Source organism: Providencia sp. PROV197 (assembly GCF_028479625.1).
In the GTDB taxonomy this organism is placed as follows: Bacteria; Pseudomonadota; Gammaproteobacteria; order Enterobacterales; family Enterobacteriaceae; genus Providencia; species Providencia vermicola.
The window spans coordinates 1-57,671 of record NZ_JAMPNZ010000035.1; the positions used below are offsets into that span (position 1 = coordinate 1).

General features: G+C 40.4%; 49 protein-coding genes, 2 pseudogenes and 1 other annotated feature. Of the genes and pseudogenes, 28 read left to right on the top strand and 23 right to left on the bottom strand.

Annotated features, from left to right (window positions below):
• Positions 1–162 precede the first annotated feature (162 nt).
• The 7 genes and pseudogenes from rsxD to nadS form a co-directional block, all read left to right on the top strand.
• The gene (gene rsxD, locus PR808_RS18425; RefSeq protein WP_206086076.1) at positions 163–1,242 is read left to right on the top strand and encodes an electron transport complex subunit RsxD; all 1,080 of its coding nucleotides are present in this window, start codon (positions 163–165) and stop codon (positions 1,240–1,242) included.
• A gap of 9 nt (positions 1,243–1,251) precedes the next feature.
• Positions 1,252–1,881 carry an electron transport complex subunit RsxG gene (gene rsxG, locus PR808_RS18430; RefSeq protein ID WP_206086077.1) on the top strand — a complete coding sequence of 210 codons (630 nt, stop codon included), beginning with the start codon at positions 1,252–1,254 and terminating at the stop codon, positions 1,879–1,881.
• Positions 1,881–2,594 carry an electron transport complex subunit E gene (locus tag PR808_RS18435; protein ID WP_206086078.1) on the top strand — a complete coding sequence of 238 codons (714 nt, stop codon included), beginning with the start codon at positions 1,881–1,883 and terminating at the stop codon, positions 2,592–2,594. The genes rsxG and PR808_RS18435 overlap by 1 nt, the downstream gene beginning before the upstream one ends.
• A gap of 20 nt (positions 2,595–2,614) precedes the next feature.
• Positions 2,615–3,256: an endonuclease III gene (nth, locus tag PR808_RS18440; protein WP_206086079.1), complete on the top strand. Its 642-nt coding sequence runs from the start codon at positions 2,615–2,617 to the stop codon at positions 3,254–3,256.
• Between the two features lie 134 nt (positions 3,257–3,390).
• On the top strand, positions 3,391–5,334 hold the full coding sequence (locus PR808_RS18445; RefSeq protein ID WP_272539853.1) for an exoribonuclease II: 1,944 nt from the start codon (positions 3,391–3,393) through the stop codon (positions 5,332–5,334).
• Positions 5,335–5,534: 200 nt separating this feature from the next.
• The gene (gene osmB / locus PR808_RS18450; RefSeq protein WP_225819467.1) at positions 5,535–5,753 is read left to right on the top strand and encodes an osmotically-inducible lipoprotein OsmB; all 219 of its coding nucleotides are present in this window, start codon (positions 5,535–5,537) and stop codon (positions 5,751–5,753) included.
• A 79-nt stretch (positions 5,754–5,832) separates the two neighbouring features.
• Positions 5,833–5,994, top strand: a pseudogene (gene nadS / locus PR808_RS18455) (NadS family protein); the annotation flags it as partial.
• Positions 5,995–6,049: 55 nt separating this feature from the next.
• Here nadS and yciH read toward each other — a convergent pair.
• The 5 genes from yciH to PR808_RS18480 form a co-directional block, all read right to left on the bottom strand.
• A complete protein-coding gene (yciH, locus tag PR808_RS18460; RefSeq protein ID WP_272539854.1) occupies positions 6,050–6,376 on the bottom strand; it encodes a stress response translation initiation inhibitor YciH in 327 nt (108 codons plus the stop codon).
• The gene (gene pyrF, locus PR808_RS18465) at positions 6,373–7,098 is read right to left on the bottom strand and encodes an orotidine-5'-phosphate decarboxylase (protein ID WP_272539855.1); all 726 of its coding nucleotides are present in this window, start codon (positions 7,096–7,098) and stop codon (positions 6,373–6,375) included. Before pyrF ends, yciH begins: the two co-directional genes overlap by 4 nt.
• A gap of 45 nt (positions 7,099–7,143) precedes the next feature.
• Positions 7,144–8,316, bottom strand: coding sequence for a lipopolysaccharide assembly protein LapB (lapB, locus tag PR808_RS18470; RefSeq protein ID WP_206086084.1), 1,173 nt, complete (start codon positions 8,314–8,316; stop codon positions 7,144–7,146).
• Between the two features lie 6 nt (positions 8,317–8,322).
• Complete coding sequence (locus tag PR808_RS18475) at positions 8,323–8,640, bottom strand: LapA family protein (protein WP_206086085.1); 318 nt, start codon at positions 8,638–8,640, stop codon at positions 8,323–8,325.
• Between the two features lie 127 nt (positions 8,641–8,767).
• Positions 8,768–9,508, bottom strand: coding sequence for a phosphatase PAP2 family protein (locus PR808_RS18480; RefSeq protein ID WP_272539856.1), 741 nt, complete (start codon positions 9,506–9,508; stop codon positions 8,768–8,770).
• A 215-nt stretch (positions 9,509–9,723) separates the two neighbouring features.
• Here PR808_RS18480 and ribA point away from each other — a divergent pair, with 215 nt between their 5' ends.
• Both ribA and hemB read left to right on the top strand, forming a co-directional pair.
• The gene (gene ribA / locus PR808_RS18485) at positions 9,724–10,320 is read left to right on the top strand and encodes a GTP cyclohydrolase II (protein WP_206086203.1); all 597 of its coding nucleotides are present in this window, start codon (positions 9,724–9,726) and stop codon (positions 10,318–10,320) included.
• Positions 10,321–10,502: 182 nt separating this feature from the next.
• Complete coding sequence (gene hemB / locus PR808_RS18490; protein ID WP_206086087.1) at positions 10,503–11,480, top strand: porphobilinogen synthase; 978 nt, start codon at positions 10,503–10,505, stop codon at positions 11,478–11,480.
• 110 nt (positions 11,481–11,590) lie between these two features.
• On the opposite strand, the gene PR808_RS18495 is transcribed toward hemB, so the two are convergent.
• The 5 genes from PR808_RS18495 to cysB all read right to left on the bottom strand — a co-directional run bounded on the left by PR808_RS18495 (position 11,591) and on the right by cysB (position 17,104).
• The gene (locus tag PR808_RS18495) at positions 11,591–12,034 is read right to left on the bottom strand and encodes a hypothetical protein (protein WP_272539857.1); all 444 of its coding nucleotides are present in this window, start codon (positions 12,032–12,034) and stop codon (positions 11,591–11,593) included.
• 270 nt (positions 12,035–12,304) lie between these two features.
• On the bottom strand, positions 12,305–14,977 hold the full coding sequence (gene acnA, locus PR808_RS18500; RefSeq protein ID WP_206086089.1) for an aconitate hydratase AcnA: 2,673 nt from the start codon (positions 14,975–14,977) through the stop codon (positions 12,305–12,307).
• Positions 14,978–15,191: 214 nt separating this feature from the next.
• Positions 15,192–15,704 carry a GNAT family N-acetyltransferase gene (locus PR808_RS18505; RefSeq protein ID WP_272539858.1) on the bottom strand — a complete coding sequence of 171 codons (513 nt, stop codon included), beginning with the start codon at positions 15,702–15,704 and terminating at the stop codon, positions 15,192–15,194.
• Positions 15,701–15,994, bottom strand: coding sequence for a type II toxin-antitoxin system TacA family antitoxin (locus PR808_RS18510; RefSeq protein ID WP_272539859.1), 294 nt, complete (start codon positions 15,992–15,994; stop codon positions 15,701–15,703). Before PR808_RS18510 ends, PR808_RS18505 begins: the two co-directional genes overlap by 4 nt.
• A 135-nt stretch (positions 15,995–16,129) precedes the next feature.
• Positions 16,130–17,104: an HTH-type transcriptional regulator CysB gene (gene cysB, locus PR808_RS18515; protein WP_206086092.1), complete on the bottom strand. Its 975-nt coding sequence runs from the start codon at positions 17,102–17,104 to the stop codon at positions 16,130–16,132.
• A gap of 310 nt (positions 17,105–17,414) precedes the next feature.
• On the opposite strand from cysB, the gene PR808_RS18520 reads away from it, so the two are divergent.
• Entirely contained in the window at positions 17,415–19,448 is a 2,034-nt protein-coding gene (locus PR808_RS18520) for a M13 family metallopeptidase (RefSeq protein ID WP_272539860.1), read from the top strand.
• A gap of 219 nt (positions 19,449–19,667) precedes the next feature.
• On the opposite strand, the gene sodC is transcribed toward PR808_RS18520, so the two are convergent.
• Entirely contained in the window at positions 19,668–20,192 is a 525-nt protein-coding gene (gene sodC / locus PR808_RS18525) for a superoxide dismutase family protein (protein ID WP_206086094.1), read from the bottom strand.
• Positions 20,193–20,701: 509 nt separating this feature from the next.
• Here sodC and PR808_RS18530 point away from each other — a divergent pair.
• A complete protein-coding gene (locus PR808_RS18530; protein ID WP_206086095.1) occupies positions 20,702–22,054 on the top strand; it encodes an MFS transporter in 1,353 nt (450 codons plus the stop codon).
• A gap of 77 nt (positions 22,055–22,131) precedes the next feature.
• On the top strand, positions 22,132–22,977 hold the full coding sequence (locus tag PR808_RS18535) for a phosphatidylinositol-specific phospholipase C domain-containing protein (RefSeq protein ID WP_272539861.1): 846 nt from the start codon (positions 22,132–22,134) through the stop codon (positions 22,975–22,977).
• A 67-nt stretch (positions 22,978–23,044) separates the two neighbouring features.
• Here PR808_RS18535 and topA read toward each other — a convergent pair whose 3' ends face one another.
• Positions 23,045–25,651 (bottom strand): type I DNA topoisomerase, encoded by a 2,607-nt coding sequence (topA, locus tag PR808_RS18540; RefSeq protein WP_206086097.1) that lies wholly within the window; start codon positions 25,649–25,651, stop codon positions 23,045–23,047.
• 289 nt (positions 25,652–25,940) lie between these two features.
• On the opposite strand from topA, the gene PR808_RS18545 reads away from it, so the two are divergent.
• Positions 25,941–26,198, top strand: a complete 258-nt coding sequence (locus PR808_RS18545) for a DUF2498 family protein (RefSeq protein ID WP_206086098.1) — start codon at positions 25,941–25,943, stop codon at positions 26,196–26,198.
• A 92-nt stretch (positions 26,199–26,290) separates the two neighbouring features.
• Here the strand turns inward: PR808_RS18545 and sohB are convergent, their stop codons facing one another.
• The gene (gene sohB / locus PR808_RS18550) at positions 26,291–27,337 is read right to left on the bottom strand and encodes a protease SohB (RefSeq protein ID WP_206086099.1); all 1,047 of its coding nucleotides are present in this window, start codon (positions 27,335–27,337) and stop codon (positions 26,291–26,293) included.
• A 178-nt stretch (positions 27,338–27,515) separates the two neighbouring features.
• Between sohB and PR808_RS18555 the strand changes: the two genes are divergently transcribed.
• From PR808_RS18555 to PR808_RS18565, 3 genes are all read left to right on the top strand, one after another.
• A complete protein-coding gene (locus tag PR808_RS18555; RefSeq protein ID WP_272539862.1) occupies positions 27,516–28,280 on the top strand; it encodes a YciK family oxidoreductase in 765 nt (254 codons plus the stop codon).
• Positions 28,281–28,286: 6 nt separating this feature from the next.
• The gene (gene cobO / locus PR808_RS18560; protein WP_206086101.1) at positions 28,287–28,877 is read left to right on the top strand and encodes a cob(I)yrinic acid a,c-diamide adenosyltransferase; all 591 of its coding nucleotides are present in this window, start codon (positions 28,287–28,289) and stop codon (positions 28,875–28,877) included.
• Positions 28,878–29,359: 482 nt separating this feature from the next.
• Complete coding sequence (locus PR808_RS18565) at positions 29,360–31,507, top strand: two-partner secretion domain-containing protein (RefSeq protein WP_272539863.1); 2,148 nt, start codon at positions 29,360–29,362, stop codon at positions 31,505–31,507.
• A 61-nt stretch (positions 31,508–31,568) separates the two neighbouring features.
• Here PR808_RS18565 and aphA read toward each other — a convergent pair whose 3' ends face one another.
• The 4 genes from aphA to rnm all read right to left on the bottom strand — a co-directional run bounded on the left by aphA (position 31,569) and on the right by rnm (position 35,382).
• Positions 31,569–32,282, bottom strand: a complete 714-nt coding sequence (gene aphA / locus PR808_RS18570; RefSeq protein WP_225819487.1) for an acid phosphatase AphA — start codon at positions 32,280–32,282, stop codon at positions 31,569–31,571.
• A gap of 352 nt (positions 32,283–32,634) precedes the next feature.
• Positions 32,635–33,552, bottom strand: coding sequence for a 23S rRNA pseudouridine(2605) synthase RluB (rluB, locus tag PR808_RS18575; RefSeq protein WP_206086104.1), 918 nt, complete (start codon positions 33,550–33,552; stop codon positions 32,635–32,637).
• A gap of 164 nt (positions 33,553–33,716) precedes the next feature.
• Complete coding sequence (locus PR808_RS18580) at positions 33,717–34,337, bottom strand: L-threonylcarbamoyladenylate synthase (RefSeq protein ID WP_206086105.1); 621 nt, start codon at positions 34,335–34,337, stop codon at positions 33,717–33,719.
• Between the two features lie 148 nt (positions 34,338–34,485).
• The gene (gene rnm, locus PR808_RS18585) at positions 34,486–35,382 is read right to left on the bottom strand and encodes an RNase RNM (RefSeq protein WP_206086106.1); all 897 of its coding nucleotides are present in this window, start codon (positions 35,380–35,382) and stop codon (positions 34,486–34,488) included.
• A 141-nt stretch (positions 35,383–35,523) separates the two neighbouring features.
• Positions 35,524–35,626, top strand: a sequence feature (Trp leader region).
• 26 nt (positions 35,627–35,652) lie between these two features.
• Between rnm and PR808_RS18590 the strand changes: the two genes are divergently transcribed.
• The 7 genes and pseudogenes from PR808_RS18590 to PR808_RS18625 all read left to right on the top strand — a co-directional run bounded on the left by PR808_RS18590 (position 35,653) and on the right by PR808_RS18625 (position 47,169).
• Positions 35,653–37,227, top strand: coding sequence for an anthranilate synthase component 1 (locus PR808_RS18590; protein ID WP_272539864.1), 1,575 nt, complete (start codon positions 35,653–35,655; stop codon positions 37,225–37,227).
• Positions 37,227–38,860: pseudogene (gene trpD, locus PR808_RS20735) on the top strand (bifunctional anthranilate synthase glutamate amidotransferase component TrpG/anthranilate phosphoribosyltransferase TrpD). The gene PR808_RS18590 and the pseudogene trpD overlap by 1 nt, the downstream one beginning before the upstream one ends.
• A 1-nt stretch (position 38,861) precedes the next feature.
• Positions 38,862–40,238, top strand: coding sequence for a bifunctional indole-3-glycerol-phosphate synthase TrpC/phosphoribosylanthranilate isomerase TrpF (gene trpCF, locus PR808_RS18605; protein ID WP_206086110.1), 1,377 nt, complete (start codon positions 38,862–38,864; stop codon positions 40,236–40,238).
• A 59-nt stretch (positions 40,239–40,297) separates the two neighbouring features.
• On the top strand, positions 40,298–41,488 hold the full coding sequence (gene trpB, locus PR808_RS18610; RefSeq protein WP_272539865.1) for a tryptophan synthase subunit beta: 1,191 nt from the start codon (positions 40,298–40,300) through the stop codon (positions 41,486–41,488).
• A complete protein-coding gene (trpA, locus tag PR808_RS18615; protein WP_206086112.1) occupies positions 41,488–42,294 on the top strand; it encodes a tryptophan synthase subunit alpha in 807 nt (268 codons plus the stop codon). The genes trpB and trpA overlap by 1 nt, the downstream gene beginning before the upstream one ends.
• 508 nt (positions 42,295–42,802) lie before the next feature.
• Positions 42,803–44,959, top strand: coding sequence for a two-partner secretion domain-containing protein (locus PR808_RS18620; RefSeq protein WP_206086113.1), 2,157 nt, complete (start codon positions 42,803–42,805; stop codon positions 44,957–44,959).
• A 530-nt stretch (positions 44,960–45,489) separates the two neighbouring features.
• Entirely contained in the window at positions 45,490–47,169 is a 1,680-nt protein-coding gene (locus tag PR808_RS18625) for a ShlB/FhaC/HecB family hemolysin secretion/activation protein (protein ID WP_272539866.1), read from the top strand.
• A gap of 345 nt (positions 47,170–47,514) precedes the next feature.
• Here the strand turns inward: PR808_RS18625 and ompW are convergent, their stop codons facing one another.
• Positions 47,515–48,153 carry an outer membrane protein OmpW gene (ompW, locus tag PR808_RS18630; protein ID WP_272539867.1) on the bottom strand — a complete coding sequence of 213 codons (639 nt, stop codon included), beginning with the start codon at positions 48,151–48,153 and terminating at the stop codon, positions 47,515–47,517.
• Positions 48,154–48,570: 417 nt separating this feature from the next.
• Between ompW and PR808_RS18635 the strand changes: the two genes are divergently transcribed.
• The gene (locus PR808_RS18635; RefSeq protein ID WP_206086116.1) at positions 48,571–49,326 is read left to right on the top strand and encodes a YciC family protein; all 756 of its coding nucleotides are present in this window, start codon (positions 48,571–48,573) and stop codon (positions 49,324–49,326) included.
• Positions 49,327–49,389: 63 nt separating this feature from the next.
• Here PR808_RS18635 and PR808_RS18640 read toward each other — a convergent pair whose 3' ends face one another.
• Positions 49,390–51,189, bottom strand: a complete 1,800-nt coding sequence (locus PR808_RS18640) for a SulP family inorganic anion transporter (protein WP_272539868.1) — start codon at positions 51,187–51,189, stop codon at positions 49,390–49,392.
• A gap of 225 nt (positions 51,190–51,414) precedes the next feature.
• Here PR808_RS18640 and PR808_RS18645 point away from each other — a divergent pair, with 225 nt between their 5' ends.
• A complete protein-coding gene (locus PR808_RS18645) occupies positions 51,415–51,972 on the top strand; it encodes a septation protein A (RefSeq protein WP_206086118.1) in 558 nt (185 codons plus the stop codon).
• 68 nt (positions 51,973–52,040) lie between these two features.
• On the opposite strand, the gene PR808_RS18650 is transcribed toward PR808_RS18645, so the two are convergent.
• Positions 52,041–52,238, bottom strand: a complete 198-nt coding sequence (locus PR808_RS18650; RefSeq protein ID WP_206086119.1) for a YqaE/Pmp3 family membrane protein — start codon at positions 52,236–52,238, stop codon at positions 52,041–52,043.
• A 290-nt stretch (positions 52,239–52,528) separates the two neighbouring features.
• Here PR808_RS18650 and yciA point away from each other — a divergent pair, with 290 nt between their 5' ends.
• Positions 52,529–52,957 carry an acyl-CoA thioester hydrolase YciA gene (gene yciA / locus PR808_RS18655; RefSeq protein ID WP_206086120.1) on the top strand — a complete coding sequence of 143 codons (429 nt, stop codon included), beginning with the start codon at positions 52,529–52,531 and terminating at the stop codon, positions 52,955–52,957.
• 66 nt (positions 52,958–53,023) lie between these two features.
• Here yciA and PR808_RS18660 read toward each other — a convergent pair whose 3' ends face one another.
• Positions 53,024–53,743, bottom strand: coding sequence for a TonB family protein (locus PR808_RS18660; protein WP_206086121.1), 720 nt, complete (start codon positions 53,741–53,743; stop codon positions 53,024–53,026).
• A 126-nt stretch (positions 53,744–53,869) separates the two neighbouring features.
• Positions 53,870–54,043 (bottom strand): YciY family protein, encoded by a 174-nt coding sequence (locus PR808_RS18665; RefSeq protein WP_206086122.1) that lies wholly within the window; start codon positions 54,041–54,043, stop codon positions 53,870–53,872.
• A 285-nt stretch (positions 54,044–54,328) separates the two neighbouring features.
• Between PR808_RS18665 and cls the strand changes: the two genes are divergently transcribed.
• Together cls and PR808_RS18675 are read left to right on the top strand one after the other, a co-directional pair.
• On the top strand, positions 54,329–55,789 hold the full coding sequence (gene cls, locus PR808_RS18670; RefSeq protein WP_206086123.1) for a cardiolipin synthase: 1,461 nt from the start codon (positions 54,329–54,331) through the stop codon (positions 55,787–55,789).
• A 22-nt stretch (positions 55,790–55,811) separates the two neighbouring features.
• Positions 55,812–56,144 (top strand): HI1450 family dsDNA-mimic protein, encoded by a 333-nt coding sequence (locus PR808_RS18675; protein ID WP_206086124.1) that lies wholly within the window; start codon positions 55,812–55,814, stop codon positions 56,142–56,144.
• Positions 56,145–56,179: 35 nt separating this feature from the next.
• On the opposite strand, the gene PR808_RS18680 is transcribed toward PR808_RS18675, so the two are convergent.
• Complete coding sequence (locus tag PR808_RS18680; RefSeq protein ID WP_272539869.1) at positions 56,180–57,571, bottom strand: SMI1/KNR4 family protein; 1,392 nt, start codon at positions 57,569–57,571, stop codon at positions 56,180–56,182.
• Positions 57,572–57,671 lie beyond the last annotated feature (100 nt).

The following is a 57,671-nucleotide window of genomic DNA, read 5'->3' on the forward strand; positions in this document are numbered from 1 at the left end:
GAAACAAGCAACAATTGATGAGTTATCGCCTGCAGCTGAGCCACCCATAGATGAAGAGACCGACCCTAGGAAAATTGCGGTTGCTGCTGCGATTGCCCGCGTTAAAGCAAAACAAGCTGAAAAGCACAATGAACAAACGATAACAGAGTAAGTGATAACGAAATGAAATTTAGGCCAATTGATGCGAAAAATCGCCGACTAAAAATTGCAAGCGCACCATTTACTCATAATAACCAAAGCACCAGCTTAGTGATGTTTTGGGTGCTTCTCGCTGCCATTCCAGGAATAGCAGCACAAATTTACTTTTTTGGTATAGGTACGCTCTATCAAATTGTTTTAGCGATACTCACAGCGGTTGTAACTGAAGCTGTTTCCATACGCTTACGCAAGCAGCCTGTTGTTCCTGTGCTTAAAGATAATTCTGCCATTGTCACTGCCCTATTACTCGGGATCAGCTTACCCCCGTTATCACCTTGGTGGTTGATTGTATTAGGGACATTCTTTGCCATTACCATTGCCAAACAATGTTATGGTGGATTAGGGCAAAATCCATTCAACCCAGCAATGGTTGGTTATGTTGTATTATTAATATCCTTCCCTGTACATATGACCAACTGGCTGCCACCACAAGAATTGCAAAACATGCATATCTCTGCCATTGATAGCTTGTCAGTGATCTTCAGTGGGCAGACTTCTTCGGGAGTGACGCTTGATCAGTTACGAACGGGCATAGATGGTATGAGTCAAGCGACACCGCTGGATAGCTTTAAAACAGGCTTACTAACACACTCTATTTCTGACGTATTACAACAACCTATTTTACAAGGCTCATTAGCTGGGATTGGCTGGCAGTGGGTAAATATTGCTTATCTTATTGGTGGTTTAATTATGATTAACCGCCGTATTATTAGCTGGCATATTCCGTTGTCATTCTTAGGAACCTTAGCTGTTTTCTCCATAATCAGCTACCTGATTGATGATAGCCGTTATGCACCGCCATTGGTTCATTTACTGTCAGGTGCCACCATGTTGGGTGCGTTTTTTATCGCAACCGACCCTGTTACCGCTTCAACAACACCAAAAGGGCGAATTATTTTTGGAATGATTATTGGTTTCTTAGTGTGGGTGATCCGTGTTTATGGCGGATACCCTGATGCCGTTGCCTTCGCTGTATTATTGGCAAACATCACCGTGCCGTTAATTGATTATTACACTCAACCGCGTGCATATGGACATAAATAAGGAGCCAACATGTTAAATACAATGCGACGTCACGGAACTATCCTTGCCATATTTGCCGCAGGAACCACGGCATTGAGTGCAGCGGTCTATACTTTGACGAAAGACATTATTGCAGAGCAAGCCGCCATTGTGCAGAAAAAATTGCTCGACCAAGTCATCCCCAGTGACCTCTATAATAATGATTTAACTAAAGAATGTTATCTAGTCACCAATGAGGCTATATTAGGTAATAAACAGCCACGGCGTTTATATATAGCCCGTAAAAATGGTGAACCCGTTGCTGCGGCGTTAGAAACCACGGCATTAGATGGTTACTCAGGGGCTATCCACTTGTTGGTAGGCGCTGATTTTAACGGCACTGTTTTAGGTGTTCGTGTGACCGAACACCATGAAACACCTGGGCTTGGTGATAAAATTGAAACGCGTATTTCAGATTGGATCACCCATTTAAGCGGGAAGAAAATCGAATCGCCAAATGACCCCAAATGGGCTGTAAAAAAAGATGGTGGCGAGTTTGACCAATTCACTGGCGCCACCATCACACCAAGAGCGGTGGTCAATGCCACCAAACGAACTGCGGTCTTTATGCAAACTATTCCGCAAGAATTAGCAACTTACCCAAATTGTGGGGAAGAATAATGAGTGAATCTAAAGATTTATTAGTCCAAGGGTTATGGAAAAATAACTCTGCATTAGTCCAGCTTTTAGGGCTTTGCCCGCTATTGGCTGTTTCTTCTACAGCAACGAATGCTCTCGGGCTTGGCCTTGCAACAACACTTGTGCTGATATGCACTAACGTAGCTGTTTCTGCCCTGCGCCGTTGGGTGCCATCTGAAATTCGTATCCCAATTTATGTGATGATCATTGCATCGGTTGTGAGTGCGGTACAAATGCTAATCAACGCCTATGCTTTTGGTTTATATGAATCGCTCGGGATTTTTATTCCGTTGATTGTGACGAACTGTATCGTCATTGGCCGTGCAGAAGCCTACGCATCTCGCAACCCCGTTTCGTTATCAGCATTAGATGGCTTAGCGATGGGCTTAGGGGCAACGGCGACATTGTTTGTTTTGGGGTCAATTCGTGAAATTTTAGGTAACGGTACCTTATTTGATGGCGCTGATTTACTGTTAGGCTCATGGGCTACTTCATTACGCATTGAAGTTATTCACCTTGATTCTCCATTTTTACTCGCTATGCTACCACCAGGTGCCTTTATTGGCCTTGCCCTATTGTTAGCTGCAAAATATTTAATTGATGAAAAAATGAAAAAAAGAGCGGCTTTGCAAGCTGACCATCAGTCAGTACGCGAATATGAAAAACAACAAGGTTGCGGCGGTCATCTTTCTTAATAAACAAATTAATGTGAGCAATGAATAAATCAAAACGTATTGAAATTTTAACTCGCTTACGGGACAACAATCCCCACCCAACGACGGAGCTAGAGTTTAGCTCCCCGTTTGAGCTATTAATCTCTGTGTTACTCTCCGCTCAAGCGACTGATGTCAGCGTTAATAAAGCCACGGCAAAGCTTTATCCCGTAGCAAACACACCTGAAACAATTATGGCGCTGGGTGTTGATGGTATTAAAGAATATATCAAAACTATTGGCTTATTTAATACTAAAGCAGAAAGTGTTTATAAAACCTGCAAAATACTGATTGAAAAGCACAATAGCCAAGTTCCCGAAAACCGTGAGGCCCTTGAAGCGCTTCCAGGCGTTGGCCGTAAAACAGCCAATGTCGTTCTTAATACAGCCTTCGGTTGGCCAACCATTGCCGTCGATACTCATATATTTCGCGTATGTAATCGTACCAACTTTGCCCCAGGTAAAGACGTTGTCGCTGTTGAAGAAAAGTTACTGAAAGTCGTCCCAGCTGAATTTAAGGTCGATTGCCATCACTGGTTTATTCTACATGGGCGTTATACTTGTATTGCGCGCAAACCCCGTTGTGGTTCGTGCATCATCGAAGACCTCTGTGAATTTAAAGACAAAGTCTACCCAGAGGATTAACTATATATCGTGCTTTTGATGACGAAAAAGATAGGTCATCGTGCTAATCATAAGCACAACGCATTTTTTCCTTGCTCTAGGACTTTGTCTTACGTAACAATAGAGCCAAATTCAAACTTAATAAAACGGTAAGTATGTTTCAAGACAACCCACTGCTCGCACAACTTAAACAGACATTACATGCCCAAACACCTCGTGTTGAAGGGTTGGTAAAAAGCACTGAAAAAGGTTTTGGCTTTTTAGAAGTTGATGGCCAAAAAAGCTATTTCATTCCGCCTCCTCAGATGAAAAAAGTGATGCACGGTGACCGTGTCATCGCCGCAGTACATACGGATAAAGACCGTGAGTTTGCTGAGCCAGAAGAACTTGTCGAGCCTTTTTTAGAGAGATTTGTCGGTAAAATTCAGAAAAAAGAAAACGACAATCGCTTATTTGTTATCCCCGATCACCCGTTACTCAAAGACATGATTTTATGTCGTCCTGTGAATGGTATTACCCATGAATTTAAGCAAGATGATTGGGTCGTCGCTCAAATGCGCCGTCATCCCTTAAAAGGCGATAAAAACTTTTACGCAGATATTACAGAATACATCACTGAAGGCGATGACCACTTTGCACCATGGTGGGTAACGTTACGCCGTCACCAATTAGACCGTGATGAACCTCAAATGGTGGAAAGCGAGCGTGATGATCAAGGCATTGAACGCGTTGATTTAACTGACTTACATTTTGTGACCATCGATAGCGCTAGTACTGAAGATATGGATGATGCGCTGTATGTTGAGAAAACCGCTGAAGGCAATCTCAAATTATTCATCGCTATCGCTGACCCAACCAGCTATATCCGCGAAGGCAGTGAATTAGATAAACTGGCCCTTGCACGTTCTTATACTAACTATTTACCTGGTTTCAATATCCCAATGTTACCGCGTCAATTGTCAGATGATTTATGCTCCTTGCGCCCAAATGAACGTCGCCCTGCTTTAGTATGTGTGGCGCAAATTCTTGCAGATGGCAGCCTTGATAGTCACATTGAGTTTTTCAGTGCTTGGGTCGAATCAAAAACCAAATTAGTGTATGACGAAGTTTCTGATTGGCTTGAAGAAACTGGAAATTGGCAACCCGCCAATGACATAGACAAACAACAAATATTGCTGTTAAAAGAAATGGCTGATAAACGCTTACATTGGCGTGAAACTCATGCATTAGTCTTTAAAGACCGCCCTGATTACCGCTTTGTGCTTGATGATAAAGGTAATGTCGTTGATATTGTATCAGAAAGCCGCCGCAGTTCTAACCGCATTGTTGAAGAGGCAATGATCACCTCTAACCTTTGTGCAGCCAGCGTGTTAAAAGAAAAACTCGGCTTCGGCGTTTTCAATGTGCATATGGGCTTTGAGCCATTGCAAATTGACCAGGTTGTTCAAACCTTAAAAGACAATGGTATTGAAACCACCGCAGAATCATTATTGTCTCTGGAAGGTTTCCGTCAATTACGTCGTAAGCTTGATGCCGAACCTACCCAGTTCTTAGATAGCCGAATTCGTCGCTACCAAACTTTTGCCGAAGTTAAAGCTGATCCCGGCCCTCACTTCGGCCTTGGTTTTGACGCTTACGCAACATGGACATCCCCCATTCGTAAATACACCGATATCGTTAACCATCGGTTATTAAAGTCCATTATTGCGGGCAAGCCTTCAACGGATAAACCCACTGAAGAGCTTTCCATTAAATTGGCAGAACGTCGCCGTGCAAACCGTATGGCGGAACGCGATGTGGGTGATTGGCTCTATTCACGTTACTTAAAACCGTTTGAAGGCACTGACACTAAATTCCCCGCAGAAATTATTGATATTACCCGTGGTGGTGTACGTGTACGTCTCGTGGATAATGGCGCGGTGGCATTTGTTCCTGCACCATTTATTCACAGTGTTCGTGATGAAATTCAGTGTAGCCAAGAAACTGGCAGCGTTCTGGTTAAAGGCGAAAAAGCATATCAACTCAATGATATTATTAATGTCACCATTGCGGAAGTTCGTATGGAAACACGTAATATCGTTGCTCGCCCTGCAGAATAATACTTTCTGTGCTATCTTTAAAAGACCATAAGTTAATGCTTATGGTCTTTTATTCGTTCGCAACCTAATCAGTAGTGATTAATTCGCATTTTACGTTAAAATTTATATGCTATTCGCTATTTTTTCCTGATTATTCTTATTCGTAAATTTACCTATCATGCTAATTTATGATTTGTTTAATACGTGTTAAGGATTAAAAAATGAATACTGTCAGCAAACGCATTTTATCATTTATGGTTATCGCAACCGTCGCTATTAGCGTGAGTGCCTGTTCCAACATGTCTAAGCGCGATAAAAATACTGCCATTGGTGCTGGTGTCGGTGCCGTCGGTGGTGCAGTGCTTACTGGGGGTAGTTCACTTGGTACGGTAGGCGGTGCCGCCGTTGGCGGGATCATTGGCCACCAAATTGGCAAATAACCGACAATAAGCTATGCCCCTATTCTCTAAATAGCGCCATCCATTTGGCGCTATTTTATTTTCAGTGTTCTAACGCTAACTCAATGTTTCACAAAGCGAATTAGCTAATGCATTAGGAACTAGCGTTGATACCATTAAAAGCTGGGAACTCAAACGACCTAACCCAACAGGGTTAGCGGCTAAAGTATTAGTGGCAATAAAAAGAAACCCTGAATTATTCAAAGAACTCGCAGCAATTTAAACCATAAAAAACGGTGATTACACCTGCAACCACCGTTTTTCTTTAATCATTTTAATCAGCCACCAGCTAATTTTACCTGCATGCCTTTTGCTTCAAGGAGTTGCTTAATCACATCTCGCTTATCCCCTTGAATTTCAATATTTCCATCCTTTACTGCACCGCCGCAACCACATTTCTTTTTCAGTTCAGCGGCAAGTTTTATGAGCTCAACATCATCAAGATCAAGGCCCGTCACGACACAAACCCCTTTTCCTTTACGACCTGATGTTTCACGGCGAATTCTAACGATGCCATCACCTTTTGGCCTTTCTACCTTCGGTTTTTCTTCATCAATACGCCCAACGTCTGTGCTATATACTAGACGGCTGTTTGAATCACTCATGAGAGACCTTTAATAGATTGGTTAATTTGCTGTAATGTTAACGTTGGGTTTTCACTACGCGTGATCGGGCGTCCAATCACCATATAGTCAACCCCTGCTTTGACAGCATCTTGTGGTGTCATGATACGGCGTTGATCGCCAACATCACTACCTTCTGGGCGAATACCTGGTGTGACTAATTTAAAATCTTTGCCACATAAACTTTTTAAGCGTTTTGCTTCATGGGCAGAACAGACAACGCCATCAAGACCACACTGTTTGGTCAGCAATGCAAGACGTTCTGCATGAACCGCAGGAGAGTCTTGGATCCCCACGCCCACTAGATCTGTCTCATCCATACTGGTCAAAACAGTTACTGCCGTTAATAAAGGCGCATCTTTACCATAAACTTCGAGTGATTGACGAGCCGCTTCCATCATTCGAGCCCCACCGCCCGCATGCACATTGACCATCCAGACGCCCATTTCAGCAGAAGCGGCGACGGCACGAGCAACCGTATTTGGAATATCATGAAATTTTAAATCAAGGAAAACATCAAAGCCGCGATCATGGAGTGATTTGACAAATTGAGGACCATTGAACGTGAACATTTCTTTGCCTACTTTAAGACGGCAATCACGCGGGTCAATGCGGTCAACAAACGCCAGTGCAGCATTAGCATCTTCATAGTCAAGTGCCACAATGATTGGCGAGAGTGTCTGGTTCTCAGTTGAGGAAATCATTTCATAGCCTTTAATGAGTTGTTATGAGGTTAAAAAGTGACGTTGTCACTGGCCATCTAACCCACGAATGGGTTTAATCGTATCCCAAGAACGACAAGATGGGCAGTGCCAATATAATGAACGAGAAGTAAAGCCACATTTATGGCAACGGTAATCAGGCTTTGTTCGGATTTGTTCGCCCACCATTTTTCTTAGCAAAATCAAACTTTCTTTTGCACGGCCTTCTTCGGCTTCTTCAAGGTGGTAATCCATTAAACGATAAAACAGTCGCATGGTTGGGTGACGTTGAATTTGGTCATTAATATAATTTGCAGCAGCTTCATGATTTTGCTTTTCAACAATAATATCGGCGAGATACAGCTCTGCAATTGCACCTGAATTACCCGCTACACATTGACGCAAGTAATCTTCCCATTCATCCAATTGACCGGTGCGTTGATAGCAATCATGGAGCAGTGGCAGCGTTTCAGTAACCAACTCTCTATCTTGATCATATACTTGCTTTAAAACATGAATGGCCTTTTCATAAACGCCTTGCTCAATAAAAATACGCCCTTTCATAATCGAAACGCGCGCACAGTTTTTATCGGCTTGTTCTGCTTTATTTAATAAGGCTTGTGCATCATCAAGATCATCACTCGCCAATTGTTGTACCGCAAGCTCACAGTAAAAATGTGCAATTTGCTCGCGTAATTCGTTATGGCCTAATTTAACCAGTTTACCTGCAACATCGATAGCTTTCGACCATTCACTGGTTAACTGGTAAATATTTAATAAAGATTGTAAAGCACTTTGCTTGAAATCCACTTCATCAGTGAGTTGCTGGAACATATTTTCGGCGCGATCATACACCCCAGCGGTCATGTAATCACGGCCAAGTTGTTGGGTTGCAAGGAGGCGTTGTTCGAAGGATAACGAAGCACTTTCCACCAGCGATTGGTGAATGCGGATAGCACGTTCAACTTCACCTCGAGAACGAAATAAATTCCCTAAGGTTAAATGTGCTTCAAATGCAGAGCTATCATAATTCTTAAGCATATCTAGAAACAAATCAACCGCTTTATCTTGCTGATTTGACAAAAGAAAGTTCACGCCTGTCACATAATCACGGGACAAGCGGTTAGCATGTAGTTGTTTATCTTGTTGAGCACTTCTGCGCCCCATATACCAACCATAAGCGGCAGCCACAGGAAGCAACAGAAACAGCAACTCGAACATACAGGATTATTCCTTGTTCTGAGTCGTCACTAATGAGGTTGAGTCAGAAATATTACTTTCTCCAGCACCTAATTGTGATTCTAAACGTCTAATTTTACGACGTGCGTTTTTCAGGCTAACGATTGTACGTAAATAAAATGCCGCACACACCAGCCATCCCAGCACAAAACCGACACCAAAAAGTGATGCAAGAAGGGTTGATAAAGAAAAATCCCCTTTTGCAATCAGGTAGTTAAATGTAATAACCTGATCATTGCTTGAACCTAGCGTAATCGAGATAATAAAAAATGCGACCGCCAGTAATAAAATCAGAAAGTATTTCACATTTGTTCCCGTTATCAGTTCTTATCCATTCAATAATATCTACCTGATAAGGTAGCATTTCCCGCGCATCCAGACAAAGCAATTTATTTTATACAAATTCGAAAATTCACAGAGTTTGTCGCAACAATCACTCTCTTGACGAAAGATTAACCGACTTTTTTTTCCGCTTAAGAAACAGAAATACACCGTAAGCCAAAATGGCAAAAATGGCACTGATAAATACTGACGTAATGACATCAATTGGCCAATGCATACCTAATAACATGCGGCTAAATGCGATCCCCTCTGCCCAGAGTGCTAGGCCAATCGAAAAGCCATAGTAGCCTCTTTGCCAAAAAAAGGCGATAAACAAGAGTGCCCAGCCAGCAGCAAATAACATATGTCCTGATGGAAATGAGTACCCTGTTTCTGCTTGCCAATGCTTTCTTTGCCACTTAGCAATATCATCATGTTGTTTAACGACCGTTTTAATCAACTTGGCTCGAGCGGCTCGTGTTAATTCATAAAAATCCGAATGCGTCACATCATATTGCTCTTCGAGCCAAACCACATAAGGTCGAGGCTCTTGAAAATGGTTTTTAAGTAATGTTTTGGTACCTTGTTGCAGTAACAAAGCGCTAGCAACAATAATCACAATCTTCAAGACCATACTTTTTTCTGCACGTAGTCTGAATATGATTATCCCCATAAGTGCTAATGACGTAATAATACTGTATGGTGCACCTGCTGTATCGGTCAGCCATAACAGCCATTTCATTGATTTAAATTGATTTTCTGGCGTCCATTGCCACCCCGAAATTAGCATTATCATGGGTGGTAATGCTAATAAAATAGCAAACAGGCTAACGACGAAAATAGTTTTTCTCATTTAATGCATTCCATAAATATTAATCCACCTTATGAAGAAATATTCCATTCACTCTCGATTAACTCTGTTATAGTAATACAGTGTTGGTTGTGTGCAAAGATTACCAGCCTCTATATGCAAAACGTCATATAGCTTCGATATATTATACTCATGTACCTTATATCGATTTACGTTATTACATTAAGCAAGAGTTACTTTAACTAATGAATGAAAATATGCAGCTAAAACGTGTTGCTCAAGCAAAACTCCCAACACCGTTCGGTGAATTTCTGATGGTAGGTTTTGAAGAAATTGCAACGGGCCATGACCATGTCGCGTTAATCTTTGGCGACATCTCTGGGGATACCCCCGTTCTTAGCCGTATTCACTCTGAATGTTTAACGGGTGATGCGCTATTTAGCTTACGTTGCGATTGTGGTTTCCAATTAGAAGCCGCGCTTTCTCAGATTAGTAAAGAAGGCCGCGGGGTGTTACTTTACCATCGCCAAGAAGGCCGTAATATTGGCTTGCTCAATAAAATCCGTGCATATGCGCTACAAGACCAAGGTTTAGACACTGTCGAGGCAAATTTAAAACTGGGTTTTAAAGCCGATGAACGTGATTTTACCCTCTGCTCAGATATGTACAAATTACTGGGGATCAACGAAGTTCGTTTGCTAACGAATAACCCGAAAAAAATCGATATCATGCGTGAAGCGGGTATAAATGTGGTTGAACGTGTGCCTTTGATCGTTGGGCGTAATCCAAGTAATGAACATTATTTGGATGTTAAAGCACAAAAGATGGGTCATATGCTGTTTAAACACCAGTAAGCTACACAATAAGGGGAGAGTTTCTACGTTCTTCCCTTTTCTCTCAATTATCCTCTCAATGTGTGCCATTTCTTGATGGTTATATTCACTTTCTTTCTATAAGGTTTATACTGTTCTCAATATTATGACTTTGATGAATGACCTTTATCTTTTGCTTATTCATCAAACTACAAGGAGATATTGTGAACAACCTGCATTCTATTCAACGCATGAGAAGACTGCGTAAAACTGAAAAACTCCGCACTTTATTCCAAGAAACCCATCTATCGATTAATGACCTTTGTTTACCTATTTTCGTTGAAGAAGAACTCGACGATTATATGCCGATCAATAGCATGCCTGGTGTTATGCGTATTCCTGAAAAACGCTTAGCGTATGAAATTGAACGCATCGCAAATGCAGGCATTAAGTCAGTCATGACATTTGGCGTTTCCCACCACCTTGATGATAATGGTAGTGATGCATGGCAGGAAAATGGCTTAGTCGCTCGTATGTCCCGTATCTGTAAAGACACAGTTCCTGAAATGATTGTGATGTCAGATACTTGTTTTTGTGAATATACTTCCCATGGTCACTGCGGGGTGATGCATGACCATGTTGTTGATAATGATGCCACTATTCACAATTTAGGTCTGCAGGCAGTTGCTGCTGCCCGAGCAGGTGCAGACTTTATCGCCCCTTCCGCTGCAATGGATGGACAAGTTGCGGCGATCCGCCGTGCACTGGATGAAGCAGGTTTTACAGATACGGCCATTATGTCCTATTCCACAAAATTTGCATCCGCATTATATGGCCCATTCCGTGATGCAGCTGGCTCATGTTTAAAAGGTGATAGAAAAACCTACCAAATGAACCCAATGAACCGCCGCGAAGCGCTACATGAATCGCTGATTGATGAGCGCGAAGGTGCAGATGCGCTGATGATCAAACCCGCTGGGGCTTATCTTGATATCATTCGTGATTTACGTGAACACACACAATTACCGATTGGTGCGTATCAAGTTAGTGGCGAATATGCGCAAATCAAATTTGCAGCACAAGCGGGTGCGATTGATGAAACACGTGTGGCACTGGAAACATTAGGTTCAATTAAACGCGCAGGTGCTGACCTTATCTTCACTTACTTTGCCCTACAACTGGCTGAAAGTAAGGCTTTATAATTTTTAGCTTATAAAAAAAACCGCAATACTGGATATAAACACAGTACTGCGGTTTTTTGGCATTTTAGATTAAAAAGCAAGCCAAAACAGATTAAAAATAAATCAATCGGTTATTTGCCACGCTGAATTTCAAGCTGATGCGTTAATGTTTTTGCATAATGCTGAGCAACTTCTACCGAAGGTAAGCCCGCTATCAATAAATCGTCTTTACCTGCAGTTGTCTTGGCAACAACGCCCCAAAATTCCACCTCAAAAGTAATACTCTCCGGGTTTTGATCCGGCATAGGCACAATATCAAAATACTCTTTTAATGGTGCGATAGTAATTGCAGTGTAATCTGCATTTAAGCCAAGTGGGAATTCTTTGTCCGCATAGAGACGTAAGTCGTGAACTTCCGTTTCAGGTGTTCTCATCACAATAGAATACAAATTAGGAATATGTTCTAAAATATCGCGAACCTCTTCATTCGACCCATCAAAATGAGAAGTTGTTAATAAGATATCTGCTGCCCACAATGCCCCTTTATAGAAATCGGTTTCATTGATATCTGCCATATATATTTCCTTTACGTTGTTTTCGATAAATTTAGCGAGCCCGAATCCATTACATGGATACTAATTCAAACAAAGAAACTGATTTATGGCGAACTTAATTCAGTACTCACTGAATTAAGAATGGTTTTCTCCCCTATATTTAACCATCTACCTAACACCATAACGTAGATCCACATCGAAAATATTGAGAAAAAACAAGATTAAGAAATAAGATAGGAATAAAAAAACGTCTGCTGGATTAACCAAACAGACGTTTTTAGTTAACCTGTGTTAATGAAGCATTTGTCGAATGACATAATGCAAGATACCGCCATGGCGGTAATACTCCATTTCAGTACCCGTATCAATACGACAACGGGTAGTGATCTCCTTGACCTCACCATTACCCAGAGTAATATTCACCTTCAGGTCTTGCCCTGGTGTCAGGGATTGCAGACCAACAACGTCAATGCGTTCGTCTCCTTTTAGTCCAAGGGTTTTGCGGGACATACCATCTTTAAACTCCAGAGGTACAACCCCCATACCGATTAAATTTGAACGATGAATACGCTCATAAGACTCTGCAATCACCACGCGAACGCCTAACAAATTAGTTCCTTTTGCAGCCCAGTCACGACTCGAACCTGAACCATATTCCTTACCTGCAATAATCGCCAATGGGCGTTTTTCTTGCTGATACAACATTGCTGCATCATAGATAGCCATTTGCTGCCCCGTTGGAATATGTAAGGTATAACCACCTTCAACACCTGGTACCATTTCATTACGAATACGAATATTCGCAAAGGTGCCGCGCATCATCACTTCATGGTTACCTCGTCGTGAGCCATAAGAGTTAAAGTCTGCAACAGCAACACCATGCTCTTGAAGGTAGCGCCCTGCTGGACTGTCTTTCTTAATATTCCCTGCAGGAGAAATATGGTCAGTAGTGACTGAATCGCCAAGGATAGCCAAAATATTGGCGCCGTGAATATCTTTAACTGGCGCAGGCTGGGCTTGCATGCCTTCAAAGAATGGTGGATGGCGAATGTACGTTGAGTCCGCCTGCCAATGATAAGTTGATGAGCTTTCAACTTCGAGAGCACGCCACGCATCGTCACCTTCAAATACGGCATTATATTCTTTGCGGAACATCTCTGTTTTAACTTGTTGCACAGCTTGGGCTATTTCAGCACTGCTTGGCCAAATATCTTTTAGATAAACGTCATTACCGTGTTTATCTACACCAAGCGGTTCATTTTTCAAGTTAATATTCATATTTCCTGCAAGGGCATAGGCCACAACTAACGGCGGAGATGCCAACCAGTTAGTTTTCACCAGAGGATGGATCCGCCCTTCAAAATTTCGGTTCCCCGAAAGCACTGCACCAACGGTTAAATCGGTTTGTTTAATCGCCGCTTCAATTGGTTCCGGTAATGGACCTGAGTTACCGATACAGGTGGTACATCCATACCCAACAAGATTGAATCCCAATTTATCTAAATAAGGTGTTAAGCCCGCTACCGCAAGGTAGTCCGTGACCACTTTGGAACCTGGTGCAAGGGATGATTTAACCCAAGGTTGACGAGACAGCCCTTTTTCAACCGCTTTTTTCGCTAACAGCCCCGCCGCCATCAAAACACTCGGATTTGAAGTATTGGTACAAGATGTAATCGCCGCAATCACGACTGCGCCATCAGTGAGTTCAAAGGTTTGATTTTGATATTTCACTTCTGGGTGTGCATTTTTATCTTGTTTATTCACTTCGAGTTCAACTGCACCTCGGAACGCTTTTGGTACTTGACTCAGCTCCACTCTATCCTGTGGACGTTTTGGCCCAGCTAAGCTAGATTCAACCGTCGACATATCTAATTCAAGGGTACTGGTAAAGATAGGTTCATCACCTGCGTGACGCCATAAGCCCTGCTCTTTACTATACGCTTCCACCAGCGCCACTTCATCGTCGCTACGTCCTGTTAGTCGCATATAGGACAACGTAATATCATCGATGGGGAAGAACCCACATGTTGCACCATATTCAGGTGACATATTGGCGATGGTGGCACGGTCAGCTAAGGGTAAATCCGCCAAACCATCACCGTAGAATTCCACAAACTTACCGACCACGCCGTGTTTACGCAGCATTTGTGTGACGGTTAATACAAGGTCAGTTGCCGTAATACCTTCCGATAATTTGCCTGTTAACTTAAACCCAACCACATCGGGGATAAGCATCGAAACAGGCTGACCTAACATCGCTGCTTCAGCCTCTATACCACCCACTCCCCAACCCAGCACACCAAGCCCATTGATCATGGTTGTGTGAGAATCGGTACCCACTAGCGTATCTGGATAAGCGTATAGCTTCCCATCGATTTCCTCATGCCAAACCGCTTTTCCAAGGTACTCTAAGTTAACCTGGTGGCAAATCCCAGTGCCCGGTGGCACAACTTGGAAACGGTTAAACGCTTTTTGCCCCCAACGCAGGAATAAATAGCGTTCGTGGTTACGTTCCATTTCAATTTCTACGTTTTCACCAAACGCAGATTGTGTGGCAAATTCATCCACCATCACCGAGTGGTCAATCACCAGATCAACAGGTGATAATGGGTTGACCTGATTGACATTTCCCCCTAACGATTTCACCGCTTCACGCATTGCTGCAAGGTCAACAACCGCAGGGACGCCAGTAAAATCTTGCATCAGTACACGAGCGGGACGATAGGCAATTTCCCTATCTGCATGAGCGTTTTTTTGCCAATCAATAATGGCTTGTAAGTCTTGTTCAACAACAGAAGTGCCATCGATATGGCGTAATAGGTTTTCGAGTAACACTTTGAGGGATTTGGGCAGCTTTGAACCATCGCCGATTTTTTTCTCGGCAAGCGCCAAACTGAAGTAATTATACTGCTTGTTTCCGACAGCGAGTGTTGAGGCACTCGTTGTTTTTAGACTCAACGACATAACTCCTCCTTGGTTTTTATGGCTATGGCAATAATGTTTATTTACCACCATTATTTTTTGTTAACCAATTGTAATCATAGTTGCTTTATAAATTTGATTTATAGATTTTGTGCCAAATTTGCAGTTTAGACCTATTTATCATAGGAAATTTGAGATAAGAATGGAAAGTATAAGCGTAAATGACGGTAAAAAGTTTGGGGGATGACGGTTATTTTCAGTTTGGATAGGCGCCGATTGCGAGCTGAAGATCAGCTAAAGTGACCATTAGCATCATTGAGTCTAGAGGTGAAGATACAAACCCAACGTGTTCATAAAACCGTTTAGCATCAACTGAAAGCGCATGAACAACCATTCTCCGAATACCGACAAGCCCTGATGCTTGGATAACTCTCAGCGCCGCATCCTTTACAAGCGCCCTGCCAACACCGAATCCTTTCACGTTTGCATCCACTGCTAGGCGGCTAAGTAAAACAACAGGAATATCTGTTGGCATATTTTGCCGAAATTTACCCACCGCTTGGTTGGTAGTTATAATGCCTGTAGAAAGTGCATAATCCCCCATCACCGTATTATCAGATGCAGTGACAAAAGTGCGGGATGCACTCGTTTTCTGATTTCCCATCGCGCGGTTTTTTAACCAATGATCCAACGTTTCTTCACCCGAAGAGAATACATCCAGACGGTGGTTTAAATTGAGGGGCTCAGGAGCTGTCAGGTTCAATGTCATTTCTCCCACGGAGATTTGGACATCATGGTTTTTCTGAGCGCCTCATTATTGCTCGGCGGGGCATCTAATTGAGCAACAAACTCCTGATAAACCTCAGGGCTCACATTAATCACACGGAGATCGGCTAATGTTTCTTCCGCAGCACGACGAGCCGCTTCGAGTACAAACTCAGTACGATTTTTCCCAGCAGCGTTAGCAGCTCGGTCAATCAGAATTTTATCTTCTAATTTAATTCGTAAATTCAATGATGAACGTGTAAGCACCGTATCATTATCACATGTATTTTGCATCGCAATGGTTAACGCCTAACTGATGACTTATTTTTTAAGCACACAGTTTTATCCGCATTGCGGTTAATAGATGATTAATGGTAGCCACTGTTCATCATGTGGCTACCATTAGATGGGCAGGCAATAATACAAAAATCAAATAATCGGTAACTGAATATCTTTAAAGAAAGCTTCAATTTCATCATTGTTGCGAATGGCAATCGCCTTATCCACCACATCACGCGTTAAATGTGGGGCAAAACGCCATAAGAAATCATACATATAGCTACGCAAGAAACTGGTGCGTTTAAAGCCAATTTTCGTGGTGCTATAGCTGAACTTATCACGCATATCAATGACAACAAGGTCAGAATCATTTACCGCATCAACCGCCATACTGGCGATAATACCAATACCCAATCCCAGCCTGACGTAAGTTTTAATCACATCTGCATCTGTTGCTGTAAAAATGATCTTCGGCTCTAGGCCTATTTTTTGAAAAGCGACATCCAGTTCTGAACGCCCAGTAAAGCCATGGGTGTATGTCACAATTTGGTATTCCGCAATATCTTCAATGGTCACATTCTTTTTCGTCGCCAACGGATGGTCTTTTTGCACCACCACACAACGGTTCCAATGGTAGCAAGGCAGCATAATTAAGTCGCTATACAGATGGAGTGCCTCCGTGGCGATTGCAAAATCACTGTTCCCCTTGCATACCTCTTCCGCTATTTGGGTTGGTGTGCCTTGCTGCATATGCAAAGACACATGTGGGTAGCGTTCAATAAAGCCTTTAATAACCGGCGGTAATGCATAACGCGCTTGCGTGTGGGTCGTTGCTATATTTAACGTACCGCGATCTGGGTAGGTATGCTCCCCCGCAACTGAACGTATTGCTTCAATCTTCGACAACACTTCCCTTGAAATACGAACGACCTCTTCTCCCGCAGGGGTGACATGCGTTAAGTGTTTACCGCTGCGAGCAAAAATCTGAATGCCTAGCTCATCTTCTAGCATCCGCACTTGCTTACTAATACCTGGTTGCGAAGTAAAAAGCCCCTCCGCCGTAGAGGAGACATTTAAGTCATGATTAACAACTTCAACAATATAACGTAATTGCTGCAATTTCATATTTCTGCCTACCCCTTACTGGATCACGATAGAGTCGCTATAGCTAAAAAACATTAGTTATAACTAAAAATTATATACAATTGAATCGATATAACCAATATAACATTATTCTAACGAGAATAAACAGTATGATGACAAAATTTCATCTAAGGTGAATTTTTCCTGCCTCAACGTCGTAATGTATTGCAAAGACGGGTTATCTTTAATTCGTGATATGTTTCAATGAATAAAACGTAATTTGAAGGATTTCCACTTCAGTATAAGCTTGAAAAAGTGGAGTTATAGATTCTCAACGAAGAGAGGTTTTTACATGCGTATAAATATTTTGGCACTGCTTATTGGTATGTCAACGGTTTCCTTTGCACCTCAACTACTTGCAAAGGAAGTGACTTACGGACAACAGAAAATTGTTTTATCCGACACAATTAACCCTGGTAATGATTTCTACCGCTACGTGAATGAGGATTGGATAAGCAAGGCAAAAATCCCAACGGGTATGCCCCGCATTAACTCTTTTGTTGATTTGTATTTAAATACCGAAAAACAGACCCAAGCTATCATTGATGAACTACAGAAAAAACCAGAAAGCGAACTAAACCATAATCAACGCAATATTCGTCATTTGTACCAAAGTTTTCTCAATGAAGACGCCATCGAAAAGGCTGGACTTTCACCTATCAAACAGGATTTAGCCGAGATTGCAAAAGCAAAAAACCATCAGGATATCAGTCAGCTAATGACTAACCCAGATTTCAATTCATTGATTTCTTATTGGGTAGATTTAGATGCAAAATCCCCTGAAACGTATGTGTTGTATATTGGCCAAGGGGGTTTAGGATTACCTAATCGGACTTATTACCTCGATGACACCCCACAAATGCAAGATATACGAAAAAGTTATATCGCTTATATCGCAACGATGCTGAAACTGGCGGGTGAAAAAGACGTTGAACAAAAAGCGCAAAAAATATTCGATTTAGAAAAAGCCATTGCAACCGTACATTGGAGTCCTGAAGCGCGCCGTGACACCATCAAAAACTACCATGCTATGTCATTAGCTGAAATGAAAAATCATACCAAAGGCTTTGATTGGAGCAGTTTTATCAGCCGCTACAAACTCACCGATAAGCAGCTTGAAAAAGTGGTAGTAGAAACAGACAGCGCCGTTGAACAAACCGCAAAAATTTTCGCGCAAACACCTGTTTCAACCTTAAAAGATTATTTAACGTTCCAATATATTAGCGATCATGCACGCTATTTAAATAAAGCTATTTCTGATGCCAACTTTGATTTTTATTCGAAAAAACTCAACGGTGTCGAGAAACAACGTACCCGCCAAGAACGTGCGTTACAAACAGTAAACTCCCTTCAGGGCGAAGCATTAGGGCAAATCTATGTTGAAAAATATTTCGACCCGCAATCCAAAGAAAAAATTCAAGATTTAGTGAGCTATGTCAGAGGCACATTTAATTCACGTTTAAAAGACAACGATTGGATGGATGATAGCACACGCCAAGAAGCCCTGAAAAAACTGGAACAGTTCACCGTAAAAGTGGGCTACCCTGACAAATGGAATGATTTCAGTGACATTAATTTAAAACCAGATTCACTGTTTGATAACTACAAACAAGTTGTTGCATGGTCCTACAACGACATGATTAGCAAAATGGGCCAGCCTGTTCGTAAATGGGAATGGGGAATGACACCACAAACGGTGAATGCCTATTTCAACCCTGTACAAAATGAAATCGTGTTCCCTGCTGCTATTTTACAAGCCCCATTCTTTGACCCTAACGTTGACCCCGCTTATAACTACGGGGCAATTGGTGCAGTGATAGGCCATGAAATGGGTCATGGTTTTGATGACCAAGGCAGTTTATATGATGGTACAGGGCAACTACGTAATTGGTGGAGTGAAAGTGCCAAAACGCACTTCAAAGAAAAAACTGAGAAGTTGGTCGAACAATACAACGCGTTTGATGTCGATGGTTTGAAAGTTAATGGGCAATTAACTCTAGGCGAAAATATTGGGGACTTAGGCGGGCTAAATATCGCGTTGAGTGCCTATAAACAATTCGCCAAAGAAAATTACCCAAATGGTGAACCGCCGATTATTGACGGCATAACCGGCTTACAGCGTTTTTTCATCGCATGGGCACGCACATGGCAAGAGCTGTCGAATAAAGAGTCTGAGCGTAATAAAATTATGACTGACCCGCACAGTCCAAACCAATTCCGTGCCAATGGCGTTGTGCGTAATATTGATGATTGGTACCAAACCTTTGGTGTCGATAAAGACAATGCTCTCTATTTGGAACCTGAAAAGCGTATTCGTATTTGGTAGTCGATTGATAAATAGATAAAAAGAAAGCTCGGCATATTTCCGAGCTTTCAAACCACATCATCAGTTAAGTATTGCTTTGGACAATTAAGACCTTGCTCTAAATAGTTTACGTTGTGGCTAGGCGGCAAATGAGGTTATCGTGGGGAGCATACTCCAGTATGTGACCCACATAACAGAATGAAGCCAACAACGCCACACCGTAAAATATGACGAGCAAAGTTATTTGATGACGCCACAGGCCATCCTAGCCCCCCCACCACCTAACGCTTCTGGATTATCGGAATAGTTATCGCCCCCCACATGCACCATTAACGCACGGTTTTGCACATCTTTCAGTGTTTTTAAACGTGGCGCTAAAACCGCATAATCGGCATTACCTTGGCTATCTGCAACGAGACCGGGTAAATCCCCTAAGTGCCCAGTATTATCATATGGCCCTTTGTGAACAGCCGTTTTTGCTGGATCTAAATGCCCACCCGCTTTTAGTGCAGGAACAGATTTGCCGTCTTTTTCCCCTGGCTCGCAGCTTGGGTTTTCGTGGACATGGAAACCATGAATACCAGATTGTAAACCTGAAAGTTTTGGTGTGAACAATAACCCATACTCAGTTTCAGAGATAACAACTTCACCAATCGTTTTACCCTCACCCGTTGGCGTTGCTTCCTTTAATACCACAGTGGATTGTGCTGCATAGGCAGTGCCCGCAGTCAGTAATGCAGCAAATAAGCACATCTTTAACTTCATATTGCCTCCAGTGGATAACATTTATCAATCATTCCATCCAATTACCTTATGATAAACAAGGTAAGAACGATTACTGTTGTTTCATTAGTACCAATGACTGTACTTAAGTTAACACAAATTTGTTATCACTTTGGTGCTGCATTTAGCTTTAGTTAATAAATGATAGTTATATCACAATCAATATTGTTAACTTAATCTTCAAAAATCACTCAATTAAGAATATTTATGCCGTTATAGACTTATTATAAAAACTTCATTTTAGTACATTTACGTAAAATAACTCTTTGATAAAAATGTTAACATGCTGTGAAAATGATCACAGTATATTATTTTCATTTCGCCTACATTTCAGACTATTCATTTCACATGAAATAAATAGGAAATAAAAATTTCATAAAATCCCACCCAGCAAAATAACGTTAAAGAGATTGGCTGTACCTTACAAAAACAAGTTAACAAAATATAACACTATGTTTTCTTTAATTTTTATAATAAGTGGAAAATAGATTATGAATACTCTTGCCAAAAAGTTTGGTTTTTCAGCACACACCATTATTCAACTGATATTTATTACTGCAAACGCCCAGCTATTGTATGCCTTTTGGGACTTGCGGAACTCCCTACCCCTTGGCTTTCCTGTCGCTATGGGGATCACTGATGCGCAAGCAGGCCAGCTCTATTCCATGCAAGGATTAGTTATCTTATTAGGCACTCTCGCTCTGGGTTGGGTCGGTGATAGATTTAAAGTCCGTGTGATTATGTTAATCACCACACTCGGAGTTGGCTTTATTTCTCTCTTTATCGCCTTAAACTCACCAGGGTTAAGCATGCCAACTTTATTGCTGTGTTTTTTCTCCATGTTATTACTCAGTGAAGTGTTATTTAAACCCGCCAACTTTAAGGCGGTGAGTTTATCTACCACCAAAGAGCATCAAGGTGTTGCTTTTGGTATGTTTGAATTTGGACGAGGTTTATTAGCATTTTTGATGAGTCTATTATGGGCTGCAATGGTTTATTACGAAGCAAGTAGCCGCACCATGATGATCACATCATCCATTATTGTGCTCGCTACTGCGATATTCATTTTCTTGGCTGTACCGAAGGACGCGCGAGTCAGTGAGGACGCTGATACCGTAAACTCAGTGAAAGAAGCGCTGCTTGGTGTATTAAAAGTTATCAAATTACCGATTGTTTGGGTAACAGGCCTCAACGTTTTCTGTATTTACGGTACTTTTGTTGCAGCGGGTACCTACTTTGCCCGTTTCTTACAAGCAGGTTATGGTACATCTGCAACCGTCGCTGCAGTATTTGTTTCTGTTGTTATTGCATTGCGAATGTTGCCATTATTATCCACATTGCTGGTCACATTAGCGTTTAAATCCACCGCCCACTTTATGCGTTTTATGTCATTCGTTTTAGTGTTCCTACTCGCCGCTATTGGTATTTTGTTCTATATGAACCCAGCTTCTATCACGGAATTTATGGCTGGCCAAGCTCCTGACAATATCATTAGCCCTGCAGTTCGTAACACTATAATGATCCTGATGTTATGTGCCTCCGCATGCTGCTTTATGATCCGAGGCGTCTACTATGCCCCGATCGGTGAGTTTGGGATTGATAAAAAGCATGCTTCCGCTGCAATGTCTTTGGCTATCACGATTGGATACCTTCCTGCACTGCTAGCGCCATTAATTTTAGGTAAGATCATTTTTAGTCCACAATTAGGTGAACAAGGGCAAGTCGTCAAAGAAATTCTGACTCCAACGAATATTATTGGTAATGTTTTTATTGGGTTATCTGTCTTAACATTAATCGCCGCCTTACTGTCTTGGACCGTTATTAAAATGAAAAAAGCGCAATAACACATTGATATTATGACGACATAAGCCGTTGTAATAACGGCTTATTGTCTATTTAGAAAATGGATTAGGTAAGCACTATGCGAAATAATAATTATATTGATTGGCTCAAATACATTGCAGATGAATTATCCGTAACTGATTTATTGATCCCAGGAACTCATGATGCCATTACATCAACCTGTGATCTGCCTTATTACCAAACCCAGACATTATCGCTAGTGGAGCAGCTTAACTGCGGCGTGCGTTTTTTTGATTTAAGGCTAACTCGCAATCTAAATATTGCACACCGTGAATGGCATAGCGACATCATGGCAGAAGACCTTCTTCACTGCTTTATTTCTTTCCTTGATACACACCCTACTGAATTTGTCATTTTACGCATTCAAAATGCCAATGAGAAAAAAAATGACTTTGAGGCCTATAAACAGGCTCTTATCCCATTTATTGAGCCTTACCTAAAACACCTTTTACTGCCTGAGCGAGTTGATGAAAACACATTCAAGTGGCCCAGTGTAAAACAGTTAAGAGGAAAAATCTTGGTGATTGAATGTGCACCACCAGAATTGCATGTTTCAACGTTAAAGGATGGCACTCGTTGGGCGCATAATTGGCATCAAAACCCCTTAATTTCATTACAAGATAACTGGAATGGCCCTGAGATCCAGGAAAAAATCAATGACATAATGGCGTTAATTCATGGCGATGATAATACCAAAGAGCATCAACTCGTTCTCAATCATATTAGTGCAACGAATGGTCAGCTGGGCAGTCCAATCGCGTATGCAAACATCATTAACCCTATTATTCGCGATGAATTAGCTACGTTAGATCAGGCTACGCCAAAAGGCATATTAATCTTTGATTTTATTGATGAAGATTTAGCAAAGAAAACGATTAAAGTGAATCAATTACAATCTGCTTAACGCAAAAAAATGCCAATCAATAACAGATTGGCATTTCTATTTTTATCTGAAAAATAACCTTAACGAATTATTTCTCTTTGACTTCCCATTTACCATCAACATAAAAAGCACTCCAACCTGTTGCTTTACCGTCTTTTTCCGAAGAAACATATTGTTGCTTGGTTTTACGGCTAAAACGAACAACTGTTGGGTTACCTTCAGCATCTTCAGCAGGTGCTTCTGCCAAGTAGGCAAGCTTTTCAGGTAATCTGTCCTTAAAGCGTTGTAACTCAGCCACTAATGGCGCACGTGTTTCTCTGGATTTCGGGAAAGTGTTGGCAGCAAGGAACACCCCAGCGGCACCATCACGCAATACAAAGTAAGCGTCAGACTTTTCACACGGTAATTCAGGCAACGGAACAGGATCTTCTTTCGGTGGCGCAACTTCACCACTTCTTAGGATTTTACGTGTGTTTTTACATTCTTCATTGGTGCAACCCATGTATTTACCAAAACGCCCCATTTTCAGGTGCATTTCAGAGCCACATTTATCACATTCAATGACAGGGCCATCATAGCCTTTAATACGGAATTCGCCTTCTTCAATTTCATAACCTTCACATGCAGGGTTATTACCACAAACATGTAATTTACGTTGGTTATCAATCAAGTAGCTATCCATCGCCGTACCACATTTAGGGCAACGACGTTTTGCTCTTAACGCGTTAGTTTCTGCATCATCCCCTTCAAGAATATTAAGTACTTCATCTTCAGGGATCAGATTGATGGTTTTTTTACAGCGTTCTTTTGGTGGCAATGCATAGCCACTACACCCCAGGAATACCCCTGTAGATGCAGTGCGAATACCCATATGGCGTTCACAATCAGGACAGGTTATTGATGTTATAACCATCGGATTGGTACGCATTCCCCCTTCTTCTGGATCTTTTTCCGCAACATCAAGCTGGGTACTAAAATCAGAGAAGAATTCATCAAGAACAGCTTTCCACTCAGCATCATGATTTGCAACATGGTCGAGCTGGTTTTCCATGCGTGCGGTAAAATCGTAGTTCATCAAATCGTTGAAGTTTTCTTCTAAACGATCAGTAACGATTTCCCCCATTTTTTCCGCATAGAAGCGACGGTTTTCAACTTTGACATATCCTCTATCTTGGATAGTCGAAATAATTGCCGCATAAGTTGAAGGACGACCAATTCCACGTTTTTCGAGTTCTTTAACCAGTGAAGCTTCACTAAAACGTGCAGGCGGTTTAGTGAAGTGCTGACTTGGCAATAATTCAATTAATGATAGTTCCGTACCCACTTGAATTGGCGGTAAGGTTTTATCTTCATCGTTTTTGCGCAGTGCAGGCATTACTTTCGTCCAACCATCAAAACGTAACGTACGCCCTTTGGCTTTCAGTTCAAAGTCTCCCGCTTTCACTGTTAAGGTCGTAGAGTCATATTTCGCTGGCGTCATTTGACACGCAACAAATTGGTTCCAAATTAATTGGTACAACCGTTTTGCGTCATTTTCCATATCTTTTAGCGAATCAGGTAATACATCAACACTAGAAGGACGGATGGCTTCATGCGCCTCTTGGGAATTATCTTTGCTGCTATATACATTGGCATCTTTCGGCAGATATTTCGCCCCAAAGTTGTCATTGATATAACCACGAACCATATCCAACGCATCTTGACTCAAGTTAGTTGAGTCAGTACGCATATAAGTAATGTAACCCGCTTCATACAGACGCTGGGCCATCATCATGGTTTTCTTCACCCCAAAGCCTAAACGCGTACTTGCCGCTTGTTGCAATGTTGAAGTGATATAAGGTGCACTTGGTTTACTTGATGTAGGGCGGTCTTCACGGTCAATAACCTCAAAGCGCGCCTTTTCAAGTAATTTTACCGCAGCGGTAGTTTGCGCTTTATTAACAGGTTTGAACGATTTACCTGCTTGCGACGTCACTTCCATGCGTAAATTTGCAATATCTTTATCTGCTAAGTCCGCGTGTAATTCCCAATACTCTTCAGGAACAAACGCTTTAATTTCTCGTTCGCGTTCAACAATCAGTTTCACTGCAACAGACTGAACACGCCCCGCAGACAAACCTCTAGCCACTTTTTTCCACAATAATGGAGATACCATGTACCCCACAACGCGATCCATAAAGCGACGTGCTTGCTGCGCGTTAACCCGATCAATATTTAGCTCACCTGGGCTATCAAATGCTTGGGTGATGGCGTTTTTCGTGATTTCGTTAAATACAACACGACTAAAACGCGAATCATCACCGCCAATCACTTCACGTAAATGCCATGCGATCGCTTCCCCCTCGCGGTCCAAGTCCGTTGCGAGGTAGATGTGATCGGCATCCGCAGCCAGAGATTTCAGCTCAGAAACCACCTTTTCCTTACCTGGTAGAATTTGGTAATTCGCCTTCCAACCATGATAAGGGTCGATACCCATGCGATTCACTAATGCATCGCGTGGATCTTTTTTAACTTTCTTTGTTTTCTCGGTAGATGAGCCTGTACTCTTTTGTGAGCCGGTTTGTGAACCAGAGCCGCTTTTCGGCAGATCACGAATATGGCCGACGCTGCTTTTCACAACGTAGCCACTGCCAAGGTATTTATTAATTGTCTTGGCTTTTGCCGGGGACTCCACGATAACAAGAGCTTTACCCATATTTACCTTTACCTAAATATCAACTATGACGCACTTTTACATTAAAATGCGTAAAATGAGAATCTGTTTTTTATATTGCGACACAATCACAATATATCAATATATTTTCAATCAATTATTTGTGTTGAAACAAAACTTATAATCTCAATCACGTTATTCTACAAGTCATGAAAGTCTTCTAGCTGACTGATTTTAACCATATAAAGGCATTAAGCCATAATTGAAAACCACACACTCTACCTGATAAAATGCGAGAAGCAACCAATTATTTTTTCAAGGGAGCCCTATTATGCAAGACGATCTACCGTACATTACAAAAACAGAGTTACTTGAAAAAGCTAACGATATCATACAGAAACATGACGAATATATTCACGGTATGTTTGTAGACACCGTGGAGCAGCATCGTGGTACGCTGGTTTTTAAAGGGGAATTCTTTCTCGATGAAAATGGTATCCCAACATTAAAAAGTACCGCTGCTTTTAATATGTACAAACATCTTGCCCATGTTCTTTCAGAACAATACCAATTACGTGAAAATGATTAATTAACATTCAATAATTGATAAAAAATTACCGGCTTCAGTGCCGGTAATTAATAGTAGAATTAAAACAGAATATTTGCGAGGCGACTATTCATTTATAACATTGGTTTTTGGCCACGCTGCCACCAACGCAATAAAAGGTTATCAACACTATTTGCTGCGCTTCCCATGACTTTATCCACCATTTTTTTACTTAGAACATAACGGACACCAACAATCTCTTTAGCATCAACTGCATCAATAATAATGTCATCACTGACGCCAATGCTATCCACAAGCCCTTTTTCTAACGCCTGTGACCCGTACCAGTATTCACCCGTTGCAACCTTATCAATATCTAATGACGGACGATTTTGATGAACAAATTGCTTGAAAAGATCATGCGTTGAATTTAAATCTTCCACAAACTTTTTACGGCCTTGCTCGGTATTTTCCCCGAGTAATGTCAGCGTTCTTTTATATTCACCTGCCGTATGAAGTTCAACATCAACATCATGTTTTTTCAATAAGCGATGAATATTAGGAATTTGTGCCACAACACCAATTGAGCCAATAATAGCAAATGGTGCAGCAACAATTTTATCTGCAATACAGGCCATCATATAGCCACCACTTGCTGCCACTTTATCAACAGCAACCGTCAACGGAATATTCTTTTCTTTTAAACGACGTAATTGTGATGCTGCAAGCCCATAACCATGGACCATACCGCCAGGGCTCTCCAAACGCAGCAAAACTTCATCTTGTGTATCAGCAACAGCCAGAACTGCACTGATTTCCTCCCTCAAAGATGCCACTTCGCGTGCATCCATGCTGCCTTTAAAGTCTAAGACATATAAACAGGGCTTTTTAATGGATGTTTGCCCAAGTTTAGCCCCTGATTTCTCACTTTTTGATTTTGCTTTTTGCTGTTTTTTGAATGCCTTGAGCCATGCTTTATGCTCAGATTCATTCATTTTCACTTGCTGCATCTGACGCTGGCGTTCGCGATAATTCTCACCCAAATCAGTGAGTTTTAACGAACCTTTAGCACTTTGGCGACGCATACCTACACCAAAGACAAAAACAGCCAGCAAAACGATAGCCACCACGATAGTGACAACTTTTGCTAAAAATAATCCATACAAAGAGAAATACTCCACAACATGATCCTTCTGATATTTATCTTCAACACAAAAATAATCTCACGATTATGGGTAAACAACCAGAAAAAATCGTATTTCACACCATAAACTACGTAGATATCTATGTTAGATTAGCCAAAAAACCAAATCAGTGCGATGATACCGTTACATTTAATTCACAATCATAGGAAAGAATATGCTTCAATATCAGCCTAGACAAGACCTATTGAAAGGCAAAACGATACTCATAACTGGCGCAGGCGATGGCATTGGTCGTGAAGCCGCCCTGACCTATGCCCGATTCGGTGCATCATTGGTTCTTGTCGGAAGAACGCAACATAAATTAGACGCTGTTAGCCAAGAAATCACTGCAATTTCTGGCAAGAAATCGCCATGTTATGTTTTAGATTTATTGACAGCAACCAATGAAAACTGCCAATCATTAGCCACGAAAATATCTAACACTGTTCCTTATCTAGATGGCGTCTTGCATAATGCGGGTATTCTTGGTGTTGTCGCCCCCATTTCAGAACAACCGCCTCAACTATGGCATGATGTCATGCAGATCAACGTCAATGCGACCTTTATGCTTACGCAATCCCTACTCCCCTTACTCTTGAAAGCGCCAAATCCATCATTAGTTTTCACAAGTTCGAGTGTTGGGAAACAAGGCCGCGCTGGTTGGGGAGCTTACGCTGTTTCTAAATTTGCAACAGAAGGTCTAATGCAAGTGCTTGCTGAGGAATATAAAAATAGTCATTTACGCGTTAACTGCATTAATCCTGGAGGAACCAGAACCAGTATGCGTGCCAGCGCATTCCCCGAAGAAGACCCCGAAAAACTCAAAACCCCAGCAGATATTATGCCTATTTACATTTATTTAATGGGTGATGATAGCATCCGTAAAACAGGCAGCAGTTATGATGCACAACCAGGCCGTAAACCAGGTGCAGCGGAGTAATTTATTATGTCACAAAGCCGACATGAAGAACGTCAACAACGCTTAAAAGAAAAAGTCGATGCGCGTATTGAAGCCGCTCAAATTGAGCGTGGGATTATCATCATCTTCACTGGCAACGGCAAAGGTAAAACGACCGCCGCATTTGGTACGGTTTGTCGTGCCATCGGCCATGGTAAAAAAGCGGCTGTTGTGCAATTTATTAAAGGAAGTTGGGATAATGGTGAACGTGAACTCTTAGAGCCGCTTGGAGCGCCTTTTTTTGTAATGTCCACTGGCTTTACGTGGGAAACACAAAATAAAGAGACGGACACACTAGCCTGCCTTGAAACCTGGCATCATGCAAAACGACTTTTAAGTGATCCTCAATATGATTTGGTTGTCTTAGATGAGCTAACCTATATGGTCAGCTATCATTACCTTGGGTTAGACGACGTTATACAAGCCTTGCTAGATCGTCCTGCCAACCAATCCGTCATCATTACAGGTAGAGGATGCCACCGTGATTTAATTAATTTAGCGGATACAGTTACTGAAATGCGCCCTGTTAAACATGCGTTTGATGTTGGTATTAAAGCGCAAAAAGGCATTGACTGGTAAACGATAAAAGTTAACTTAGCAATTATAAGCTAAAATAAGACTATTGCTAAGTTCTCTTTTTATGCATGATAAGTTTAATCAAACCATCTTGCGTGTTAATTTAATCATTCGCATATATTCCCAATTCGGCTTTAATTATATCGACCATTTTTACAATATAAATTCAGGCCATAAGTTATTCTAATGATTAAACTCGCCTTTTCCCTATTTAATATAAACTAGTACGTGTTACCCCTTGAGTAAACATACCGAAAATCACAATACAGAAAGAAATTTAACCAACTGATAAAAAACAAGTTAAATACAAAATAACGCATTTATTCTAGCTTTATTCATACTAAGTTATTATTCAATACCGAATAAAAACTTAACTCATGTTAACATTATTAATTTTATTTAATTTTATATTTCCGCATAATTAAATTGCAATAATGGATTGTTAGTTATTTTAGATATTGTCTATTTTAATTTAAGGGATATATATGCAAAACGTTTCAATGAATACTTTCAATGCACCTAAATTGAAATTCAAACCTTTATTTCTGTGTGTTTCAATGATTGTCGGTTCAACAACGGTTGCTCAAGCCGCTATTACGCCAACAAATGGCGCTGGAGTAATGGTTCAAGGTAATGGTCCAACCATTGTTTATATTAATAAACCGTCTGAAAGCGGTGTTTCTCACAATATTTATAGCCAATTTGATGTTGACCAAAAAGGCGTTATTTTAAACAATAGTGCAGGCCTTTCTAATACCACAATAGGGGGTAAAATTGGCGGTAATGGCAATGTCGCAGGTAAACGGGCAAAAGTGATCCTAAATGAGGTCAACTCAAATACGGCAACAACATTAAACGGCATGATTGAAGTCGCTGGCGGTAAAGCGCAAGTGATTGTCGCAAATGCATCAGGTATCACCTGTAATAACTGCGGATTTATTAATACCAACCGCACCACATTAACTACGGGTAAAGTTTCCTTAGATGGCAATAACTTAGTCAATGACTACAATGTGCAGCAAGGAAAAATTGCCATCAATGGTAGTTTCAATGCAAACTCACCTACTGATATAATTGCACGCTCTGTCGCGATTAACGGTGCTGTCACAGCTCAACGTCTAAACGTTATTGCAGGGAATAACCGTGTGAATTCCGCTGGTGATGTTATTGGTACGACAACAGCCATTGGTGCAAAACCAAGTATTGGTATTGACGTTTCCGCCTTAGGCGGCATGTATGCGAATAAAATTTCGTTAATGGCGACCGAAACAGGTGTTGGCGTATCTAACGCAGGTGATATCGCTTCACATAATGGTGCAATTACCATTGATAGCGCAGGCACCGTCAATAATATTAATGGCAACATTCACTCAGCAAATACCCTCTCGATTAATGCGACTGGGCTGACAAATAGCGGCACTATTTCCGCAGCAAAAAGTGTCAACATTCAGGCTGCAGGCACAGGTGCAATTAATAACGATCGTGGGCACATTACGTCCCTGAACAACGATGTAAATTTAACGACGTTAGGTACTTTGTCAAATAACAACGGAACCATTGAAGCCCAACAAAATGTGACCACGTTATCTGATACTATCGTCAATGATAATGGGTCATTTAAAGCCACTCGAGGTGACCTCAACGTCCATTCTACCAATGTAATCTATAACCGCGATAATATGGGGAATCCAAATGATCCAGCGAAGGGTTTTATTGCTGGTCAAGATATCACTATTGATGCCGTTCGTATTGTGAATGAGAACTCCAACATCACTGCGGGTCGTGATATCACCTTAAACGCACAAAACTCTATCGAAAACATGGCTAACAGTAAGATTGTGGCACAGCGACGTGCTGAGGTGAATACCATGTATTTAACACAGTCTAATTCAGAGTTAAATGCTGTTAAAGGCCGTATGGATCTTGATGCTTCTGTCGCATTGACTAATGACCCTCGTTCAAAAATTCATAGTGGTAAACTACTGAATATCAATGCAAACCAATTAACAAACTCAGGTTCAATTATTTCTGATAATGGCAAAACAGAAATAAAGTCCAATATACTCAGTAATCGTTCTGGTTATATTAAAGGTAAAAACTTAACAATAACTGCGCATAATATTGATAACCAATCTGGTTTAATTAACGCTGAAAGCAACTTAGATATTGAAACTAGCCATTTAAACAATAACTATAGTGCTGATTTTAAAAACGTAAACGCACAATTTGGTTTAACAGACCAAAATGGTGGTTTGCAAACCAATGATGGTACTATCAAAGTTAAAAGTGATAACCTTTATAACGTATATGGTTCAATCGCAGCCAATGCGAATAATAACGTTGCCTCACGCAGCGATATTGATATTAAAACAAAAGCAACCCTGAACAATAATTATGGCCAAATTACGGGGATTAATAACCATAATGTGGGTGCTGGTACACTCGATAATTATGCAGGAAAAATGGTATCTGGCAAAAACATGACCATTGAAGCTAAAAATCGCGTGAATAACCAATATGGAACTATTAGCTCTAACAATACGACGAAGGTCACTAGTCCAATTGTAACAAGTGGAACAACAGGTTCTATCACGGGTAACCGTGTTGTTATTGACGCAATTGTGAATAACTAACTGTCATTCAAGTATTAAAAAAGGCGACCTCCAAGTCGCCTTTTTCATATTCAAAATTCAATTAGAATTCAGAATTAATCACCACTTCTTCACCAAAACGCCCTGCTTTTGGCAGCGGTTGATAAGATGAGTTGGCTGCACGTAAAATACGAACGCCACGAATACCTAGTTCATGAGCCGCTGCAATATCCGCATCTGCATCTCCATAATAAATAGTTAATTTATGGTCACGCATCCAACTTACTTTATTATTTTGGCCAGGCTCATCACCCGCAAAAATAACAGGTTGCATTTTATCGGCTGGGATCGCCAAGCCTTCTTGAACGTACTTAGTCACAGTTTCAGTTTTCGTTTTAGTACGGCCAGTAATAAAATAAACGGTATCTCCTCGGTCTAAGTGCATTTTGACTAAATCAATACCCACTTGTTTTGGCATACTGAATTTGTCCCACTCATTATTCATTTTCTCCCAAAACTGCTGATTTTTCAAATAACTAAAATCATTTGGGGAAAACTCGAGTTTACCACGGTAAAAACCTGGGCTAGAAAATAACACTGTATCATCGATATCAAAGCCAACTGCCATTGGCGCTTTACCTTCTAGGCTTTGTTTAATTTGTTCAATAGAAACCCAATGAATAGGTTGCTGCTGCGCTAATTCAACAACGGTAACGCCTGGGCTGACAGTTTCTGGCATTGGTATTTTGGCTTGAGACGTTGCCGTAAACGTTAAAGCTAATGCAACCGCGCTCAGCGTCAGTGTTATTTTTTTCATCTTTTATCCTTATCGAGTTTACCCACTTAGAAACCATTCTTTATTCACTTGGATAAACCACATTTTTATATGTAAGTAATAGACATTGCTGCTTATCGTGTTCAGGTGTTTATAAGTACATTTTGCAGCAATTATGTGAGTTAAATCTCACATAGAGCTTGATGTTAAGTTTTTTTGTTACATTAAAATGAGACTTAAATCTCATTTTAATTATCTATTACAGACAAGTGTTGTGATTCTGTGACCTAAACCCGCAATTTACAGACACATACAGACAGTAAGCTGTAATTTTTAGGCAATAAAAAAGCGATGGTGTTATGCCATCGCTTCTTAAATAATGATAACGCAGTAATTAGATGCGTGTACGACGCTTCGCTGTCGGGCCTGAAGATTGACGCTTAGATGCAGGGCGTGATGCCACTTGAGTATGACGTTTCACAGCACGACGAATTTGATTCGCTTTGATTCTACGTTGATCACGTTCAACCGCCACTTTACTTTCTGTTTCAGCTGGCAGCTCAACTAATTCACGCAAATAGTTAGTTTGCTCTAAACCCAGCTCCGTCCAACCACCACGCGGTAGCCCTTTTGGCAAATCGATATCACCATAACGCACTCGGATCAAACGGCTAACTTGTACACCAACCGATTCCCACAAACGACGGACTTCACGATTACGCCCTTCTGTTAACGTAACATTGAACCATTGGTTCATCCCTTCACCACCACGATAAGAGACAGTTTTAAAGGACGCAGGACCATCTTCAAGTTGAACACCTTGGGTCAACTGGCGAATTTTTGCATCGTTAACTTCACCAAAAACCCGCACTGCGTATTCACGCTCAACTTCACGGCTTGGGTGCATTAAACGGTTCGCTAACTCACCATCGGTTGTGAATAACAGTAACCCACTAGTATTCACATCAAGACGACCTACCGCAATCCACCTTGCCCCTGTCAGTTTTGGCAAACGCGTAAAAACGGTTGGACGCCCTTCAGGATCGTGGCGAGTACACAATTCACCTTCAGGTTTGTAATAGGCCATCACACGGCAAATTTCTTTTTCCGCTTCTTTAATCGCTAATAAACGACCATCTAAACGAATTTTGGTTGATGCTTTGACTTCGACACGGTCACCCAAAGTGGCGATTTTACCGTCTACGCTGATCCGACCTGCTTGCAGGAAGGTTTCGATTTCACGACGTGAACCATGCCCTGAACGAGCAAGGATTTTTTGTAATTTCTCTGTATTTTGCGGTTTAGCGCTCATGTAACCCTCTACTGTCGCCTTCACAGGCGTCAAATAACTTTTCATCGAGTAAAAAAACGAGTGCAAAAAGTCATAAATTTGAAAACCCGCGCATTATACACAGGTTTCCCCTGAACCCCTATCTTTTATCACCTTATCGCACATTCGCTACCTAAATAGCTTATTTATTCAAAGGGTGATGGATCCCCTGTGCCAACACGGGCTACAACAGGTGTATCATCAGTAAAATCAATGACTGTGGTAGGTTTCTGTCCGATATAACCACCGTGGATCACTAAATCCACTTGTTTATCTAATAAATCACGAATTTCTTCTGGATCAGATTGGGTAAAATCATCACCAGGCATAATTAAACTCGTTGACATCAGTGGTTCGCCAACCGCTTCAAGTAAATCTCGTGCAATCGGATTTGATGGTACGCGCAGGCCGATTGTCTTACGCTTTTCATTCATTAAACGACGAGGGACTTCTTTGGTGGCTTTTAAGATAAATGTATAATTACCTGGGGTATTATTCTTAATTAAACGAAAAACTGTATTATCTACGTGTGCATAATTAGAAAGCTCAGAAAGATCACGGCACATTAATGTAAAATTGTGGTTAGTATCTAACTGACGGATACGACAAATTCGCTGCAATGCATCTTTTTCTTCTAAACGACATCCAATGGCATACCCCGAATCAGTAGGATAAACAACCACACCGCCTTTATTTAGAATTTCAACACTTTGACTGATTAACCGAGCTTGCGGGTTATCCGGATGGACATAAAAAAACTGGCTCATATATACCTCAACAATTTGGTATCGACAGCATCACCCGGCAAAATACCTAAAAATGGCACTATCTCTTTGCTCAATCGAATGATTGATTTTAATCTAATCACTCTATGTATAGTATTATTTTACACCGACCGACCAATACATCAATGAATTAGCGATTTTTTACGTCCTGCCACAATGTCCAAACTGCTTGCTCATCATTTGGTAACCATAGGTTTCGCCCTAATTCAATCCAAGAACAAGGACGGTGAAAATCAGACCCCACAGATGTTCGTAAATCCGCCATTTTAGCCAATTCAGCTAAATATTGTTTTTCATTAGGGGGTTGCTGGCAATGGGAAATTTCCATCGCATCGCCCCCATGCTCTTTAAAATAAGCAATCACACGTTTTAACCATTTATTTGAAAGCTGATATTTAGATGGATGCGCTAAAACAGCCACGCCGCCAGCGGCATGAATCGCCGCAATGGACGCTTCAATACTACACCATGTTGCAGGCACATAACCTGTTTTGCCTTTAGACAAATAGCGTTTAAATACATTGTTGATGGTTTTTTCTTTGCCTATTTTCATAATATATTGCGCAAAATGAGCTCGGGTAACTTGCCCGCCACCCGATATACTTTGGGCGTTCTCCCACGCATCTTCAATGCCCGCTTTTTGTAAACGGCGCCCTATCTCAATACCCCGAGCTTCACGACGAGCCGATTGCTCCGTAAGTAACGCAACCATTGCTGGGTGTTCAGAGGTGAAATTTAAACCGACGATATGGATTTCAATATTTTCCCAAAGTGTTGAGATCTCAACACCATTCACTAACTCAATCGGCTTTTCGTTATCGCGTATATACTGTCTTGCCTGTATTAAGCCATCACACGTATCGTGGTCAGTGATCGCTAGAACATTGACGCCTTTTTCAATGGCTCGCTCGATTAATTCCTCTGGCGTTAAATCCCCATCAGAGGCTGTCGTATGGCTGTGTAAGTCGTAGCGAGTCAGTAGCGGTGTAGATACAGGTTGCAAGGTGATATCGTCTCCAATTTCCATAAATAGCTATTTTTTCCTAATAAATTAACAAAATACTTGACACTTCAAGTGCGATCCAGTTTACTAGTACGCAAGATGGCTTACAGCCAATAACATTCAGTTTATCCAGTGAGGCACATTATGGCTTTAATTAACTTAACAAATCGTTGGTGGCGTGACTTCCCAAATTGGGCGGAAGCCGCACGCGCATAGTTAAACCATGCCTCAGTGCCAAACCCGCCCTTCATACGGCGGGTTTTTTAATGTCAAAAATTAGCGTAAGGCAACAAAATGAACAAACAAAACACCACATTAGCACATTTTACGTATCTGGATAGCCCAATTAACTATCAGCCAGACCCAACGTTGTTATTCAATCACTTATGCCATGCAATTCCATCAACCATGTTGCTGGAGTCAGCTGAAATCAATAATAAAGCTAACTTACAAAGCTTATTGATTGTTAACAGCGCATTGCGTATTCGCGCTTTTGGCCAACGCGTTGAAGTTGAAGCGTTAACATTAAACGGCCAAGCCTTGCTGCCATTATTGTTAACGCAACTTTCTGGGGTAATTTCCACCCATACCATTGAAACGGCATTATTAGTTGTCACCTTCGAGCAACCTAACCCTGCTTTAGATGAAGACAGTCGTTTAAAAGCAGCATCATGCTTAGACGTGTTACGTGCATTACCTGCCTTAGCTCAAACTTATTCGACTAAGCCAGAAACGGTATTTGTAGGAGGCTTATTTGCCTATGACCTTGTGGCAAACTTTGAGTCCATCCCTGACGTTAAAACTGTCAATCAGTGCCCTGATTATTGTTTCTTCGTCGCGGAACACTATTTAGTGATCGACCATCAAAACCAAGCGGCTCGCATTAAAAGCTGTGTTTTCAATCAAGATGAACAAACGCTGGCGTCAGTTAAACAACGCCACAATGAAATTATTGCATCTTGCCGTCCATTTTTGCCCGCACTCCCTTTGCAAAGCGAGCCTAACTTTCAAGTTACACTGAGCAAAAACGACCAAGAATATGGCGCTATTGTCATATCATTAAAAGAGGCAATTTATCGTGGAGATATCTTCCAAGTAGTGCCCTCACGAAAATTCACCATGCCTTGTTCACATCCACTGATTGCCTACCAAAAATTAAAAGCGCAAAACCCAAGTCCTTATATGTTTTATATGCAAGATCAGGATTTTACGCTATTTGGCGCATCACCAGAAAGTGCATTGAAATATGCCACCAGCGACCGGAAGGTCGAAATTTACCCTATCGCAGGCACTCGCCCACGCGGTCGTGATGCTCAAGGAGATATCGACCTCGATTTAGACAGCCGCATTGAACTATCAATGCGTACAGATGAAAAAGAGCTAGCAGAGCACATCATGCTTGTTGATCTTGCACGTAATGATCTTGCCCGTATCTGTGAAGCAGGCACCCGCTATGTGGCTAACTTAACCAAAGTTGATCGTTATTCCTTTGTGATGCATCTCGTTTCCCATGTTGTGGGAACATTACGTCACGATTTAGACATTTTTCATGCTTATCAAGCCTGTATGAATATGGGCACATTAACGGGAGCCCCCAAAGTGAAAGCCATGCAATTAATTGCGCAGTATGAACAACAGCGTCGTGGCTCCTATGGCGGTGCGGTGGGTTATTTCAACGGCAGAGGTGATTTCGATACTTGTATCGTGATCCGCTCAGCCTATGTAGAAGATGGCATTGCGACTGTGCAAGCTGGTGGTGGCGTCGTATTGGATTCGTTCCCTCAAGCTGAAGCAGATGAAACGCGCAATAAAGCACGCGCCGTGATCCGTGCGATTGCCCAAGCCCACCAAGTGAAGGAGTTATTCTAATGGCGAATATTTTACTGCTCGATAATGTGGATTCTTTCACTTACAACTTGGTCGATCAACTGCGTGCGAATGGCCACCAAGTCGTTATTTACCGTAATACCGTGAGCTCAGAACATATTTTATCTGTATTAAACCAAATGAACTCACCAATTTTAGTGTTATCACCAGGGCCAGGAAAACCGAGTGAAGCAGGCTCTATGCCTGAAGTCTTAAAACAGGTTATCGGCAAAATTCCTGTGATTGGTATTTGTTTAGGCCATCAGGCTATTGTTGAGGCTTACGGTGGTGTTGTCTCTTCCGCGGGGGAAATACTACATGGTAAGGCTTCACTTGCTACCCACGATGGGCAAGCGATGTTTGCTAATCTCGAAAATCCTGTTTCAGTCGCGCGCTACCACTCTTTAGTGGGTAGCCAAATTCCTGAAACACTGACTATTAATGCGCAATCCAACGGAATGGTCATGGCCGTGCGAAATGAGCAAGACAAAGTGTGTGGATTCCAATTTCACCCTGAATCTATTTTAACCACTCAGGGTAAACAGTTGTTAGAAAATACTGTGGCATGGGCTCTTTCTACACCCAATGCAAGCACCACGACTCATTCGCACTAACGGGATATAGAGAGCCAATTATGCAAAATATTTATGATAAATTATTCAACGCGCAGCCACTGACACAACAAGAAAGTCAGTATTTATTTAATGCCATTATTCAAGGTGAATTAACCGAACCACAACTGGCAGCCGTACTTATCAGTATGAAAATGCGTGGTGAACAACCTCAAGAAATTGCAGGTGCCGCCCTTGCCTGCTTAGAAAATGCCCAACCATTCCCTCGACCTGATTATCAATTCAGTGACATTGTGGGTACGGGGGGAGATGGCGCAAACAGTATTAACATTTCAACGGCTAGCGCATTTGTAGCCGCTGAAGCTGGAATTAAAGTCGCTAAACATGGCAATCGCAGCGTATCTAGTCGTTCTGGATCATCAGATTTATTAGCGGCCTTTGGTATTGCACTTGATTTAAGCGCTCAAAGTGCTCGGGACATTTTGGATGATTTAGGCGTGTGTTTCTTATTTGCCCCTCAGTACCATAGTGGTTTTCGCCATGCAGCACCTGTTCGTTCACAACTGAAAACACGAACATTATTTAACGTCCTTGGGCCATTAATCAACCCAGCTCGCCCACCCATCGCGTTAATCGGCGTTTATCAAGAAGCGCTGGTAAAACCCGTCGCTGAAACCTTAGATATGCTTGGTTTTACCCGTGCAGCTGTGGTACACAGTGGAGGGATGGATGAAGTTTCACTTCATGCCACAACCCAAGTTGCTGAATTAAAAGACGGTGTGTTACATCATTACCAATTAACCGCCGACGATTTTGGCTTAACACCGTATCAATTACGTGATTTGGAAGGCGGCACTCCTGATGAAAACCGTATTCTACTGACCCAGTTATTACAAGGCCATGGTAAAGCCGCTCACGAGGCTGCAGTCGCGGCTAATGTGGCAATGTTAATGCGGATTAATGGCCATGAAGATTTAAAACAAAATAGCGAACATGCTCTCTCAATTATTCGCAGCGGCAAATCATTCGACCGAGTCACTGCGCTCGCGGCAAGGAACCAGTAAAATGAAAGCGACTGTATTACAAAAGATTGTTGATGACAAAGCCGTTTACCTTGTTGAACGTAAGGCTAAACAGCCCTTAGACAGTTTCATTGACACATTACAGCCAAGTCAACGCAGCTTCTATGATGCATTAAGCGCTAAGCGCCCAGTGTTTATTTTAGAATGTAAAAAGGCGTCTCCTTCAAAAGGGTTAATTCGAGAAAATTTCGATCCCGAAGTGATTGCGAAGACCTATGCCCCCTACGCATCTGCGATTTCCGTCCTCACTGACGAAAAATATTTCCAAGGCAATATGGATTATCTGACGATTGTCAGTAACACAGTTAAGCAACCTGTTTTATGTAAAGATTTTATTATCGATCCATACCAAATATACCTTGCACGTCATTATCAAGCTGATGCTATCTTATTGATGTTATCGGTATTAAATGACGAAGAATATGTGGCCTTAGCGAATGTTGCACATCAATTAAATATGGGCATTCTAACGGAAGTCAGTAACGAAGAAGAATTAGAACGAGCCATAAAATTAAAATCTAAAGTGGTCGGTATTAATAACCGTGACTTGCGTGATTTATCCATTGATTTAAATCGTACCCGCGAATTAGCACCGCGTTTAGCACCAGAAACAATTGTGATCAGTGAATCTGGTATTTATTTACACCAGCATATTCAATCTCTTAGCCAATATGCTAACGGTTTTCTGATTGGTAGCGCTTTAATGGAACAAGATGACCTTGCAAAGGCACTACAAAAATTGCTCGTTGGTGAACATAAAGTGTGCGGCTTAACCCGTGAACAGGATGCAAAAACCGCTTTCGACGCGGGTGCTTGTTTTGGAGGATTAATATTTGCTGAATCCTCCCCTCGGAAAGTGACACTGTCACAAGCTGAACGTATTGTTCATTCCGCCCCGCTAAAATATGTTGGTGTATTTCGTAATCAATCGGCCGATTTTGTCGCGCATATCGCGAAAAAGTTAGCGCTCTTTGCCGTGCAGCTACACGGTAATGAAGACCTACAATATATTCAAGAAGTTCGCTCTCAATTACCAAGTTATTGTGAAGTGTGGAAAGCGCTGGATATGTCGCAAGCAAACGTATCTGAATACGAAACTCAAGATATTGATGTTCTATTACTCGATAACGGGCAAGGCGGAACAGGTAAAAGTTTCAATTGGTCGGCCATTCCAACAACTGCAAAGCAAAAGCTAATGATAGCGGGCGGATTAAATCCTCAAAACTGCCTTCAGGCCGCGAAATTGCTGTGTAATGGGCTTGATTTTAATTCTGGTGTCGAAATTGAGCCTGGTATTAAGAGTGAGCAAAAAATTAAGTTAGTGTTATCAACGTTGCTGGCTGAATCAACAATCCAATAAAGCAATAAGATAAGGCTAAACAATAATTACGTTTTAACTGATGAGATGGATAACAAATAATGAGCAAATTAGATCCGTATTTCGGTGAGTTTGGTGGGCAATATGTGCCAGAGATTTTAATCCCTGCACTCAATCAATTAGAAGATGCCTTTATTGCCGCACAAGACGACGCAGAATTTATCAAAGAATTCCATGACCTACTTAAAAACTATGCAGGTCGTCCGACAGCTTTGACCCTCTGCAAAAATCTCACTGCAGGCACCAAAACAAAGTTGTATTTAAAGCGTGAAGACCTGCTTCATGGTGGGGCGCACAAAACAAACCAAGTTTTAGGCCAAGCGCTACTGGCTAAACGTATGGGCAAAACAGAGATTATCGCTGAAACAGGTGCGGGGCAACACGGTGTTGCGACAGCATTAGCTTGTGCGCTTCTCAACATGAAATGCCGTATTTATATGGGCGCTAAAGACGTTGAGCGTCAATCCCCTAACGTATTTCGCATGAAACTGATGGGCGCAGAAGTTATCCCTGTCCATAGTGGTTCCGCCACCCTAAAAGATGCTTGTAATGAAGCACTGCGAGACTGGTCTGGCAGCTACGATAACGCGCATTATCTACTGGGCACTGCCGCTGGCCCACACCCTTACCCAACCATCGTGCGTGAATTTCAACGCATGATTGGTGATGAAGCAAAACAGCAGATTCTTGAAAAAGAAGGCCGTTTACCCGATGCAGTGATTGCGTGTATTGGTGGTGGATCCAATGCCATTGGCATGTTTGCGTCTTTTATCCCTGAAGAAAATGTCAATCTTATTGGCGTTGAACCTGCAGGTTTAGGTATCGAGTCAGGGCAACATGGCGCACCATTAAAACATGGACGCGTGGGTATCTACTTTGGAATGAAGTCCCCAATGATGCAAACTCGCGAGGGACAAATAGAAGAATCTTATTCAATATCTGCAGGGTTAGACTTCCCTTCAGTTGGGCCACAGCATGCACATTTAAATAGCATCGGTCGTGCTGAATATGTCTCTATTACCGATGATGAAGCATTAAATGCCTTTAAACTTTTATCTCGCAAGGAAGGCATTATACCTGCGTTAGAATCTTCTCATGCTTTAGCTTATGCGTTAAAAATGGCAGAACAAGAACCCAATAAAGAGCAATTATTAATTGTGAATTTATCAGGTCGCGGCGATAAAGATATTTTTACTGTGCATGATATTTTAGCTAACAAAGGGGAAATTTAATGGAACGTTATAACCAACTTTTTGAACGTCTAAACAGCCTAAATCAAGGTGCTTTCGTTCCCTTTGTGACATTAGGTGATCCCGATGCTGAAACATCACTGAAAATTATTGATGCTTTAATTGAAGGTGGCGCTGATGCGCTAGAGATTGGTATTCCCTTTTCAGATCCTCTGGCAGATGGCCCGACAATTCAAAACGCCAACCTGCGAGCATTTAAAAGTGAAATTACACCCACAATTTGCTTTGAATTATTAAGCCGCATTCGAGCAAAACACCCAACCATGCCAATCGGTTTATTGGTATATGCAAACCTCGTTTTTACAAATGGAATTGAAAATTTCTATATCCGTTGCCAGAAAGCAGGGGTTGATTCTGTATTAGTTGCAGATGTTCCCATGAGTGAATCAAAACCTTTTCGTGAAGCTGCCCTTACCCATAATATTGCCCCTATTTTTATTTGCCCTCCTAATGGTGACGATGCCTTATTACAACAAATCGGCGAACATAGCCGTGGGTATACTTACTTATTATCAAGAGCTGGTGTGACGGGTACTGAACAACGTGCTCAAATGCCATTAACACATTTGGTCGATAAGCTCAAGCAATATCAAGCCGCACCTGCACTCCAAGGGTTTGGCATTTCTGAACCAGAACAAGTCACCGAGGCAATTAAAAATGGTGCCGCTGGTGCCATTTCAGGCTCTGCTGTGGTTAAAATTATTGAAAATAACCTTGATAAGCCAGATGTCATGCTAAAAGCATTAACTGAATTTGTAACTAAAATGAAAGTAGCCACACAAAAATAATATATTTAAAATTTTAGCCACCCTATTTTACTGGGTGGCTTTTTTTTAAAAAAAAATATTAAATACGCAATATTAGGATTAATTGCTTATTTATTTATCTAACTTATTTTTATTTATTAAATTTTTTAAATAAAAATTTCTAGCAACCATCTAAATTATTAACCTTAATAATAAAATTACGTACCTTTTCTTAATAAACATAAATAACTCTGAATTATCAATTTATAAATCAATATCATGGTTACGTGTTACTACCCGCGTACTATCCCTTACGATATCCATTGCAGAGTAAATATAATTCGATGATTTATATCATATTTGTGCTTACAATAATATAAAAGACCACTATTAAAAACATAAAGCTATTTTGTTCTTTTAATATTTAACTCAATCAACTTAAGTACAATTAAATTTTATTGCAAATAATAATAACGCATAATCCCTACGCTTTAATGGAATTTTAATTAGCTATTTTTAATTTTATCTATAGTCAATTTTAGGGATATTTATGAAACAATTTAATCATAAATCTATCAGCCAGCCTACGCTGAAGATTAAACCTCTGTTCTTAAGTGTATGCGTTATTTTAGGATCAGTTTCAGTCTCACAAGCTGCAATTACTAATATTAATGGCGCTGGAGTAATAAACCAAAATAATGGCCCGACTATCGTTCATATCAAAGGTGCAAGCGATAAAGGCGTTTCTCATAACATCTATAGCCAATTTGATGTTGATCAGAAAGGCGTTATTCTCAATAACAGTGCAACCAACACAAATACCACTCTGGGTGGTCAAATCAATGGGAACCTCAACCTAAATAATGGTAACGGCCCTGCAAAAGTGATTCTTAATGAAGTTAACTCCACAAATGCAAGTACCCTCAACGGTATGGTTGAAGTGGCGGGTCAGAAAGCACAAGTCATTGTCGCTAACGCATCTGGGATTACATGTAATAACTGTGGTTTTATTAATACCGACCGCGTTACCCTAACAACAGGTAAACCTATTGTTGCGGGGGGAGAAGTACTTGGCTATAACGTAGAAAAAGGCCAGATCATCATCAATAGCCGCTTACAGTCTGATTCTCCAACAGATATTATTGCGCGCTCGGCAGTGATCCGTGGTGATATTAACGCAAAAGAAATTAATATTGTTGCAGGTAATAACTTTGTTGATGCAAAGGGTAACTATGTCACTAATGTACAAGGTGTAGGTTCAACAGCTCGAGTCGGTATTGATGTGTCCGCATTAGGGGGTATGTATGCCGATAAAATTACATTAGTTTCAACAGAGAGTGGTACTGGTGTATCCAACTATGGCAGCATGGTTGCAGGCTCGGGCGGTATCAATATTGATTCAAAAGGCCTGGTTTATAATCAAAACGCCAAAATGAATGCCAACGGTAAAATTAATATCAAAACTAACTCAGGATTGTACAACAACTCCACAATCGCGAGTAACAATGATATTGATATCAATACTAACAATGGCATTTTAAGTAATGTGAATGGCCAGATTAAATCCAATGGCGGTAGTGTTACATTAACCACAGGATCAAACATTGATAACCGAAGTGGTATTGTTGATGCACAACAAAATATTAATCTGGTATCAACTAACTTGTATAACACTAACGGCTCAATCAAAACTAACCGTGGTGATATCGATATTCGTTCTACGGGAACCATTGAAAACTATTATAACTTACGTAATAACGTCATTAATACAGATAATCGAGGGATCCGTTCAGGAAACAACGTAACTATCAATGCGGGTAAAGTTGTCAATAGTAACTCAACAATTTCAGGCCGTGATATTGCGATTAATGCACGTACTTTAATTGCTAATGAAAACAGCAGTGAGATTGTAGCTAAACGTCGCATTGATATAGATGCTGAGACATTGCAAAACAGCAATTCACTGATCAAAACCACCAATGGACAAACGAATATTACGTTGTCTCACAACCTAGTAAACAATGGTTATGCAGCTATAGATAGCGGTAAAGCACTAAACATTACGGCTAATATCCTTCAAAACCAAGGTTCTTTAGTTTCTAACTCGGGAAAATCTAAATTTAATGTTTATAGCTTAATCAACCAATATGGTTACATCAAAGGAACTAATTTAGATATTAAAGCAACGAATGTAACAAACAATCGTGGCCTGATTACCGCTGACAACGACGTTGTTATCAATACGACTTCTCTGGATAACAGCTATGCAAGCGGCTTCAATGCTTATGCCAGTAAGTTCGGTGTTTCAGGTAGAACAGGCGGAATCTATGCTGAAGACGGCGCGGTTAACATTAACGCAAATAGCTTGAACAACTACTCAGGTATTATTGCTGCGGATGCATCTCAAAAAGCGGGAGTCAAAGGTGATATCAATATTAAATTGAGAAATGACTTAGATAACCGTTACGGTAAAATTCAAGGTGCAAATACTGTCAAGCTTGATGTTAACAAGTTAAATAATACTTATTCAGGCTTAGTAGATGCTGGTAAAGATTTAATCATTGATGCATTTACTCGTGTTGATAATAATAATGGCCGTTTAAGTTCTATGGGAACCACTAAAATTACAAGCCCTGTAATTTATAACAGCCCATACGGAAAAATCTTAGGCTCCATGATCATTTTAAACACACCTAATTATTACTAATTAGAGCACAAAGGAGGCTAATTAGCCTCCTTTTCATACTAAATTTACCTCTTTCAATCTAATTAGTTGTTATTCCTTACTCTATATAAATTCAGTTAAAACTATTTAATATCTCATTGAAATAAATAATAATTAAAAAACCCAAAAAACAAGTAAAAACACCTAAATACACCATTTTGGGATTTATTGTATCTAATTAATATTTAATAAAAAAAATATAAAACCAATATTTTATATCATTATCATAATATACACCGAACTAATAGCTTTTCACTTATTTCATAACTTAATTAATATAATTAATTTTTATTAAATCCTATTTTAACGCATAATCTAAAAGTTTATAAACTTACTTAAGACTATTTTTCTCGGTGAAAGCCCATAGGGATATACATGAAAAAAAACTCAAAAAAAATTAATTACCAATAAGAACAATCTTATATAATAAAGAATAAACCTTCATCATAAAAATATTCTTAATTATATTTCCAATATTTTTTAATGATCATTTAAGAATAAAAGTGGTGGCCATGAATTTTCGTTTTATTTTTTTATCCAGTACCCTATTCGCTTTCCCATTTTATGTATCAGGGACTCCCTCTTCGACCGTTGATCAACAAATCAATAATCAAATAAGTCAAGATAAATCTCGCCAGCAACAAATACAATTAGAAGCTAAAGATGTTTTAGGGAAAAAACAAGAACGCGCTAACAATATTCTAATCTTTGATAAAGAAGAACAATGTTTTGATATGAAAAAAGTAATTTTGGTGTCTGAACCTAAATTACCGTCAATGCGCCCTCTTGAAACTTATGCTAACCAAGTTGTAGGAGTCTGCATTGGAATTAAAGGGGTTGAAACATTAGCAAAAGGCTTACAAGATAATATTATTAAATCAGGTTATGTCACCACTCGAGTCAATATCCCTGAGCAAAATATTAGCGAAGGCATTTTGACGCTAGAGATAATACCCGGCAAAGTCGCTAATGTAAAATTATCTGAAGATAGCGATACCTATATTACGCTCGGTGCAATCATGCCCGCAAAAGAAGGCGATATTCTGAATATTCGCGATATAGAACAAGGCTTAGAAAACTTGGAACGCATTCCTGGAGCCAAAGCCAATATCGAATTATCCCCAGGGAAAGATTTCTCTACATCAGATATCACTATTCAACGAGAAAAATCCCCCCATGTTAATGTCGGGGGATATTACAATAACTCAGGCAGCCGCCAAACGGGTAAAGACCAAGTTGGTGTAACCATTTATGGTAATAACTTAACCAGTTTGAATGACACAGTGTATATTTCAGCAGGTAAGAACCTAAAAAACCAAGAACGATACAGTACAAGTAATGCCGCAATTTACTATGCTGTACCCTACAATTATTGGCTTTTTTCTATCTATGCTAGCAAAAGTGATTATAAACAAACGATTAAAGATATTGTCAGTTATAAATATTATGGCGACAGCAAATATTACAATGCGACTGCTAGTAATGTTTTTTTACGTGGACAAACATTCAAAGATACCGCGTCTATTCAGTTAATAAAGCGTAAATCAGAGTATAAGCTTGAAGATGTCAAACTATTGTCTCAGGAGAGGAATTTAACCACCTTTAAAGTGGGAGTCAATCACCGACAAAATATCGATAATTCAACACTGGATGCCTCAATCAATTATCAGCGTAACGTTCCTTGGTTAGGTGCGGAACAGAGCTGGGACATGAAATACGGCGATGCAAGCCATATGGCCCGAGTTTTTACACTGGATGTGTCTGGCATGATCCCTATCTCTTTTGATAATTTTGTCATGAGTTACAATCCTCAGCTTTTTGTTCAGTACAGCAAGGACAGATTAACAATTCAAGATCAATTTTCACTCGGTAATCGATGGACAGTACGTGGTTTTGATGAAGAGTTTTCGCTTATTGGCGATAAAGGCTTTTATTTGAGGAATGAGTTTAACTTTTATATTCCTGGCTTTTCATTCTATCCTTATTATGCGATTGATTATGGCCGCGTATTTGGTGGTGTATATCCTCTTGGCCTTTATTCCGATGACCAACTTTTAGGAACGGCAATTGGTATGCGTGGAAGCGTCAATATCTTCAGTTATGATTTATTTCTAGGCGCTCCACTTTATAAACCCGATGAGTACGAAACCAATAGCGTCAACGCAGGATTAAATGTTCAATGGTTTTGGTAATGTGACAGCTTAGATCAGCTGACTAAAAGCTAAATATCACAATGAGGTATTTAGCTTTTATGTCCCTGTAAATATTTCCCCTCACCTAATGGCGCTATCATTTATTTCGTTCTTTAACAATCAAGATAATAAAATAGACAAAAAAAGTGGTAACTCTATATTTTTAATATTTAAAAACCAAGTAATTGTAATGCAATATGCGCTTTATTGTTATAAAAATGTTTAATTGATCTTACTGTCTTTATATAATGAAAAATCCGAGAATATAAATACTCTCGGATTTCCTACTGCACTCTATTCCATCAGAATTCAGGTATTAACCTGTATTGCATCCTATCAAATTTATTAGAAGCGGTAACCTGCTCCAAACATAAATACAAATGGGTCTAAACGAGTATCAATTTTTTGCTGGCCTAATGTTTCATGCTTAAATTTCACATCAGTCTCTATATTCATCCACCAAACTGATGCGTTTAACATCCAGTTATCAGTCAGCATATAGTCCATACCCGCTTGTGCCGCAAAGCCCCAAGAACTTGATAAATCTAAGTCAGACAAGCCATTAGCTTTACCTGTTGAGTTAAACTTTTCATCAAAGAAGAAGGTATAGTTAACACCGGCGCCTAAATAAGGGCGCAATTTATCTTGTTTGCTACCAAAATAATATTGTGCCATTAATGTCGGTGGTAAATGTTTAACGGTTGCAATATTACCTAATGGGCCAACGCCTACCTTATGTTCAAATGGCGTCGCCGCTAATAATTCCACACCGATATTATCAGTAATCATATACCCAAAGGTTAAACCTAATTGCGTATTATTATTAACATCAAATGAACCTAAACCTAATACATTTTCAGATCCCGCATTTGGGCGAACTGTAGCAGTCCCCGTACGGAAAATAAAATCGCCAGCTTCATGAGCAATAGAAGCAGCTGGAGCTAAAGTTGCAGCCGCTAATACAAGCGCAGTGAGTTTTTTCATTATCAATCCCATTCCTGTGTTTTTATTTTAGTAAAATATACCGCATTATATAAATTGATGTTCAAATCAAGATCACATCTTTTACCAATTTATAGGTAATCCAATAAATATAGTTTTATTATTCCATCTATTATTTTTTTAATTTTGATTTAAATCAATTTTTGGAAAATAACTAATAAAATAAAAACTTGATCCTTAAATTTATATATTTACCCCATACATAAAACATATATTTAAAATGCAATTTAAGTAATTCTAATTAACCCTCTCAATTAATTTGGTTAAATATTGAGAATCATTCCCTTTACATACTTACGTTAACTTCCCGAAATTTCTTATCTTTCTCTACCTCTATGTCTGATACTCAGTTACAATTGCCTTAAAATTTTGATCCCGTTTGTAGATAGGAGCAGTTAAATGTCCATTTCGGCCAACTCACTCATCAGTGACAGCGTTAATTTTTTCAAAAATCAACTGAGTGGCCTTTTCACCATTGTTGTGTTGGCAACGGCGGTGAGCCTCGTGATTTACGCAATGATGATCCCGAATGAACAAATGATTGGTGTGCTTGCTCAAGCACAAAACCAAATGATTGAGTCAGGGAATGCAGGTTTACAAGATTGGATATTAGGCCTTTCAGAGCAAGACAAAAGCAGCATTCTACGTGTTTCCTTTGGGCTAATTCTTTCTGTAACGCTAGGCAGCTTAGTGCTTATCTGTGGCACTTTATCCTATATTGCAGGGATGTCCCGCGGTGAAGCCATGAATGCGACGCAGGCACTTAGCGCTTCATTAGGCAAAGCCCCTTCTATGTTTTTGTTACTCGTTGTTTGCTCACTTCTCATTCAACTTGGCATCACCATTATGGTGCTCCCAGGGATTGTTCTAGCGATTGGTTTTTCTCTCGCACCAGCTATCTTAATTAATGAAAAAACAAACCCGTTTAGTGCGATGGGTAAAAGCTGGAAAATGGCGTATGCAAACTGGCGTGTTGCCCTGCCAATGATTTTAATTTGGATGGCTGCACAAATGTTGGTGAGTGTATTATTAAGCAGCTTACAGATGAACCACATTGTCATTAACGGTATATCATTCCTGCTGAATAATATCGTTGCTGCTTTCGCCTTAATTTATTTCTACCGTTTATACATGTTAGTCAATAAAAACGCTTAATTTCGATTTAAAAAAGGGAGCCAAGTGGCTCCTTTTTTCTAATGCAATCAATTGAGAAAAATCTTAATTCTTTTCTGGTTTCAAATTAAGTGATTCATCAATATCTTCATAATCCCTTTGTTGTTCTAACGCGTTCATCTCTTCTTGCGCTTTTCTCTCTTCAACACATTTAATTTGAATTTGTTGCTTACTTTGAATCAAGCGAATTGCAAAATAAATATCGGGCACAACTAATAAATCATCATCTGAACGCGTAATTTTGTTTTGTTCTAGCCAACGCTTAATTGATGTACGGCGCCCTGCCAACACCAACGTAACACCTTTCGCTTTCAAAGATGTGACGATATCATTAAGAGTTGAAAATACACTCACATCATTATGGGTAAAACTTACCGCGGCGTCGACGATCACCCATGCAGGTCTCTTTAATTGGTTATCTAAGTGCTTATTCAACCGCTCTTTAAAGTAATTCACGTTGAAGTAAGTCAACGGAGAGTTAAAACGATAAATTAATACACCTTCAATAGGTTGAATATCATTATCTGATGTCATTGAATGCAACATGCCTTGCTCATCCACACCAAGTTGCTGATCGGTTGGCCTAAATATCACTCGGATAAACTGCAATAAACCCAATAATACGGCCAAACCCACACCACTGATTAGCCCAACTAGCAACACAGCAACTAACGTAAAGACACATAAGAAGAAGGCTTCTCTATTACGCTTACGCATGGATAAAATACTACGAAAGCTAATTAACGAGAACGTCGAAACGACCAGTACCATTCCCAAGGCTGGCATCGGAATATATTCCAATAAGTCCATAGAAAATAACAATACGGCTAAAATCGTTAGTGCCGCAACAATAGAAACGAGCTGAGTTTTCCCCCCCATCATATCGTTAACTGCAGTACGGCTGCTTGCCGCACTCACAGCAAAACCTTGGGAAAACGCAGAGGCGATGTTGGCTATCCCTAATGCACGTAGTTCCTGATCCGCATCAATAGCATAGCCATTTTTACTAGCGAAACTACGCGCAGTCATCATAAAACTGACAAAGCTGATCACTGCCAAGTTCATTGAAGGAATAACTAAGTCGCGTAGCAGTCCCGGTGGGAACTCGGGCATTGGAATAGAAGGCAACCCGTCTCCTAAATCCCCGACAATACTAATACCATACTGTTCAAGATTAAATACGATACTAGCAACCGTCGCGAGAACCATGGCAATCAATAATGATGGCCACTTACTACGCACACGTTTAATAATTAATGTGACTGCTAATGTTGCCGCCGCAACCAATAAGGTTGGTATATGCGTTTGTGCTATTGATTGAGGAAACGCAATAAGGCGCTCGATAAATCCTGCAGGTAATGTGGTAATACCAAAAATTTTACCCATTTGGCTAACAACGATGGTTAATGCCACCCCATTTAACAAGCCTTGTAATATCGGGCGGGATAGAAAATCAGCAAAAGTTCCTAAACGGAATCTTGCTGCAATCAAACACCAAATACCCGTCATGAGGCTCATTACAATGATTAACTGCCAGCGAACATTTTCATCCCCCATTGCAAGTGGAGCAACGGCAGCAGCAATAACCGCGCAAGTCGCCGCATCAGGGCCAATAATCAGTTGCTTTGATGTCCCAAACAGTGCATAAAAAAACATAGGAAGGATACAGGCATACAATCCAACAATAGCGTTCACCCCCATTAATTCGGCATAAGCAATCGCAACAGGTAATGCCACCGCCGCAACGGACAATCCAGCTTTCACATCAGAACCTAAGTTTGAAAGCTGGTAGTTAAACAGCGTTTCTAAACCTGGCATCCAGACAAATAGCTTCGCCTTTATCATTGAGGAAAAACACCTATAAATTAGTAAGTTAAATTATCTAAAACCTTATTTATAGCCGAACTGATAAAGTTTATCTAGAAGTAAGTCAAATAATAGTAAAATTGTGCAAATATGATTGGTAACAAGGCATGTTTATTGGTAAAAAGGTGCAAACTTTTAACAATTAATGCCAATATCGGTTAAACTACTCTATTATCTTGACGTTGAGGCGCTGTATTCACTGTTATGAAACAACTTATTGATTTTATCCCTCTGATTATCTTTTTCATCGTGTATAAGCGATACGACATTTTTTACGCAAGTGGTGCCTTAATGGTCACTACACCACTGGCATTGTTAGCCACTTATCTTATTTATAAGAAAGTTGAAAAAGTAGCCAAGATCACCTGTGCTATTGTGATGGGTTTTGCGGCATTAACACTAATTTTCCACAGTGATGCATTCATTAAATGGAAAGTCACCATCATTTATGGTGCATTCGCTATCGCGTTATTATTCAGCCAATGGTTTACTGAAAAACCATTAATTCAACGTATGCTAGGAAGTAACCAAGAAATTAAGTTAGCGGATAGTTACTGGAATAAGCTTAATAGTGCATGGGCTATCTTCTTTGTTTTTTGTGCAGTTTTAAATATTTATGTCGCATTTTGGATGGCACAAGATATTTGGGTCAATTTCAAAGTATTCGGTCTGACGGCAGGAACACTGATTTTTACTGTGTTAAGCGTAGTATATATTTTTAAAAACATGACCAAAGAAGCGGTTGAAAAACACGAAGAGTAGTCATGTTTCTGAATATCTAAACAAAAAAACCTGCTTTATCTGATTGAGCAGGTTTTTTTGTTTTTAAGCTAATGTCGGTTTTGACCAAACGCTTTTTCAATCTTTTTGTCAGTATTGTATTGTGATAACGCATATACAGACCAGATAGCCGCTGGCAACCAACCAATTAAAGTCAGCTGTAAAATCAGACAAATTATTCCTGCAAATGGACGACCAATAGTAAAAAATTGCAACCACGGTAATAATATCGCCAAAATGAGTCTCATACTTTCTCCCCAAATACTTATCAACGGTTTATGGTTTAAGTATAGGCAATCTAGCCAATTGACTAAATACAAAAAACACTTCTAGCGTTTTCTTTGCATAACTCTAACTTTCAGCCGAATTTAAACACAATACGCCGATGTTCTGCGCTATTTATTGGATTTTATTGGCTAAACACGTTTTATTGGCGATACTTGGACAATAAGTCTGTAGTTAGAGTTTACTTGAGTATCAGTAATTTGCTATAAATGCTAACTAGTCGTTTTTATTCCCTTTTTAATAAGAGTTAAATATGCAATTACCAAACGGTGAATTGGTTTTACGAACCCTCGCCATGCCTGCGGATACAAACGCCAATGGTGATATTTTCGGTGGCTGGTTAATGTCACAAATGGACATTGGCGGTGCTATCCTTGCAAAAGAAATCGCGCTCGGCCGTGTTGTTACCGTCGCAGTGAATGGCATAAAATTTCAAAAACCTGTCGCAGTCGGTGATGTGGTCTGTTGCTACGCGCGCTGCTTAAAAACAGGTAAAAGCTCAATTACCATTAATATTGAAGTGTGGGTGAAAAAAGTTGCAACGGAGCCTGTAGGCCAACGTTACCGTGCCACCGACGCGGTATTTACCTATGTAGCCGTGAATGATGATAATACGCCACGAGAGTTACCAACAGAAAAACAGCATTTCCAATTAGCCAGCTCTGAGCAAATCACTGAATAATCGTTTAATTCACGCTTAAATTAAAAAAGCACCGTTTTGGTGCTTTTTAATAGCTTAATCAGCAAGTTACACTTGGCTAACCGTACCATCCAGTTTGAAGTAAATTTCGGTGACATAACCTTTTGCGGGTTGTTTCTCGAATGTCCAGCGGTTCATTGCTCGTTTAACATCTCGCTCAAACAAACCTTTCGGTGAAACCTCAACAAACTCGATATTCGTCACACGGCCGCCATCGTCAATATCATAACGCACCTTAACATACCCCTCTTTCCCTAAACGGCGTGCACGTTCTGGATAAACAGGAGCTTGTTTATGTAGAGCCCTTGGACCACTTTTCGCGGTAGACTGGCTATTACTCGCCCCAGTATTTTTTGCGGTCGTTACTGGATTATTGTTTGTTTTCGGTGCTGTTGCATCTGATTTGATGTTATTCATCGCAAGTTGTTTTTCAACTGGCTTAACATCTTCTTTAATTTTTTTCTTTTCTTCCTGCTTTGGTTTTGGCTTCTTCTTCACTTCAGGTTTTTTCTTCGGCAAAACAATCGCAGGCTCAACCACAGGTTCGGGTTCAGGTTCGATAATCGGTTCTGGCTCTGGTTCGACAGGTGTTTCAACCTCAGGAACAGGCTCTGAAGCAGGTTCAGGGGCAGCAAAAGCAACCATCGCAATCGTCATTGGCTCAGGATCTCTAGCCAAATTAGGTTGATTAAAAATCCATGCCATCGCAAGACCTGCATGAATAGATAACGAAATGACGATAATTAAACTCCAACGGATCCAACGCATATGCAATTTCTACCCTACACCTGTCGACCTAAAAGAATATAGTCACTAGTTTAAATGCAAATAGCAATCATATTCAATAAGGTTTGTCATACAAAGTGAAAAATGTGAATGTGCGCCCTAATAACCCTACTCAACCCATTGAGTAAAAAGTAGTGAGTGTCGACGGCGATAAATATCGATTTTGCGCATGGCATAAATGTGCATATTGCGTCTTGAATGCCCTTCTAGCCAGCGTCGACGGCGACGTTGCACTTGTCTTAACATTCTCCAACGACCGACCTCATGCCTACTGCGTCTCATTTTTCTGCCCTTTTTTATGAAAAAATACGGTGAGAAAATATTATATTCCTTTGAAAAAAAGAGCCAAGAAGATCTTTTATGGTCTATCTCATAATAATTATTTAATTTCAATGTTTATTATTTCAATTTGAAATTATTATTTCCTCATGAATTATCTATTACACAAAGCTTTTACTGCAAAATTTTGCTAAATTCTATTAAGTTAATATATTGCTCACTGTTTTTTCAGGTAAAACTTCTTTTTTCGATGGTATTTCCCTATTAGCGAGAGGCATTTAATCCATTATGGCAACTGTTTATACCCTTATGAGTTGGCTTCTATTTTTCCTTTACTGGCTACTTATTGCAGCAATTACTGTCCGCATTTTAGTTAAAAGGAGGCCTGTGACCTCTGCAATGACATGGTTGTTAATTATTTATATCCTTCCTTTAGTTGGGATAATTGCCTATGTCGCCTTTGGTGAGCTTCATTTAGGGAAACGCCGTGTTGATAAAGCCCACCATATGTGGCCTTCTGTCGCCACATGGCTCGAAAACTTACGCCATTCAAAACATATTTTTGCAAATGAAAACAGTTCGGTAGCAGAACCGCTTTTTCAATTGATCGAAAAACGTCAGGGCATCGCTGGCGTTAAAGGAAACCGTATCCAACTATTAACCACTTGCGAAGATTCATTAAAAGCCATTGTTAATGACATTAATAATGCACAGCATTCTATCGAGATGGTGTTCTACATTTGGCAACCTGGTGGATTGGTTGATGGCGTAACGGAGGCTCTGCTAAATGCCGCTAAACGTGGTGTAAAATGCCGCATCATGGTTGACTCCGCAGGGAGTTGGCACTTTTTCCGCAGTGATTATCCTGCAAAAATGCGCGCAGCAGGCATTGAATTTGTCGAATCGCTAAAAGTGAATTTAATGCGTTTCTTCTTACGTCGCATGGATTTACGCCAACACCGTAAAATTATCATTATCGATAACTATATTTCATACACTGGAAGTATGAATATGGTTGACCCTCGCTATTTTAAACAAGACTCAGGTGTTGGTGAATGGATTGATATTTTAGTGCGTATGGAAGGCCCTGTGAGCACCACTTTAGGGATTGTGTATGCATTTGACTGGGAAATGGAAACAGGCCAACGTATTTTGCCACCACCACCAGACAGCAATATTATGCCGTTTGAGCAAGCCAATGGTCACACCACTCAAACCATCGCTTCAGGGCCTGGTTTCCCTGATGAACTGATTCAACAATCGCTGATGACCGCCATGTTTTCTGCTCGCAAACAGTTAATCATGACAACGCCCTATTTTGTCCCTAGTGATGACCTTCTGCATGCTATCTGTACCGCGGCCATGCGCGGTGTCGATGTGAGCATTATCATGCCAAGACAAAATGACTCTTTCCTCGTTCGATGGGCAAGCCGTTCATTTTATAGCGAATTACTTGAGGCTGGCGTAAAAATTTATCAATTCGAAGATGGCTTATTGCATACTAAAAGTGTCCTTGTGGATGGCGAACTCAGTTTAGTTGGTTCCGTTAATCTCGATATGCGTAGCTTATGGCTTAACTTTGAAATCACCGTCGTTATTGATGATAAAAGTTTTGGTAGCGATCTGACGTTAGTTCAGTATGATTACATGGCTCGATCAACACGCTTAGAAATTGAAGAATGGGAACAACGCCCCTTCTGGAACCGCGTGGTTGAGCGTGTTTGTTATTTCTTTAGCCCACTGTTATAGCGTAAATGAATTAGGAAAGGTCATGACTGAGAAACACAATATACATTTAATCGATGAAGACGATATCATTGAAATGGCTTATGACCTTTTTCTCGAAGGCGCAATGGATAATCTAGAACCTGCTGACCAGCTTATTTTTGCCTTACAGTTTGAAGAATCTGGTGCAGCTGAAATCATTGATTTAACTGATAATTGGCAAGGTATTCTGCCGAGTGAGGCAAATTTATCACAGTTCAGTGAAGTGATTATTGGGCTAGCGAAAAACCCTGATGACGAACTCGACGATATCTTTGCTCGCGTCTTAATTAGCCGCCATCCTACAGAGCCTTTCCACTCTATTCTCTGGAAAAAATAACAATTGAGGGGCATTAGCCCCCTCTTTTTCACATCTTAATCTTCTTTAGGAAAGTCGCCTGTCACTGAAAATTTTCGCAAATAATTCTGAATATTGGTCCTGACATATTCATTTTTCTCTTTTGGGAATTTTTTCCATGCACATTCTAATAGAGGAATAACATCAGGTATTACAGTATTAAGTTCAACTAGCGTTCGAATGGCCAGACAAGCCATGTCACCATCATCTGACGTAATGCTTGGATAAAAAAGTGCAGATTTTTCCTTAACATTCGTATCAGAACTCGCTGCATAAAGAGCAGTTCTCGCAAGGTTTAGGTTCGAATGTTTAAATAAATGAGCAAAATCTTCAGCTTGCGTGGCAGCTAAGTCTTTAAGTATGTACCCTGCAAAACGAATAAAATCGGCATCTTCCACACTTTTGATTAGCTCCAAAATATTATCTTTATAATCGGCTAAGTTCTCTTTTTGATTAAAAAAGATAGTACTAATCGCTAAATTTTGCCATGCACGGTCGGTGCTTTTTAACGCAGACATAAGGTATGAGGAAGCAATATTTGGTGCATATTGCGCTAAAACTCTCAAAGCCAGTTTTGACTCTTCCCCTTGGTTTTCTTTAATAATTTCGGTCAATAACGCCAAACCTTTATCAGATAAAAGCTTAAGTTTAGTCAACCCTGACAATACCTGACATCTTAATTCCGAACTATCCATTTGGATGTATAAATCAAATAACGTTTGCTCATCACCGCCAATTCTGTGACCAAACCAACTAGTTTCATAGCCTTGAATAACTTCATCTAACCAACGTTCATACCATTGTGAAAAACTCAGTTCGTAAGAAAAGAAGAAAGGCTGATTAGAACCACACCAATGGTTTGTATAAATAATTCGCCCTGCATATTCCCCTGTAATCACTAATAATAAATCATATTCACACCCGCACGTTCCAAGGTAAAAAACACCTTGGTGAATATAGTTTTCTCGCTCATCGAATTCTTCATCACTGCAATCATCATCAAGGAAAGTCAGTTTCTGCCATTCCTCTTGGCTCATCGTAGGACTTAAAATAGAGGGTAATGCTGCGGTTTGATCAAAGCGGCTTTCGCTATCTTCAAAACGGACAATTCCATAATAAGGCCCTAGTCCACCATTACCAATTTGCGTTAAAAACTGTACAAAATCTTGCGGTAATGTCGCCCCCGTTCGCTTTTGCCATTTTTCAATATCTGCTAAGGCAATAACGGGGTTTAACTCATATTCATGGCTATCTGCACCAAATAAGTTTAACTCGCTATCTACTTGTTTAACTAAAGGGATTTTCTCACGAATTCGTGCTAATGCGTCGTTTGGATACTGTTCATTAATCTGCTGCCATTGGCGTAAAACCGAAACCGTCTCTTCATCCTGTAAAAAATCATTCGTCATTTATGTTGAACCTTTATTTTATTGCCTCAATGAATAATTAGTTTATTAACATGTTTTGCTTCCATTATTTATCAGTCATTATCTGAACACAGCTAAAAAA

What these genes read in the sequence shown, in the direction of transcription:
- rsxD (WP_206086076.1), top strand. Translation starts at nt 163, where the DNA reads ATGAAATTTAGGCCAATTGATGCGAAAAATCGCCGACTAAAAATTGCA.
- rsxG (WP_206086077.1), top strand. Translation starts at nt 1,252, where the DNA reads ATGTTAAATACAATGCGACGTCACGGAACTATCCTTGCCATATTTGCC.
- PR808_RS18435 (WP_206086078.1), top strand. Translation starts at nt 1,881, where the DNA reads ATGAGTGAATCTAAAGATTTATTAGTCCAAGGGTTATGGAAAAATAAC.
- nth (WP_206086079.1), top strand. Translation starts at nt 2,615, where the DNA reads ATGAATAAATCAAAACGTATTGAAATTTTAACTCGCTTACGGGACAAC.
- PR808_RS18445 (WP_272539853.1), top strand. Translation starts at nt 3,391, where the DNA reads ATGTTTCAAGACAACCCACTGCTCGCACAACTTAAACAGACATTACAT.
- osmB (WP_225819467.1), top strand. Translation starts at nt 5,535, where the DNA reads ATGAATACTGTCAGCAAACGCATTTTATCATTTATGGTTATCGCAACC.
- yciH (WP_272539854.1), bottom strand. Translation starts at nt 6,376, where the DNA reads ATGAGTGATTCAAACAGCCGTCTAGTATATAGCACAGACGTTGGGCGT.
- pyrF (WP_272539855.1), bottom strand. Translation starts at nt 7,098, where the DNA reads ATGATTTCCTCAACTGAGAACCAGACACTCTCGCCAATCATTGTGGCA.
- lapB (WP_206086084.1), bottom strand. Translation starts at nt 8,316, where the DNA reads ATGTTCGAGTTGCTGTTTCTGTTGCTTCCTGTGGCTGCCGCTTATGGT.
- PR808_RS18480 (WP_272539856.1), bottom strand. Translation starts at nt 9,508, where the DNA reads ATGAGAAAAACTATTTTCGTCGTTAGCCTGTTTGCTATTTTATTAGCA.
- ribA (WP_206086203.1), top strand. Translation starts at nt 9,724, where the DNA reads ATGCAGCTAAAACGTGTTGCTCAAGCAAAACTCCCAACACCGTTCGGT.
- PR808_RS18495 (WP_272539857.1), bottom strand. Translation starts at nt 12,034, where the DNA reads ATGGCAGATATCAATGAAACCGATTTCTATAAAGGGGCATTGTGGGCA.
- acnA (WP_206086089.1), bottom strand. Translation starts at nt 14,977, where the DNA reads ATGTCGTTGAGTCTAAAAACAACGAGTGCCTCAACACTCGCTGTCGGA.
- PR808_RS18505 (WP_272539858.1), bottom strand. Translation starts at nt 15,704, where the DNA reads ATGACATTGAACCTGACAGCTCCTGAGCCCCTCAATTTAAACCACCGT.
- PR808_RS18510 (WP_272539859.1), bottom strand. Translation starts at nt 15,994, where the DNA reads ATGCAAAATACATGTGATAATGATACGGTGCTTACACGTTCATCATTG.
- cysB (WP_206086092.1), bottom strand. Translation starts at nt 17,104, where the DNA reads ATGAAATTGCAGCAATTACGTTATATTGTTGAAGTTGTTAATCATGAC.
- PR808_RS18520 (WP_272539860.1), top strand. Translation starts at nt 17,415, where the DNA reads ATGCGTATAAATATTTTGGCACTGCTTATTGGTATGTCAACGGTTTCC.
- sodC (WP_206086094.1), bottom strand. Translation starts at nt 20,192, where the DNA reads ATGAAGTTAAAGATGTGCTTATTTGCTGCATTACTGACTGCGGGCACT.
- PR808_RS18530 (WP_206086095.1), top strand. Translation starts at nt 20,702, where the DNA reads ATGAATACTCTTGCCAAAAAGTTTGGTTTTTCAGCACACACCATTATT.
- PR808_RS18535 (WP_272539861.1), top strand. Translation starts at nt 22,132, where the DNA reads ATGCGAAATAATAATTATATTGATTGGCTCAAATACATTGCAGATGAA.
- topA (WP_206086097.1), bottom strand. Translation starts at nt 25,651, where the DNA reads ATGGGTAAAGCTCTTGTTATCGTGGAGTCCCCGGCAAAAGCCAAGACA.
- PR808_RS18545 (WP_206086098.1), top strand. Translation starts at nt 25,941, where the DNA reads ATGCAAGACGATCTACCGTACATTACAAAAACAGAGTTACTTGAAAAA.
- PR808_RS18555 (WP_272539862.1), top strand. Translation starts at nt 27,516, where the DNA reads ATGCTTCAATATCAGCCTAGACAAGACCTATTGAAAGGCAAAACGATA.
- cobO (WP_206086101.1), top strand. Translation starts at nt 28,287, where the DNA reads ATGTCACAAAGCCGACATGAAGAACGTCAACAACGCTTAAAAGAAAAA.
- PR808_RS18565 (WP_272539863.1), top strand. Translation starts at nt 29,360, where the DNA reads ATGCAAAACGTTTCAATGAATACTTTCAATGCACCTAAATTGAAATTC.
- aphA (WP_225819487.1), bottom strand. Translation starts at nt 32,282, where the DNA reads ATGAAAAAAATAACACTGACGCTGAGCGCGGTTGCATTAGCTTTAACG.
- rluB (WP_206086104.1), bottom strand. Translation starts at nt 33,552, where the DNA reads ATGAGCGCTAAACCGCAAAATACAGAGAAATTACAAAAAATCCTTGCT.
- PR808_RS18580 (WP_206086105.1), bottom strand. Translation starts at nt 34,337, where the DNA reads ATGAGCCAGTTTTTTTATGTCCATCCGGATAACCCGCAAGCTCGGTTA.
- rnm (WP_206086106.1), bottom strand. Translation starts at nt 35,382, where the DNA reads ATGGAAATTGGAGACGATATCACCTTGCAACCTGTATCTACACCGCTA.
- PR808_RS18590 (WP_272539864.1), top strand. Translation starts at nt 35,653, where the DNA reads ATGAACAAACAAAACACCACATTAGCACATTTTACGTATCTGGATAGC.
- trpCF (WP_206086110.1), top strand. Translation starts at nt 38,862, where the DNA reads ATGAAAGCGACTGTATTACAAAAGATTGTTGATGACAAAGCCGTTTAC.
- trpB (WP_272539865.1), top strand. Translation starts at nt 40,298, where the DNA reads ATGAGCAAATTAGATCCGTATTTCGGTGAGTTTGGTGGGCAATATGTG.
- trpA (WP_206086112.1), top strand. Translation starts at nt 41,488, where the DNA reads ATGGAACGTTATAACCAACTTTTTGAACGTCTAAACAGCCTAAATCAA.
- PR808_RS18620 (WP_206086113.1), top strand. Translation starts at nt 42,803, where the DNA reads ATGAAACAATTTAATCATAAATCTATCAGCCAGCCTACGCTGAAGATT.
- PR808_RS18625 (WP_272539866.1), top strand. Translation starts at nt 45,490, where the DNA reads ATGAATTTTCGTTTTATTTTTTTATCCAGTACCCTATTCGCTTTCCCA.
- ompW (WP_272539867.1), bottom strand. Translation starts at nt 48,153, where the DNA reads ATGAAAAAACTCACTGCGCTTGTATTAGCGGCTGCAACTTTAGCTCCA.
- PR808_RS18635 (WP_206086116.1), top strand. Translation starts at nt 48,571, where the DNA reads ATGTCCATTTCGGCCAACTCACTCATCAGTGACAGCGTTAATTTTTTC.
- PR808_RS18640 (WP_272539868.1), bottom strand. Translation starts at nt 51,189, where the DNA reads ATGATAAAGGCGAAGCTATTTGTCTGGATGCCAGGTTTAGAAACGCTG.
- PR808_RS18645 (WP_206086118.1), top strand. Translation starts at nt 51,415, where the DNA reads ATGAAACAACTTATTGATTTTATCCCTCTGATTATCTTTTTCATCGTG.
- PR808_RS18650 (WP_206086119.1), bottom strand. Translation starts at nt 52,238, where the DNA reads ATGAGACTCATTTTGGCGATATTATTACCGTGGTTGCAATTTTTTACT.
- yciA (WP_206086120.1), top strand. Translation starts at nt 52,529, where the DNA reads ATGCAATTACCAAACGGTGAATTGGTTTTACGAACCCTCGCCATGCCT.
- PR808_RS18660 (WP_206086121.1), bottom strand. Translation starts at nt 53,743, where the DNA reads ATGCGTTGGATCCGTTGGAGTTTAATTATCGTCATTTCGTTATCTATT.
- PR808_RS18665 (WP_206086122.1), bottom strand. Translation starts at nt 54,043, where the DNA reads ATGAGACGCAGTAGGCATGAGGTCGGTCGTTGGAGAATGTTAAGACAA.
- cls (WP_206086123.1), top strand. Translation starts at nt 54,329, where the DNA reads ATGGCAACTGTTTATACCCTTATGAGTTGGCTTCTATTTTTCCTTTAC.
- PR808_RS18675 (WP_206086124.1), top strand. Translation starts at nt 55,812, where the DNA reads ATGACTGAGAAACACAATATACATTTAATCGATGAAGACGATATCATT.
- PR808_RS18680 (WP_272539869.1), bottom strand. Translation starts at nt 57,571, where the DNA reads ATGACGAATGATTTTTTACAGGATGAAGAGACGGTTTCGGTTTTACGC.